The sequence below is a fragment of the Rhodococcus sp. HM1 genome (assembly GCF_023218075.1).
Taxonomy (GTDB): Bacteria; Actinomycetota; Actinomycetes; order Mycobacteriales; family Mycobacteriaceae; genus Rhodococcus.
In genome coordinates this window covers 55966-111843 of record NZ_JALPTB010000011.1, presented here as the reverse complement: position 1 = coordinate 111843, position 55878 = coordinate 55966, and the positions used below count along the sequence as shown (strand labels likewise).

Sequence of the window (55878 nt, the reverse complement as noted above, 5' to 3'; positions counted from 1 at the left end):
GAAGGCCCGCGCGGCCTGAGCCCGGAACCGGTCCGCGCGGGTTCTGCACTCCGGGTTCTAGGACCTCCGCAGCAGGTGTTCCTGCAGGTCCGGTAGCCATTCCCGGTCGTTCGGCACCAGCGGCAGCGTCGCCAGTTCCGCCGCATCGACCCACCGCAGCGCGGAGTGTTCGAGCGGGGCGGGGACTCCGTCCACCAGTTCGACGCGGTAGGCGCACAGCATCCGGCCGTCCGGCAGAGGTACCGCCGCTCCGATGCGTTCGCCCCCGGAGACGTCGACGCCGAGTTCCTCTCGCAGTTCGCGGCGCAGCGCGTCCTCGACGGTTTCGCCGGGTTCGACCTTGCCGCCGGGCAGTTCCCACAGGCCCGCGAGTTCCGCGGGTCCGGTGCGTTGCGCGAGCAGCAGCCGCCCGTTGCGGAACAGCGCGGCCGCCACCACTTCACCCGGGCCGTCGGTCATGCTCCTCCTGTCGTTGCGGTCCTGTGCTGCGTCGTCCCAGAATGAGTCATGGCCGACCTTCTCTCCGACGCCGAGATCGACGCCGCCCTCGCCGAACTCCCGGGCTGGTCCCGGAAGGGGAATTCTCTGGTGAGGACCATCGAATCAGCAACCTTCCCGGACGCGATCGCCCTGGTCACCCGTGTGGCCGAGGCCGCCGAGGTGATGAATCACCATCCCGACATCGACATCCGGTGGCGCAAGGTGACGTACACGCTCTCGACGCACTCCGCGGGCGGGATCACGGCGTCGGATCCGGCTCTCGCCCGCCGGATCGACTCCCTGGCGGGACAGTAACCGGATCCGCCGGCGGCTGCATCCGCCCCGCGTGGACGATCCACGCGTAGACCGCGAGCGCGCCGATCACGTTCGCGGCGCCGAGCCACGACAGGACCGCGGGGCGCGAGATGTCCCAGATGGAGTCCTGGGCCCAGCCGAGCAGCCACGGCACGCCGACGAGGGTCGTGACCGTCCAGCACGCCGCGATCACGCGGGTTCCGCGGCGCGCGGCGAGCGGGCCGTACACGAGCCACACGAGCATCGGCACGACCCACACCCAGTGGTGGGCCCACGAGATCGGCGAGACGAGCAGTCCGAACAGCTCGACGACGACGAGCGTGCCGAGGCGGTCGTCGGGGCCCAGTGCCCGCCACGCCGCGTAGGCGAGGGCCGCGGAGAGCGCGACCGCGATCAGCCACAGCGGTCCGGTACCGACGTCGTGACCGACGATGCGGCTGAGCGCCCCACGCAGCGACTGGTTCCACACCGATCCGACGGGTCCGATCCGATTCGCGTCGCCGAAGAACGTCGTGAAGTACTTGCGGCCCTGTTCGCCAAGGACCAGCACGCTCACCGCGACGGTCGCGAAGAACACGACGGCGGAGAACACGGCGGCGGACCATCGCCGGCGCGCGACGAGATACAGCCCCGCGATCGCGGGGGTCAGCTTGATGCCGGCCAGGAGCCCGACGAGGCCGCCGGAGATCCACCAGCGGCTGCTGCGGGCGGCGATCATGGTGCCCAGCACCAGGAAGACGTTGACCTGCCCGTAGTCGAGGGTCATCCGGACCGGTTCGGTCCACACGCCGATCGCCGTCCACACCAGCGCGACCGCCGTCCACCGGGTGTTGCGGGCGTCGGCGCCGACGAGCAGCTCGAGCGCGATGCGCACGATGCCGAACAGCGCGGCGACCGTGAGCAGCTGCCATGCGAGGCCCACGCAACCGAACGGCAGGTAGTGCAGGGGGAAGAACACCAGCGCGGCGAACGGCGGGTAGGTGAACGGCAGCGGGAAGTCGGGGGTGTCCCGCGAGTACGTGAAGTCGTAGAGATCGCCCTGCAGCAGGCTCGCCGCGCCCTCGACGTAGACGTGCAGGTCGACGAGGTTCAGACCGTTGGGGGTGAGGAAGGCCCACAGCAGCCGGGCCACGACGGACACGAGCAGCAGCGCCGCGCACCACCACAGACGCTGCGAATCGTGACTGCGCTGGAGGCGGGCGGATCGTGGCACTGGGGTGCAGCCTCCCGTGGTCGTCGGCCCGGGCGCATCCGTAAGAGCACTGCGCATCCGAGGGCCCCGGCTCGCCCGAGGACCGGAGATACACAGTATCGGCTCGCGGGTTCCGCCCGGAAAACGCTGGTCCCAGGAGTAACAGTTTTATCTCCAACCCCAGCAGCAACACCCGGTTGGGGTTACGGTCTACCGGATACCACCATTCGGAAGACACGGTAGCTACACTCCCGGCAGGTCCTGCCATCGGCGCAAATCAAGCGCCACGGCTTGTACCGGACGGGGGGCCTACATAGAGTGTCTCCTCGAGCCGTCAGCTCCCGCGGCCCGTAACGGACCGCCGGGGGCTTCAACGACAAGGATGGGGAACAGTGCTTCGTACTCGAGGAATGCGACGGGCGCTCATCACGTGCGCACTCGCCGCCACCGCGGGACTGATCGTGCCCACGCACGCGGTCGCGCAACCGCTTCCACCGGCCCCGGTCATTCCCGATCTGGCCCAGATCACGAGTGCCCTGCCCTTCCAGGTGCCTGCGGATCTGTCCATCGAGACGCTCACGAACCTGCTCGCGAACCAGGTCGCGAACCCCGAGGAGATCGAGGCGCTCGCCTCCCTCGCCCCGGCCATCATCGGTGCCGCTGCGGGCCCCTCCGATATCGCGGACGACGGCAAGAACGACCTGCTCGCACAGGCCAAGGAGCTGCTCGAGAACTCCGAGCTGCCCGAGTCGATCAAGTCCACGCTGCAGCGGGTCATCACGTTCCTGGACGGCAGCGGTGGCGGCGGTCCGGACATCCCGGATCCGAACAGCGTCGTGATCACCCAGTTCCTGTACCCGACCCTCGGTGAGGGCTGCATCAGCGACACCGCCGACTCGGTCGGCACCGCGCTGGCCGTCGCCGGACCGTCGAAGCTGCCGCCTCCGGGACCGGGCGCCGGCCAGACCGGTTTCGTGTTCACCGCGCTGGGCACCGCTCCGCTCGCCGAGAAGCAGGAGAGCCCGCTCACCGTGAGCTGGATCAACGTCTCCAACGGCCGGACCGGCTCCCAGCCGCTCACCGGTGAAGCCAAGATCAACCCGGACGGCCCGGCCACGCTCAGCGCGATCGCCGACACCGGCTCGGGCAATGTCGTCGCGGTGATCTCGGGCGGTATCACCACCCAGAAGCCGGACGCCGAGCCGCGCTCGTGCTCCTTCCTGCCGACCATCGGCCTGGTGACGGTGCGCTGACGCGCAACACCGTGTCGTTCGAGACCGCCGGGGCACTCGCCCCGGCGGTCTCGTCGTTTCGCGTATCCGTCCGGGCGACCGTCGGCACGTGGTAGACCGGGGCATGGCCGAATTCCCGTCCCGTGCCGGAAAGCAGTGCCGGAGCGACCGCTCCCGGTCGATCCGCTCGATCGCATCGCACCGCTCGATCCTGTCGATCCGGTCCGAAGGCTCGATCCTCTCGATCGGCTCCGCCTATTCGATCCTGTCGATCGGCAGTGTCGGCTCGATCCTGTCCATCGGATCCGTCGGCTCCGCGGGGTCGGCCCTGTCGTCGCTGTCGTTCGGCAGCCTCGGATCCGCGCTGTCCGGGCTGTCCCGGTGGTCCCTGCTGTCGTGGCGCGGCGACCACGACGCCCCCGACGCCGAGCATCCCTCGCTGGTGGTCACCGCCGCCGAGGAGGACCCGGCGCAGCACTGCCAGAGTTGAGTGCCCCGCGGCTCTACCCGGCCTCTAACCCGCGCTGAGGGACCACTGCCCGTAGTCCTCGGTGAGCACGTGGTTGACGTCGATGCCGATACCGTCGATCGTCTTCTGCCCCGGAATCTGGTGCAGGTTCGCCAGCGGATGCACGTACCCCTTGGGGGTGCCCCAATCGTGCTGCCAGTAGAAGGAACCGAGCTGCGCGACGACGGCGAGGTCGATCGTCGGCGAGTTCGCGTAGACCCCGGTGTTCTCGCGGCCGACCACGGACTGCCAGCCCAGCAGATACGGCGCGATCAGGGTGGCGAATTCGAGCGGCGTCGGATTGTCGTCGATCGACGCGTAGATCGGACGGTCGTCGGGACCACCGGCTGCCCGGTGCAGTTCGAGGCCGCGGGTCGCGTGCTCGACGCCGGCGTCGAAGCCGCCTCGCCAATCGGCGGTGTCCGCCTTGCCGAACTGGTAGCAGGACACGACCTCGAGCCCGCTGTCGGTCAGGTCCGTCGCCTCGTCCTCGGTCAGCGGCTTGGCCAGCATCCACTCCGCACCGGGCCGCCGATCCGAGACGTACCGGATCGCACCGATGTGCCCGGCCGCGCGGATCGACTGCGGGGACGGCACATCCGCCGAATAGTCGACGATCGTGCCCAGGACCTCCCGGCCCTGCGCGACGCCGGGCGCGGTCACGGCGGACAGCCACACCGCTCCCGAGCCGATCGCCGCGTATCGGAACAGTTCCCGACGAGAAATACTCATCGCACCTCGCTTCAGCCGGTTCGGTCGAGAAGATCACCGCCCCCGAGGTCCGGGGTGGGCACCATCGGGTATTGCACCACACCCCCCAGCCGTCACAGGGGTAACACGCGAAACCGAGGTGCCGGCTGTCGCCCGGCTATCGGCCGGCGAGATCCGCGAAGTAGGCCGGCACCAGCGCGACGTCCTCGACCGTCCGCACCGTGGTGCGCACGCCGAGCCCGTGTTCCTTGAGCAGGTCGCACAGGCCGTCGCCGTCGATCAGGTCGATCGGCGGTGCGCCGTGCCGGTGTGCCTCCGCGCGGGCGTCGTCGGTGAACGAACCGGTGGAGACGAGCAGCCCCTTGTCGCCGCGACCCACCATTGCGGCGCGGAACTCGCGGACGACGTCGGCGCCGGCCCGCTCGGGGCCGCGCACGAACCGGAAGAAGACGGAGAAGCTGAGCAGCGAGACCCGCAGCACACCGGTGCCCTCGACGGCGGCGTCCGCGTCGTCGGGTTCGCTGTCCGGCACGGAACCGGGCGCGGGGATCGTCAGGGTCGTGAATCCGGCGGCGCGCAGCACCGAGGTGACCATCCGGGCGAAGCCGTCGGCGGGCAGTTCGGCGATCGCGGCCAGGACCGGTTCGCGCCAGAGTTCGGGATCCTCGGGTGCCGCCACGAGCGGAACGACCTGAGCGCCCGACGACGCGTTGCGGACCAGCCGCTTGCGGCGCTTCTCCGCGGTGTACGCCACCTGCATGGGCTTGATCTCGGATTCGCGCACCGCCCGTCCCCGGTCGGTCACGCTCCAGACACCGCGGCGGGTGTTCGAGAGCAGGCCCATGCCCTTGAGATAGGTGCGTGCCCACGCCACCCGGTATTCGATCTCGGTACCGGGACCGTCGCCGTGCAGCACGGTGCGCACCGCCTCGGGCAGGCCGGCACGGTCGATCACTTCGCTGTCGATGTCCTCGATGACGCCGGACCCGCCGAGGGCGATGACCGCCTGCAGGGTGGGCCACAACAGATCCGTGTACGGCGGCAGGGCGACCTCGTCACCGGCCGAACTTTCGGCAGAGGTTCCGACCACGTTCCGGCGCTGCACACCTTCCCCAATCGCGTGCGGGTTGTCTCCGCACCGCTCTCGATCCTGCACGTCGGAATTACCCTAGCGGATCGCCCGAGCACAGCGGCGCACGCACACGCTCCCACCGCGTGGGACGACCCGCCGCGAGCGGGCATCGGCGTGCGATAGTGACCCGGACCACGCCGGGTCACCGGCGAGTGGCGGTGTTCGAGACGGGGTGGGTCACGGCATGGGATGGAGTCACAGCGAACTCGAGGATGCGTTCGCGCTGTACCAGCAGGCGTCCGCGGATGCGCGGCGGACCGGCGACTGGGGACTGTTCGCGGACCGGTTCACCGAGGACGCCCGCTACTACGAGCACGCGTACGGCCGGTTCGAGGGCCGCATCGCGATCCGCGAGTGGGTGATCCGCACGATGGGCGCGTTCCCCGGCAACCGGATGACCGCGTTCCCCGCGACCTGGTCGGTGATCGACGCCGACCGCGGGTGGGTGATCGCCGAGATCGACAACCCGATGGAGGATCCGGGCGACGGCTCGCACCACGCGGCCGCGAACATCACGATCCTGCACTACGGCGGCGACGGGTTGTGGTGCTACGAGGAGGACGCCTACAACCCGATGAACTTCCTGCGCATGGCCCAGGGCTGGTGCCGCGCCGCGGAGGCGGCGGGCACCCTGCCCGAGGACGCCCGCATCTGGTGGAACCGATACGGACGCTGAGCCCTCAGTTCCGTACGTCCGCGATGAGCTCGTGCTGCTCGACCGCGCTCGGGGCCTGCATGCCGGGCGCGTTCGGGTCGGAATGGGAGGCGCGGAACGAGTCCGACTTCAGCCACGCGAGGAAGTCCTCGCGGGTGTCGAACTCCATCGTCGAGACGTAGGGGGCGTCGTCGCCGACGGGACGCTGCAGCGTCGTCCGGTGCAGACCCGGGACGCCGGCGAGCGTGGTGTTCATGCTCTCGACGAAGACCTTCTCGAACGCTTCGGCGGTCTCGGCCGGGACCGGGATGCGGTTGGTGACGATGAACATTGATGCTCCTTGTTTCCGTTCGGGCGGGCCCTCCGAGGCCGCCGCGGCACATCATATCGACATCGTGTCGACAAATGTCGAGCCGGATCGCCCTCGTCCGCGCTTCCCGTTGACTACGATCAGGTCCGTGGCCCGTCCGACACCGATCGACATGGCTCACCACCCGCATCTGAGCGGACTGTTCGCTCCCCAGCGGGAGGAGGTCGACGTCCGCGGCCTCGAGATCGTCGGCGAACTCCCCGACGATCTGCACGGCAGTTATCTGCGCAACGGGCCCAATCCGCGCTTCGATCCGATCGGCAGCTACGTCTACCCCATCGACGGCGACGGCATGGTGCACCGAGTCGAATTGACCGACGGTACAGCGCGATACACGAACCGGTTCGTCCGGACACCGAATGTGCTCGCCGAGGAGAAGGCCGGCCGCGCCTTGTGGTCGGGACTGACCGATCCCTACTTTCCGCCTGCCGAGGAGGTCGGCCCCGACCTGGCGAACACGATCCGGGAACTCCCGGACATCAACGTGATCCGGCACGGCGGCCGGTTGCTCGCGCTGGCGGAGGCCGCTCCCCCCTACGCGTTGGGTTCCGACCTCGAGACGCTCGGGCGCGAAACCTTCGACGGCGCCCTGCCGGTCGGACTCACCGCGCACCCCAAGGTCGATCCCCGCACCGGCGAGATGGTGTCGTTCTGCTACGTGCTGGACGCGCCGTACCTGACCTGGTCGGTGATCGGCGCCGACGGCACGGTGACGCGCGGCCCGACACCGGTCGACGGTGCCGATCGCCCGTTGATGATCCACGACATGGCTCTCACCGAGCGGTACGTCGTCCTGATCCTGGCGCCGTTCGTGTTCGAGCTGGGCCGGATCTTCACGGGAGCCTCGCCGCTGGATTGGCAGCCCGAACTGGGTGTGCGGATCGCACTGATTCCTCGCGACGGCAGCGCAATCCAGTGGCACACGACCGACGCGTTCTGGGTGTGGCACACCGCCAACGCCTTCGACCTACCCGACGGCTCGGTTGCCGTCGACTACGTCGAGTGGCAGTACCCGGGTGGGCTCGTCGACTCCGCCGATCCCAACCCGAGTGCCCTGCGCCGTGCGGTGATCGGACGCAACGGGATCACCCGGACGACGCTGCACGAGCGCAACATCGAATTCCCCCGTGTGGACGACCGCCGGCTCACCGAGACCCATCGGGTCGTGGCCACGGTCGGCGAATCCGGCGCGACCGAGCTGCCGCCGGGTGATGCGGACGCACTGTTCTGGTTCGACGTCGCCGCCGGCACCGAGTCCGTGTGGCTCGGCGGATCGCTGGCGCCGGGCGAACCCGCCTACCTGCCGAGCAGCAACGGCGGACCCGGATACTGGGGTACCATCGCCACCGATCGCAACGATCTGACCAGCTGGTTCCTCGTCTTCCCGGCGGAGGATCCCGCGTCGGGTCCGCTCACGCGGGTGCGGCTGCCGATCCGGGTTCCCGCGGGTCTGCACGGGGCGTGGATTCCGGCTTCCTGACACCGCCTACGGTGGTCGCGTGGGATTCACACGCGCAGAACTCGAGTCGTTTCGCGACGCCGTCGTCCCCGATCTGATCGGGCCCGGATGCCGGTTGCTGTTCGTCGGGATCAATCCGGGTCTGTGGACGGCGGCGACCGGCGCGCATTTCGCGCGCCCCGGAAACCGGTTCTATCCCGCGCTGCTGCGCGCCGGGATCATCACGCGCCCGATCGATCCCGGCGCGGGGATGAGCCCGGAGGACCGGCAGCATCTGCTCGACCGCGGTGTCGGGATCACCAACCTGGTACCGCGCGCGACCGCCCGCGCCGACGAACTGACCACCGCCGAACTGCGCGCGGGTGCCGAACGGCTCGCCGCCGTCGTCGCCGAGTTCACGCCACGGGTGGTCGCAGTCGCCGGAATCACCGCCTACCGCACCGCTTTCGGACGGCGTAAGGCTGTGACGGGCCTGCAGGACGAGACGATCGGCGGCGTCCCGCTGTGGGTGGTGCCGAACCCGAGCGGACTCAACGCCCACGACACGGTCGACTCGCTCGCCACCGCCTACGCCGAGCCGGCGCTCCGCGCCGGTGTGCCTTTGTGGCGGCCAGGGGCGCCACAAAGGCACACCGGCGACTAGCGGACCTTGGCCAGGTAGTCACTGGCGCGGTAGCCCGGCCCGACCCCCTCGACGAGGATCGCGGAGCCGTCGGAGTGCTCGGTGCGCAGCGGCAGGATCGCCTGGTACGCGGGCGATTCGTACCAGGTACGGGCATGCTCGGCGTCCGGGAACTCGATGACGATGAGATGTCCGGGCCACGTTCCTTCCACGACCACCGGATCGGTGCCGTGGACGAGGAACTGGCCCCCGAATTCGTCGAGGGTCGCGTCGATCTCCTGGAGGTAGCGCACGATCTCCGGTCCGAAATCGACCGAGCGCAGGTGGGCGACGGCGTATGCGGTCATTTTCTTCTCCCGTGGTTCGTTGGCCGGTGGGTACACAGACGAGACTCCCGGTCGCGGCGACACGAATCGATTACCTGTGAGGTAATGGCAGCCCTTCCCGGCCTCCCCTACCGTCGAATACATGACAACCGTGCAGCAGGAATCGGCCGGCGCGCTGCTGCGGCACTGGCGGGAACGTCGCGGGCTGAGCCAGCTCGCCCTCGCCAACCTCGCGGGGGTGTCGGCGCGGCACCTCAGTTTCGTCGAGACCGGCCGGTCGAAGCCGTCCCGCAGGATGCTGCTCGCACTCGGCGAACATCTGGATATTCCGCTGCGGGAACGCAACGCGCTGTTGCTCGCAGCGGGTCTGGCCCCGGCGTATCCGGAGCATCGGCTCGGCGACGTGCCGATGGCCGCCGTGGCCGACGCGATCGGCCGGATCCTGACGTCGCACATGCCGTTTCCGGCGCTGGTGGTGGATCGGCACTGGACGATGATCGACGCGAACGACGCCGTCACCGGACTCCTCGCAGCCTGCGCACCGGCCCTCGTCGAGCCCCCGGTGAACGTGCTGCGGTTGACGCTGCATCCCGAGGGGCTCGCCCCGCTGATCTCGAATCTGGGCCAATGGCGGGCGCATCTGCTGGCACGACTGCGGCACCAGATCGGGGCGACCGGCGACCCCGAGCTGATGCGCCTGCACGCCGAACTCGAGGGCTACCCCGGGGACGGGACCGCGGAGGCCGGGCACGCGGACGCCGGTGACAGCGCAGCGCTCGTGGTACCGCTGCGGTTGCGGGTCGGCGACGTCGAGTTGTCGCTGCTGAGTACCACCACACTGTTCGGAACCCCGCTCGATGTGACGGTGTCGGAACTGGCGATCGAGGCGTTCTATCCCGCCGACGACGCGACCGCCCATGTGCTGCTCGGCAAGTGAACCGGTCGGCACCGAACCGCTCTCGTGTCGCGCCGCCGCGCGGTAACGTCGAAACGGCCCCATCATCGTGAAACCGGATCCGGAGGACACCGATCATGAGCACTGCAAAGTGGTGGGTTCTGGACGGACGCAACAACGGTTTCGTCCTCGAGGAACGACCGAGCGGCGACATCGTCGTCGTCAATACGACGACGTCCGAGGAGCACGTTCTGCACGGCTACGTGTGGAAGCACTCGCACGTGTTCGGTGTGCAGATCCAGAGCGAGGGCCCGCCCCCGTACGGGCGATGGGTGGAGAACCCGGAAGACTGAATTCTCGACAACCGGATCTCACGGAATGATCCGGAGCGCATAGCGCTCCCCTGTCCTGCTGTCGACGAGTGCCGCCGCATCCACGACCGCGGCGACGGGCAGCACGTCGTAGATCGCGGCGGCAAGTCGCGGCAGGTCGGTCAACCGTGTGCGCGGACTCAGCGTGCAGTGGGGCATCCAGACGTCGGGACGGTAGTGCTTGTGCAGGTCCGCACCGGTGGCGACGACCGCGTCGACGACGCGGCGCTGCCGCTGGAGCAGGTCTGCGGTGGGTGCCGGCGCCAGCCAAATGCGCCCGCGCCGGAAGGTGCCGAGCGCGTCGAAGTGCAGGACCATGGGACCTCCGTCCGCCAGCGTCTCGACAGCGGCCGCGACCTCGTCGACGACGAAGGTCCGCAGCACCGCATAGGACAGGTGCGGGACGTGACGGCGGTGGGTGTGCGTGAGCAGCGTGGGAATGTCGAGGTCCTCGAGCCTGTCCCACAGGCGGCGCAACGCGCGTTCGGTTTCCCTGTCGAAGAGCAGGCACACCGCGAGAGCCATCAGCCGAGACGTTCGGCTCGCGCGTACAGATACCGCTGCTGGGGCAGGCTCGTGGCGCGTCGCGCGGCCTCGCCGTATTCCGCCCGGGCTGCCGCCTCGTCGCCCAGCATCTCGAGCAGATGCGCCCGCACCGCATGGAACCGCCGGCCGTCCGCGACACGGTCGTCAGCAGCGAGCCGCGCGAGGAGGTCGAGCCCATCCTCGGGACCGCGTGCCATCGCGACGGCGACGGCGTGATTGAGCGCGACGACGGGGTTGTCCGACATCCGCAGCAGCAGTTCGTAGAGCCGCACGATCTGCGGCCAGTCCGTCTCCTCCGCACGAGACGCACGATCGTGCACCGCGGCGATCGCGGCCTGGAGCTGGTACGGGCCGGCTTCGCGGCGGCGAAGTGCCCCAGAACGAAGTGCCCCGGCAACCAGTGCCGTGCCCTCGGCGACGGCGTCGCGATCCCACAGCGAGCGGTCCTGCGCGTCCAGCGGGATCAACGCTCCGTCGGCGGACACCCGCGCGCCGCGCCGCGCGTCCGTCAGAAGCATCAATGCCAGCAGTCCCGCCACCTCGGGGTCGGACGGGAGCACCCTGTGGACGATGCGGGCCAGCCGGATCGCCTCCGACGACAGGTCGTGGCGGACGAGGTCCGTGCCCGAGGTCGCGGCGTAGCCCTCCGTGAAGATCAGGTACAGCACGTGCAGCACCGCTGCGAGTCGCTCGGCGTATCCGTCGGCCGCGGGCATCCGGAACGGCTCGCCGCTGTCCTCGATACGTTTCTTCGCGCGGCTGATCCGGCGGGCCATCGTGTCCTCGGAGGTCAGGAACGCCCGCGCGATCTCCGCGGTGGTCAGGCCGCCGACGGCCCGCAACGCGAGCGCGACCTGGGATGCGGGCGTCAGCGACGGGTGGCAGCACAGGAACAGCAGCACGAGCGTGTCGTCGGAGGGGACGTCCGCATCCGCCGCGGGTGCTCGCCATCGATCGGACGGTGTCCATTGCGTGACGACATCCTCGCGGCGCCGCCGCGCCTGCTCGCTGCGCAGCAGGTCGGTCAACCGTCGTGATGCGACGGTGACGAGCCACGCCCCCGGATCGTCCGGAAGCCCCGAGCGCGGCCATCCGGTCGCGGCCGCCAGCAGCGCTTCCTGCACCGCGTCCTCGGCCAGGTCGAAGCGCCCGTAACGCCGGACGACCGCACCGAGGACGCGCGGTGCTTCGTTGCGCAGCACGTCCTCGAGCGCGGTGTCGTGCATGTCTACGGTTCGGGTTCCGGGGGCACGCCTTCGTCGATGGGACGGACGTCGGCGTAGGCGGCGGCACGGACATGCGGCGGCGCCGGGCACTCGGCGAGCCGGAGCGCGATCTCGGTGGCGCGGTCGAAGCTGTCGCACTCGACGATCCAGTAACCGGCGAGCACTTCCTCGGACTCGGCGTACGGCCCGTCGGTCACGAGCGCGCCGGGCCCGACGCGCCGGGTGTGGACGGGCGCGGCCAGTCCCCGGGTCTCGACGAGTTCGCCGGAGGCCTTGAGTTCGGCGTTGAACTTGGTCATGAACTCGGCCATGGCCGCGAAGTCCTCCTGCGACCATGCGGGCGTCCCCGTGCTCTTGCCCGCCATGCCGTCGTAGTCCTGCTGGGTCCCGTAACTCTGGATCATGAATTTCATGGCCGTTCCTCCTCCGTGGCACCCCGGATGGGCGCTGCATCGGATACGTCGGAGCCGGTGACCCCGTCCGGACACAGTCCTGAAGAGAAATTATCGGCGAATGCGGGAGACTTCGGTGCCGATCAGGCCACGGTCACGTGCCACACCAGCGCGGCCGCGAGCGCACCGACGCCGTTGAGCGACCAGTGCAGCGCGATCGGGGCGAGGATGCTGCCGCTGCGACGACGCAGCCAGGTGAAGACGAATCCGGCGGCCGCGGTCGCGACGACGGCGCCCGCGATGCCGAGGACCTGCCCCCACACGCCACCGCCGAGCACTGCGCTCAGGCCCGCGTTCCCGGAGGTGAGGCCGAGCGACGACGCGATGTGCCACAGGCCGAACAGCAGCGAGCCGGCGGCGAAGACGCCGCGGGCGCCCCACGCGCGTTCGAGCGCGCCGTGCAGGACGCCGCGGAAGGCGAGTTCTTCCGGGATCACCGTCTGCAGCGGAATCACGATCATCGATGCGACGAGGGCACCGGAGATGGTCGCGTACCGCTCGGACAGGAAGAACTGCCGGGTGAACGGCAGCGCGATACCGACGGCGACGACGCCGACGACGAGCCCGATGGCCCCGAGCGAGTAGAGCGTCCCGCGCTTCCAGTGCCGGGGCGACAGTCCGAGTTCCGACCAGCGCATTCCGCGGTGCCGCATCATCGCGACGAGCACGAGCGCGGCGATGGGCACGGTCGCGATGGACGCCCACACGGTGGTGAAGTGGGCCACCATGTTGGTGGCGACGAGCACGGCGACGACGACGAGAACGTCGAGCCACGCGTGAGCGCGGTGGAGGCGTACGAGACCCGCGGCGACTCCGCCGGGCATATTCGCGAGAAGCATCCCCTCCAGTGTACGGATCGCGGGCCCGTCGCGGCATGACGCACATCACTGCAACGGGGTACCACCCGTCACCGAGAGCCGGAAAACCGCAGGTGACGCACGTCACTTCGCGATCGGGAATCGTCTGGGTCACACGCCCCGTTGTCAAGGTCTTGCGTCGTCGCCGCTAGCCTGTTAGCCGAACCCAGCCCCTCTCCAGGAGAAATCATGGCCGACTTCCTCTACGAGGACCTGCTGCCCATCGGGGAAGACCCCACCGAATACCGGCTGCTGACCAGTGAGGGGGTGTCCACCGTCGAAGGACCCGACGGCCGCACCTTCCTGAAGGTCGAACCCGAGGCTCTCCGCCTGCTCACCGAGACCGCGCTGCACGATATTTCCCACTACCTGCGCACGGATCACCTGAAGCAGCTCGCCAGCATCCTCGAGGACCCGGAAGCGTCGAACAACGACAAGTTCGTGGCCCTGGATCTCCTGAAGAACGCGAACATCGCCGCGGCCGGCGTGCTCCCGATGTGCCAGGACACCGGCACCGCCATCGTCATGGGCAAGCGCGGCCAGCACGTGCTCACCCCCGGCGACGACGAGGAGTCGATCGCGCGCGGCGTGTACGACGCGTACACGAAGCTGAACCTGCGCTACTCGCAGAACGCTCCCCTGACCATGTGGGACGAGAAGAACACGGGCAACAACCTGCCCGCCCAGATCGAGCTGTACGCGGACACCGCGAAGGGCCACGAGAACTCCTACAAGTTCCTGTTCATGGCCAAGGGCGGCGGATCGGCCAACAAGTCGTACCTGTACCAGGAGACGAAGGCCATCCTGAATCCGGACTCGATGATGCAGTTCCTCGAGGCCAAGATCCGCTCGCTCGGCACCGCCGCGTGCCCGCCGTACCACCTCGCGATCGTCGTCGGTGGCACGTCCGCCGAGTTCGCGCTCAAGACCGCGAAGTACGCCTCGGCGCACTACCTGGACGAGCTGCCCACCGAGGGCGCGATCACCGGCCGCGGCTTCCGCGACCACGAGCTCGAGAAGAAGGTCTTCGAGCTCACCCAGAAGATCGGCATCGGCGCGCAGTTCGGCGGCAAGTACTTCTGCCACGACGTCCGCGTGATCCGCCTCCCCCGCCACGGCGCGTCGCTGCCCGTCGCGATCGCCGTGTCCTGCTCGGCGGACCGCCAGGCGAAGGCGAAGATCACCCCCGAGGGCGTGTTCCTCGAGCAGCTCGAATTCAACCCGGGCCGGTTCCTGCCGGAGATCACCGACGAGCGCCTCGATGCCGAGACCGACGGCGTGTCCGGCACCGGCAAGGGTGCCGCCGTCAAGATCGATCTGACCCGGCCGATGCCGGAGATCCTGGCCGAGCTGTCCAAGCACCCGGTCAAGACCCGGCTGTCGCTGACCGGACCGCTGGTCGTCGCCCGCGACATCGCGCACGCCAAGATCAAGGAACGGCTCGACGCCGGCGAGGAGATGCCGCAGTACCTGCGCGACCACCCGGTCTACTACGCGGGTCCGGCCAAGACCCCCGACGGCCTGGCGTCCGGCTCGTTCGGCCCGACCACGGCGGGTCGCATGGACTCGTACGTCGAGCAGTTCCAGGCCGCGGGTGGCTCGATGGTGATGCTCGCGAAGGGCAACCGCTCCAAGCAGGTCACCGACGCGTGCGAGAAGCACGGCGGCTTCTACCTCGGCTCGATCGGCGGCCCGGCCGCCCGCCTGGCGCTGGACTGCATCAAGAGCGTCGAGGTCGTCGAGTACGAGGAACTCGGCATGGAGGCGGTCTGGAAGATCGAGGTCGAGGACTTCCCGGCCTTCATCGTCGTCGACGACAAGGGCAACGACTTCTTCGCCGGTACCGGCGAGGTCACGCTGACGATCGGTAAGCGCCCCGGCCTCTGATCGGTTGCACCCCAACGCATCCGCGGACCGTTTCGGTTCGCGGATGCGTTGTTTCGTCTGCGGCCGTCAGGCGCAGGCCGCGCACGGCTCGGTGCGGGAGAGCACCGCGGGTGCCTGCGCGACCACGTCCTGCAGGAACCGCACGACGGTGGCCGCCGAGGCGGGTTCTCCGGGCTTCAGCACCGCGCACAGGGCCCGGCAGACGTCGGGGTCGAGCGCGGGTTCGGCCCGGAAGTTGGTGCCGAGCGCGAGCGTGAGCGGTCCCGGAAGCCGGGGCGAGCGGATCTCGAGTGCCGCGCCCGCGTGCCCGTCGGTCAGGCAGACGTCGAAGCGCGCGACGTCGGCGTCGTGCTCGAAACGGACGGTCCGCACGCGGTTGTGACGCATCTGCCGGTACAGGGGTCGCAACCCGCCGAGGACCAGGGGGCGGATCGTGACCGAGTTCCTCTGGACGTTCATAATTTGGAATTATTCCAGATTATGTCGAGGGCCGGCAACCGTCCCTCACAGCACTGCCGCTCCCGCCACCTGCTTCACCGAGGCATTGATCCGATTCCAGACGTTGATCGTCGCGATCTGCACGATCAGCGCCGCGAGCTGCTCCTCGGTGTAGAGATCGGCGGCCGCGTCCCACACCTCGTCGGGAACCGGGTCCGGCCGGTCCGCGAGCCGGGTGACCGCCTCGGTCAGCGCCAGCGCCGCGCGTTCCTCGTCGGTGAAGTACGGGGATTCGCGCCAGGCGGCCACCGCGAACAGCCGCTCGGCCGTCTCGCCGTCCTTCATCGCAAGCCGCGGGTGCAGATCGACACACACGCCGCAGCCGTTGATCTGACTGGCCCGCAGATGCATCAGATGCAACGTCTTCACGGGAATGTCGACGTCGTCGGTGGACTGTCCGAGCGCGTGGATCGCCTGCATCGCCGCGGGCAGGACCATCACCGGATTCTTCATTCGAGCCTGCATCGGTTCGCTCCTTGTCACATCGGGTCGTTCCGGTTCGTCACCACATCGACGGAACAGGGCGGAAGGATGTGACAGATGAGCGACGAGGATTTCCTGGCGCGGCAGTTCGAGACCCACCGAACACACCTGTGGTCCGTCGCCTTCCGCATGCTGGGGTCGGGGGCGGACGCCGACGACGCACTGCAGGAAACGTGGCTGCGGCTGAGCCGTTCCGACACCAGTGAAGTCGCCAACCTCGCCGGCTGGCTGACCACCGTCGTGAGCCGTGTATGCCTGGATCAGCTGCGGGCCCGCCGATCACGATCCGAGGTCTCCCTCGACGATCCCGATCACCCCCGGGCGCCCGCACTCCCCCAGCCTGCGACCGGGCCGGAACACGAAGCGGTTCTTGCCGATTCCGTCGGAGTCGCGATGCTCGTCGTCCTCGACACCCTCGGCCCGGCGGAACGGCTCGCGTTCGTGCTGCACGACATGTTCGGTGTGCCGTTCGACGAGATCGCCCCCATCGTCGACCGCGCCCCTGCCGCGACCCGGCAGCTCGCCAGCCGCGCGCGACGCCGGGTGCAGGGCGCGACCCTCACCCCATCGGACCTGTCGCGCCGGCGGCAGGTCGTCGACGCGTTCCTCGCCGCGTCCCGGGAAGGCCGGTTCGACGACCTGCTGACGCTGCTCGACCCCGAGGTGCGCCTGCACGCCGACGACGCCGCGGTCGCCGCCGCGCACCACGCCGCCGCGGCCGGGGCGCCCCTGCTCGAACGCGAACTGGTCGGGGCCAAGGCGGTGGCCACCGCGTTCTCCGGACGCGCCCGGAAGGCGCAGACCGTCCTCGTCGACGGCATGCCCGGCGCGGCCTGGGCACCCGGCGGCATCCCGCGGTCCGTGTTCGTCTTCACCATCGACGACGGCCGGGTCGCAGCGATCGACGTGGTGGTCGATCCCGAGGAGATCGCCGCGCTCGACATCGTGTTCGTCGACAACTGACGTCGCCGCGTCCCCCTACCTTTTCCGAGCGAGCGGTACATTCGATCGATCGAAGGAGACGAGCGATACATTCGCTCGGACGCGGAGCGCACACCGCCGACGGTCAGGCGTCGAGCACGGTCCCCGCCCGCTCCGGCAGGGTGTAGGCCGCGACCGCGGCGACGGCGAACGCGGCCGCGAACACCCCGAACACGAGCCCGTTCCCGCCGTGCAGCAGCCACGGCACCATGAGCGGCGCGAGGATCGACGCGATCCGGCCGAACGCCGCGGCGGCGCCGGTGCCGGCCCCGCGCACCGACGTCGGATACAGCTCCGGCCCGATCGCATACAACGCGCCCCACGCGCCGAGGTTGAAGAACGACAGCATCATTCCCGCCGCGACGATCGTGGTCGGAGTGTCCGCGAGCCCGAACAGTCCCGCCGCGACCGCCGAGCCGACGAGGAACGTCGCGAGGGTCGCGCGGCGGCCCCACACTTCGATCAGCCAGGCCGCGACCGCGTAGCCGGGTAGCTGCGCGAGCGTGATGATCAGGGTGTATTCGAACGACTTGACCAGGTCGAAGCCCTGATTGACGAGCAGGCTGGGCAGCCAGATGAACGCGCCGTAGTACGACAGGTTGATGCCGAACCACACGATCCACAGTGCCGCGGTGCGCGCCCGCAACCGCGGGGACCAGATGGATTCCGCGACGACGGGTGTCGGCTCCACAACCGGTTCGTCGATCGGGGGCGTGGCGACGGCGACGCCCGCCGACCGCTCGAATGCCCGTACCGCGGATTCGGCCTCGGCGAATCGACCCTTCCGCTCGAGGAACCGCACCGATTCGGGAAGGCCCAACCGCACCACGACGGCGTACAACGTCGGGACGACACCGGCGAGCAGTGCCCAGCGCCAGCCGTCGTCGTTGATCGGCACGACGAAGTAGCCGATCAGCGCGGCCATGATCCAGCCGACCGCCCAGAACGCTTCGAGCGCCACCACCACGCGACCCCGCACCTTGCGCGGCGCGTACTCGCTGACCAGCGTCGATGCGACCGGAAGTTCCGCCCCCAATCCGAGTCCGACGACGAACCGCAGCACCAGCAGCACCGCGACCGATCCGGCCAGCGCCGACGCACCGGTCGCCAGGCCGTAGACGAGCAGCGTGGTCGCGAACACCTGCCGGCGTCCGATGCGGTCGGCGAGCAGCCCGCCGAGCGCCGCCCCGACGGCCATGCCGACGAACCCGATCGAGCCGATCCACGAGAGCTGGGTGCTGCTGAGGTTCCATTGCACGGCGAGCGCGGCCATCACGAACGAGATGAGCCCGACGTCCATCGCGTCGAGCGCCCAGCCGATGCCGGAGCCGAGCACCAGCTTGGTGTGTCTGCGGGTGAACGGCAGTTCGTCGAGCCGCTGAGCGCGCGTGGTCATGAAGCGCAACGTACCGGCCGGGCCGCTCGATTCGCAGTGAGCGACGCGATGGGGTTTCGCACACCCGGGAAGGCCCTCAGGAAGGCATCGACTGCCCACGCAACGCCTCTGCCCCCTCCCCGCTCAGACGCGACAGCGCCGCGCGCCGGCCGGTGAGCAGCAGCAGAATCGCGGAGATCGGTCCGCGCACCTCAGGACCCTCCCCGACCGACCAGTCGGCATCGGTTGCGGTGAAGCGGAATCCGTCGAGCGGAACGGACGCGAAGACCCGGCTCTTGCTCGTTCCACGCGAGGACCGGACCCGATCCGCCGCGGTGGCCGCCGCCGCGGTCGGTATCGGGAGGTCCCGCTGCAGCGGCACCGCGATGTCCTGGCTGTGGACGAGGATGTCGATCAGTGTCTCGAGCTCGGTGAGGCCGATGTTGTGCCGGCGCGAGCCGATCATGGCCCGGATGTCCGCGACCAGCCGTTCGGGCGGTGACGCGGCGCGGCTGCGGGCGGCCTCGCGGATCGTCGTGTTGACGCTGCCGGGATGCCGCAGCGCCATCCGGATCGCCTGACCGAGCGTGATCTGCTGCAGCGTCAGGTGGGCGGCGACGTCGCGCACGGTCCAGCCCTCGCACAACGACGGGTGCGACCATTCGTCGTCGGTGAGCTGTTCGAGCAGGTCGGCCGTGCGTCGACGTTGGTCGTCGATCGCGTCCCACACCTCGTCGGAGTCCATCCGCTCGCCCCCGTTTCCCGTCCTCCCGCACGACACCCGGCCCGGATGACACCCGGCACGTTCAGACGCGCGCCGCCTCCTCGAGCACCGGCACCTCGATCTTGTGCATCTTCATCAGCGCGTCGCTGACCCGCTGCACGACTCCCAGATCCGGGTCGGACATCAGTTCCCCGAGCCTGCGCGGCACCACCTGCCAGGACACCCCGAACCTGTCCTTCAGCCATCCGCACTGCGATTCCTCGCCGCCGTCGGCGGTGAGGGCGTCCCAATAGTGGTCCACCTCGTCCTGGTCGGCGCAGTCGATCGCGAACGACACGGCCTCGTTGAACCGGAACTGGGGACCACCGTTGAGCCCGCCGAACCGGGTGCCGTCGAGTTCGAACTCGACGGTCAGGGCGGTGCCCGCCGGAACCGGTGAGTCCTCGGGATAGGGAGTGACCTTCAGAATGCGCGAATTGGGGAACACCGTGATGTAGTACTCGGCTGCTTCCTGCGCGTTCATGTCGAACCACAGCCACGGGGTGATCGCGGGCATCGGTTTCTCCTCGTCTCGGGTTTCCATCGTCGCCTACACAGACCCCGCGGCGCGGGAAAACTCATCGGTCGACGAGCTCGGCCGGGTAGAAGAACTCGCCGATCAGGCTCCGCTCCCACCACTCACCCGTCGCACGCCGCTGCGCGCGGGTGGTGAACCGGTACCGGTACAGGCGGGCGCGCACGAAGCGCGGCGGTTCGTCCGGGAACGGGTTGTGCCGCAGCAGCTTCAGAACGTGCTTGTCGTTGCTGAGCAGTTTCGCCATGAGCTGCGGGAACCAGGCGGCCGCGTAGTCCCGGGAGATCCCGGCGAACCACATGAGCCAGTCCAGCCTCAGATGGTAGGGCGCGAACTGGCGGGGTCGGCGCCGCAGGTCGCCCGGCTTGCCCTTGAATTCGTATTCCTTCCATTCCGTGTCGTGGCCGATCGTCGCATCGGAGGTGCCTTCGACGACGACCTCGCGTCGCACCCGCGTCACGCTGCCGAACGCGCCGTAGGTGTTGACGAAATGCCACTTGTTGAAGCTGGCGTTCATCTTCTGCTTGCCCGACGCCATGTTCCGGATCGGCTGGTAGCTCAGCACCACCACCACGGCGGCCAGGGCCAATGCGGCCGCAGTGAAGGCCGCTGGTGTGTCCTTGTGGCCGCCGGGGGCGCCGAAAGGCAACACCAGGTCGTAGGCCGCATTCGGTATCACGGACAGCCCGAGGATGATCGCCATCCAGTTCAACCACGAGAAGTTGCCGCTGGCCACCAGCCACAACTGGGTGACGATCATGATCCCGGCGGCGATCCCGGCGACCGGTTGCGGCAGGAACAACCCGAACGGCACGACGAGCTGCGTGAAGTGGTTGCCGAGGACCTCCACCTTGTGCAGCGGTCGCGGCAGGCGATGGAAATACCAGCTGAACGGGCCGGGCATCGGCTGGGTCTCGTGGTGGTAGTACAGGCACGTCAGGTCCCGCCAGCAGCGGTCGCCGCGCATCTTGATCAGACCCGCTCCGAACTCGAGGCGGAACAGCAGCCACCGCAACAGGATCAGCACGACGAACGGCGGCGCGATCTCCGTATTGCCCAGGAAGATCGCGAGTACACCCGCCTCGAGCAGCAACGACTCCCAGCCGAACGAGTACCACACCTGCCCGACGTTGACGATGGACAGGTACAGCGCCCACAGGACGAACCACACGAGCATCGTCAACGGCAGCGGCAGCAGGTCCGTGACCCCGAGGATCGTGGCGGCGGCGAGCACCGCCCCGATCGCCGCGACCGCGGCGTAGAACCGGTCCGAATAGTGCCAATGGAACAGGCTCGGCGACCGCCGGAACGGCACCGCCCGCACGAAGTCCGGAATGGGGAGCAGCCCATCGGACCCGAGCAGCGCCCGGAACTGGTTGAACGCCACCAGGAACGCGACGAAGTACAGGGCCGCGAGTCCCCGCGTGAAGAACAACCGGCCCCACGTGTAACCGTCCGCATCGAACCAGTCCACCGCCCTCACCGATTCCGAGGATCCCACCGCTGCGACGCTTTGAAAACCCGCGCCTCCCCGAGAGGGCACCGTCGTCCGTCCGGATCGAATATCGATCCCCACCGCCCGGACGCGGCTACCGTCGGACTGTGCGTGTGTCCCGGATCGTCGCCGTGTCGGACGCCGTGGGTGCCACCCGCTCACGGCGGGAGAAGGTCGCGCTGCTGCGGGAGCTGCTGGCCGACCTGGACCCGGACGAGGTGGAACCGGTCGTCGCGTGGCTGTCGGGCGAGGTGCGGCAGGGCCGGATCGGCGTCGGGTGGCGCACCCTCACCGGCCTGCAGATCGACCCGGCACCCGAGCCGACCCTGTCGGTCGGTGACGTCGACGCGACCTTCACCACCCTCGCCGCGACCACCGGCGCGGGCTCCACGGAACGCCGCCGCATGCTGCTGACCTCCTTGTTCGGTGCCGCGACCGCGGAAGAGCAGCAGTTCCTGGTCCGCCTGCTCACCGGCGATCTGCGGCAGGGCGCGCTGGAAGGGGTGATGACCGACGCCGTCGCCGCGGCCTCGTCGGTACCGGTCGATGCGGTGCGCCGCGCGTTCATGTTGTCGGGCCGCCTCCCCGCGACCGCGGCGGCCGCGCTCGCGGGCGGTGTGGAGGCGCTGGGTGTGTTCCGGCTCGAGGTGGGCCGGCCGGTCCGGCCGATGCTCGCCTCCCCCGCCGGGTCGCTCGCCGAGGCGCTCACCCAGCTCGGCCCGGTAGTGAGCGTCGAGTACAAATTGGACGGCGCCCGCATCCAGGTGCACCGGCACGGCGACGACGTCCGCGTCTACACCCGCACGTTGCGCGACATCACGTCGAGCGTGCCCGAGCTCGTCGAACTGGTTGCGGCACTGCCGTGTTCGAGTGTCGTGCTCGACGGCGAAACCCTGGCGCTGACCGACAGCGGACGACCGCGCCCGTTCCAGGAGACGATGAGCCGGTTCGGCGCGGCGAGCGCCCACGACCTGCTGCTGCACCCGTACTTCTTCGACTGCCTGCATCTGGACGGCACCGATCTGCTCGACGCCCCGCTCACGGACCGGATCGCCGCCCTCGACACGGTCGCAGCGCCGTACCGGATCCCGTCCCTGATCGAGCCCAATCCGGAGGCGGCAGCAGCGCACTTCGACGCTGCCCTGGCCGACGGCCATGAGGGTGTGATGGTCAAGTCCCTCACCGACCCATACGCGGCCGGACGGCGTGGCCGCACCTGGCTCAAGGTCAAACCCGAACACACGCTGGACCTGGTGGTACTCGGCGCCGAGTGGGGCTACGGCCGGCGCACCGGATACCTGTCGAACCTGCACCTGGGCGCCCGCGACCCCGACGGCGGCGAACCGGTCATGGTCGGCAAGACGTTCAAGGGCCTGACCGACGAGCTGCTGCGCTGGCAGACCGAGGAGTTCCCGCGCCGCGAACGTGCCCGCGACGCGCACACCGTCTACCTGCGTCCCGAGCTGGTCGTCGAGATCGAACTCGACGGGGTGCAGGTCAGCCCGCGTTATCCCGGCGGGGTGGCGCTGCGGTTCGCGCGGGTGCTGCGGTACCGGCCGGACAAGGACGCCGCCGACGCGGACACCATCGACGCGGTGCGCGCGCTGCTGCCGTCCCGGTAAACGGCCGAATGCCGATTCCCGGCCGCGGGTCGCGGTTACCGTCGTCGATGTGCGTGCGCCCCGAGAGGAGAACCCGTGACCGAAATCGCCGCCTCCCCCGCCGCAGGTCCCGGCCGGGAACGTCAGGGTGTCGTCTACCGCGACGGGGCGCTCGGCCGCCGCCCGGCCGTCCCGACGAACTTCGCCGATCTGGAGCGCGCCGCGCGCCGGGCCAGTTCGAAGCGTGCCTGGGCGTACGTCGCGGGAGGTGCCGGTGAGGGCCGCACGATGCGCAACAACCGGCGCGCGTTCGACCGGTGGGCGATCGTGCCGCGCATGGCGCACGGCGTCACCGAACGCGACCTCGGCACCACGGTGGTGAACACCGCGTTGTCGTCGCCGCTGCTGCTCGCACCGGTCGGTGCGGGCGCGTTGATGGCCCCCGACAGCGACCTGGCGATCGCGCGGGCCGCCGCGGCCACGGGGGTGCCGTACATCTTCTCCAACCAGGGCTGCACGCCGATGGAGGACTGCGCCGCCGCGATGGGCGACGCACCGCGCTGGTTCCAGCTGTACTGGAGCTCGGACGAGGACCTCGTCGACAGCCTGCTGCACCGGGCCGAGACGATCGGCGCGGAGGCCGTCGTCGTCACCCTCGACACGACCGTGCTGGGGTGGCGTCCGCAGGATCTGAATCTCGGTTCGCTGCCGTTCGCGCGTGGCGAGGGCATCGCCCAGTACACGTCCGATCCGCGTTTCCGCGACATCGTGCGGCGGCGGATCGACGCGGCACGCGAGACGGTCGCGGAGCGGCCCGACATCACGTTGGGTGCGATCCGCACGCTGCTGGCGATGACCCGCAACCATCCGGGCCGGTTCCTCGACAACCTGCGCTCCCCCGTGCCGCGTGCCGCCGCGGAAACGTTCCTCGAGATCTACTCCAATCCGGGCCTGAGCTGGGATCATCTGGCGACGCTGCGCGACCGCACCCGGTTGCCGGTCGTGCTCAAGGGGATTCTGCATCCCGACGATGCGCGCCGCGCCGTCGATCTCGGTGTGGACGCGATCGTGGTGTCGAATCACGGCGGCCGCCAGATCGACGGTTCGCTCGCTTCGCTCGATGCGCTCCTCGACATCCGGGCCGCGGTCGGGCGGGGACCGACTCTCCTGCTGGACAGCGGAATTCGAAGCGGCGCAGACATATTCGTCGCGCTCGCGCTCGGCGCCGACGCGGTGCTGCTCGGCCGGCCCTACATGTACGGGCTGGCGCTCGCGGGGCAGCGCGGGGTCGAGGAGGTGATCCGCAACGTGATCGCCGAGTTCGACCTCACCGTGGCGTTGACGGGTGCGCGGTCGGTCGACGAGATCGACGAACGGTTCGTGCGCCCCAATCCGTCGGCGTGAGCCAGGTCTTCGCGACGGTCAGCTCTCGGTGAGGAGAGTGCGACGCAACCCGCTCGCGCGCAGCACCTGGCGTCCCACTCCGGCGCGCACGGCGGCCTCGGTGCCGATGATGCGCACGCGTTTCCGGGCGCGGGTGATGGCGGTGTACAGCAACTCCCGCGTCAGCAGCGACGAGGTCTCGTCGGGCAGCACCACCGACACGGTGTCGTACTGGCTGCCCTGGCTGCGGTGGATCGTCATCGCGTACACCGTCTGCACCGCCGACAGGTGACTCGGGTGCAGCAGGAACGGGTCCTTGCCGCGCGCGAACGCCGCGACCAGCGCGTCGTCCTCACGGCGCACCACGACCCCGGTGTCGCCGTTGTAGATGCGCAGGTCGTGGTCGTTCGCGGTGACCATCAGCGGCTGCCCCGGATACCAGCGATCGGGGTCGAGCCTGCGACCGGAGGACGCCCCGATCCATTCCATCGCCTGCCGCGCCCAGTGCTGCACGCCGTACGGGCCGTCGCGGTGCGCGCACAGCAGCCGGTGCGTCTCGAACCGGGCCAGCGCGGTGTGGGCGTCCCCCGCGACCGCCGCCGCGGTGACCTCCTCGGCGGACCGGACCACGTCGTCGTGCAGGGCGGTCAGGTCGCCGGGGGCGTGGAAGGTCACCTCGGGCACGCCGCTGAGCAGGATGCGCATCGTCTCGTCGTCGTCGCCGTCGCGCACCGCGACCGCGAGTGTGGCGATGTCCCCACCGAACCTTCTGCCGCGGCTGAGGCGAACCACGCTGCCGCGCAGTCGTTCCCGTTCGCCGGCCGAGAAGGCGGCTTCGGCCGGATCGTCGGCGGCGGTCAGGTCGCGGGCGGCGATGTTCACGAACACGGGGTTCGGTGTGCCGGTGACGGGCCGCGCCACCAGATCCGCGAGGACCGCACCGGCGTCGACGGACGTGAGCTGGTCGGGGTCGCCGACGAGCACGAGCCGGGTGTCGGGCCGGACCGCTTCGAGCAGGCAGCTCATCATCGTCAGCGACACCATGGAGGTTTCGTCGACGACGATCGCGTCGAACGGCAGGTGGTTGCCGGCGTGGTAGCGGAAGCGGGTGCGTCCCCGCTGCCAGCCGAGCATGCGGTGCAGTGTCATGGCGGTGACGTCGGGTGCGAGCCCGAGCGGCCCGGCCTGGTCGCGCACCGATTCCTGCAGCCGTGCCGCGGCCTTGCCGGTCGGGGCCGCCAGACCGATCCGCACGCCGGGCCCGTGCAGCGAGGTGAGCAGCGCGAGGATCCGCGCGACGGTGTGCGTCTTGCCGGTGCCGGGTCCACCGGCGATGACGGTGGTCCAGTGGGTGGCGGCGAGCGCGGCGGCCACCCGCTGACGGTCCGGTGCCGACGACGGCCGGGACGGGTCGGCCGGGTCACGGAACAGTTCGTCGAGCCGCCGTACCAGCAGGGCCTCGTCGACGTCCGGGTAGTCGCGGGATCGCGCGTCCAGCGCGCGCCGCACGGTCTGCTCCTGCCGGAAGTAGCGGTCCAGGTACAGCAGCGGCCCCGCATCGGTGTCGACCAGCCGCAGCGGGCGCAGGGGACCGGTCGGGGATCCGGTGATCAGGGGGCTGCGCCGCAGAGCCGCGATCACGGCGTCGTCGTCCGGCCAGGGCAGCGTGGCCGGGTCCACCTCGGCGTTCTCGTCGACGCCGACGTCCCGCAACCGGGTCAGGTCCAGGCACACGGACCCGGACCGCACGGCCCGCACGGCCAGCGCGGTGGCCAGGTGCACGTCTTCGTCGGGTTCGGCGCCGAGGCTCGCCAGTCGCAGCGCGACGTGGACGTCCGCGGCGGCGAGCACCCCGGCCTCGTTGAACGCGCGCAGGGCGCCTTTGCCGCGCTGGGCCACCAGGACATCGATCACGGTTGGGCCTTTCCGGCGAGCAGGTCGGACAGTTCGGTGACGAGGGCAGCCGGGGGCGTCCAGTCGAACACGCCGACTCCCGCCGGCGTGTCCGGCCCGACCATGCCGCGCACGAACAGATACTGCGCTCCCCCGAGGTGCACGGCCGGATCGTAGCCGGGCAGTCGCCACCGCAGATACCGATGCAGCGCAACCGAATACAGCAGCGCCTGCATCGGATAGTGGGCGCGCAGCATCTCCGCGGCCATCCGGTCGCGGGTGTAGTGCTCGGTGGTCAGCACCTCGTCGGGTGCCAGTCGGTTCGTCTTGTAGTCGACGATGACGTAACGACCGCCCCGCTCACCGGACACCCGCAGCACCGCGTCGATACTGCCCGTGAGGTAGCCGCGCAACGGAATCGGCTCGAGGGTCCGCACCAGCTCCGCGTAGGGCCGCATCGGGTCGTCGGCGGGCAGGTGCCGGCGCAGCAGCGCACCGACCGCGTCGAGCGTCACGATCGTGGAGACCGGATTGTCGCCGCCGGCGAGCGGCAGTTCGAAGTCCAGCTCCGCCAACCGATCCGACGGCGCGATCCCGGCGAGGGTCGTGCCGAGGGCACCGAGCGGGGTGTGCAGCACCGGCGTCAGGGCCGCGGCCAGGGCCGCCGGCTCGACATCCGAGTGCTGCGCGACGATCACCTCGCGGCATCGATTGAGCAGTTCGGCGTCGAGGTCGGCGGCGGCGGTGTCCACGACCTCGAGGACGGCGTGCACGAGGGTGCCGAACACGGTGCCGCCGGGCAACCCGTTCATCGGCGACTCGGTGCCGGCCACGCCCGGCACCGGTTCCGGTCCGCCGGTCGGCAGCGGCGGCTCCTCCGGTTCGTCGTCCTTGTCCGGCGTCTCGACTTCACTTGCCACACCGGGATGTTCGTGCGCGGAGGCGGTCAGCGCCGAATAGGAAGTGCGACGCCAGTATTCGTCGAGGGTCCGGTCGAACCGGGCGGCGGCGAGGGCGTCGTCACGATCCCGCTCGGGGCTCCACGTCGGCACGGCGATCGGGCCGGGCGCGACCGGTTCGGTCACGATCAGTCCGTCGGATCGTTCGGCCCACGCCGCGAACTGCTCGGCGACGACCGCATCGGCGGGGATCTTCACGTTCGGCACGAGATCGGCGGTGCCGTCGACGCGACCGGCGAGCATGCGGTGCAGCGGCGACGACCCGGTGCCGAAGGACGGCGCCCACCACAGCGCGAGATGGTTGCGTGCGCGGGTCAGCGCGACGTACAGCAGCCGCAGTTCCTCCCCGGCCGCCTCCTCGTCGTGCCGGGCGCGGCGCTGCCCGTATCCGGGACTGCCCTCGCCGCCGACGTCGAGGATGCGGCGGCCGTCCTCGTGCAGCAACAACGGATCGGGATTGGGGTGTTTCGCCGAGTCCCACCCGAACGGCACGTACACGACCGGGAATTCGAGCCCCTTGCTGCCGTGCACGGTGAGGATCTGCACGGCCGCGGCGTCGCTGTCGAGGCGGCGGCTGCGGTCGGTGCTCCCGGGACGCGGATCCAGTATGCGCTCCTCGAGCCACCGGGTCAGTGCCGCCGGGCCCAGGAACTCCTCGGCGGCAACACGATCGAGCAACTGCGCGATGTGCCGCACGTCGGTCAGGGCACGTTCGCCGGACACGGTCGCGAGCAGCCGCGCTTCGAGCCGGCTCAGCGTCGCGAGCTGTTCGAACAACGCCGCGAACCCGGACCGGGCGAACACCGCGGCCAGTTCACGCAGCATGCTGCCGACCTCGGCGACAAGCTCGTCGCCGCGGGTGTCGACGTCGTCGACGGTATATCCGAGCAGCGGGGTCAGCGCGGCCAGTCGCACCCGGTCGGATCGGTGCGGCTGTTCGATCGCCTGCAGCACCCACAGCCAGTCCTGCGCGGCCGGGGTCGCGAACACGCTGGTACCCCCGGCCAGCACGCACGGCACGCCGGTGCGCACGAGCGCGTCGTACACCAGCGACACCTGGGTGTGGGTGCGCACCAGCACCGCGATGTCACCCGGTTCGATGCGGCGCGGGCCGTGACCGTGATCGATGGCGGCGCCGCTGTCGAGCAAGCGGACGATGTCCGCGGCGACGTCGCGCGCGACCCGGGACCGCAGCGCACCGACCGCGGGGAATCCGGAACTGCCGTACGGTCCGGCACCGGTCCGCGGCAGGTAACGCAACCGAATCGGGGGTGCCCCGGTCAGGCGCGTGGACGGTCGCGCAGCATCGACCGGGTGCACGACGATCCGCGAATCCCCCAGGGCGGCACCGCCGTACAGCTGCCTCAGCGCCGCGAGCAGGTTGCCGTCGCTGCGCCAGTTGGTCGTCAGCTCCAGGTGACAGTCGGCGACCGCGACGGCCTCGAGGTAGCTGAGGACCTCGGCCCCACGGAACGCGTAGATCGCCTGCTTGGGATCGCCGACGAGCACGAGGGTGGTGTGACCGTGGAAGGCGCGGCGCAGGATCTCCCACTGCTTCGGGTCGGTGTCCTGGAATTCGTCGACGAGCACCACCGCGAACCGCGACCGGATCCGCCGGCATGCCGCCTCGCCGTGGTCCGGGTCGCCGAGTACCCGGTGCAGCAACGCGAGCTGGTCGTCGAAGTCGCGCACGCCCGCCGCGCGTTTGCGGCGTTCGACCTCGGTGCGCACGGCGCGGGCGAAGGCGACCCGCTCCCCTGCCGGTGTGCCCTCGGCGCCCTCCGGGACGAGATCGGCCTGCGGATCGAAGATCGCGGCGCGGGCGGCGGCGGTCGCCTCGGCGAGACCGATCGGCGGGCTCGGGATCCGGCCGTAGGTGCGCAGATACAGATCCGCGACGACCTCGGTGGTCAGGTCGTCGACGTCCTCGACGAGCACCACGTCGGGTTCGCGTTCCCCGGCGATGCCGAGTTCGTCGAGCATGTGCTGGCAGAAGCCGTGGGTGGTGGCGATGGTGGTGGAGTCGAAATCCGACAGGGCCTGACGCAGCCGGGTGCGGCGCGCAGCGACGTCGCCCTCGGCGAGATACCGGATCAGCTCGTCGGCGCTGCGCCGCGCGCTGTCCGGGTCGGCGAGCGCCGCCGCGACGGTCGCGAACCGTTCGCGGGTGCGTTCGCGCAGTTCCTGGGTGGCGGCGCGGCTGAACGTCACGAGCAGCAGGTCCGACAGGTCGGCGTGGCCCTCGGCGACGAATCGGGTCGCCAGGCCGACGATCGCGTAGGTCTTGCCGGTGCCGGCGCTGGCCTCGAGCACCGTGGTGCCGCGCGGCAGCGGACCGAGCAGATCGAACGCCGTCGCCGGCGAGGTCGGCGCCGTCATCACGGCCTCCCCTGGGTTTCCGAGGCCAGCAACGGTTCCCACAGCCGCCGGGCGAGCACTCCGAAGCGGCTCGGGTCGTCGTACCAGGCGCGTTCGTCGTCGAGCGGCGGGGCGGTGGTCAACGCGTTCAGGCTCACTCCCGTTCCGTACAGGTAGGTCAGGTGCCGGTCCTTGCCGTCGCCGAACGCGCCGCCGAACTCCTTGGCGGCGGATTCGAGGGCCATCTCGACCGAGTCGCCGCGGTACCGCCGGTTCGCGTATTCGGCGGAGGCACAGGTGGTGATCGGCAGCGGCGTGTGCAGTCCGCGATCGCGCAGGCTCACCAGCCGCAGCAACTGATCGCGCGCATCAGCGGGCGCGATGAGGGTGGAACGCCAGGCGGGGGTGCGGAAGCGACCGCGGCCGGTGGTGACCGCCTGCCACGTGCCGGGCCGGCCGGACGCGGCGACGGCGAGCAGGTGGACCCACGCCGTCATGCGCTGTTTCGGAGCCAGGCGCGAGAAGGTGCTTCGCGCGATCGTCGTGCCGTGGATGCCGCCGACGGTGCCGGTGAGGCGGCGGCCGTCGCCGAGGTCGACGACGACGTCGGCGGTGCCGGCGGCCCCGGCGTGCACCGGCCCGCACGTCGCGACGAGTTCCTCGACGGTGCGGGTGACGTCAGCGAGAACCTGCTCGCCCAGCGCGGCCGGAGGCAGGGTCCCCCGACGCCATTCGGCGGCGCGGAAGTCGGCGGGATCCACACCGGCCAGGCGTGCCTCGAGCATGCGTTCGCCGAGGTCCCAGCGGGCCAGGCCGTCGAGTTCGATGTCGAGAGCGTCGGCGATGTCCTCGTCGAGTTCGGGGATGCGCAGTCCCAGTCGCTGCCGCAGGAAACCCTGGGTCGGGTGCGTGAGGAAGGCGACGAGTTCGGCGAGGTCCACGTCGCCGTCGGCGCCGCGCGGAGCCAGCGACGCACACGCCGCCCCGACCGATCGGGGTGGTTCGGGATCGGGTCGCGCCGCGGCCCGCGCCCCCGCGAGGGCAGCGGTGTCGAAGCTGAACGGCGCGTCGGCGCGGAAGTTGCGGGCATCGAAGGGCTGCAACGGATGCCGCCTCACCACCTTGTGCGGTTCGCTTCCCGTCATGACGGCGACGACATCGCGCAGTTCGCTCAGCGGCACGGCGGGCGGCCGGTGCGCACCGGTGACGGGATCGGCGCCGGTGTGGAACAGCAGGACACGGTCGCGGGCGGACATCAGCGCGTCGAGCAGCAACTGCCGATCCTCGCTGCGCGGATCACGTTCTCCCACAACGGGATCGAGTGCGGTGACGTCGTCGCCGTCGATGTGGGTGCCGCGCGGGAAGTGCTCGTCGTCGAGCCCGAGCAGCACCACGACCCGATGCGGCACCGACCGCATCGGGACCATCGTGCAGACGGTGAGCTCACCGGTACGGAAGTTCGCCCGCGTCGGCCGGCCCGCGAGCCGGCTCGCGAGCATGGCCCGCACGTCGGCCAGACGCAGCTGCGCGTCACCGCTGTGCTCGACGGCGGCGGCCAGTTCGCGGTGCGCCTGGGTGAGCTGCCAACCGTCGGCCGGGGCGACATCGGTGAGCAGGTCGACGGCACGGGCCAGGTCCGCGGCCCACCGGGTCGCGGGTTTGGGACCACGGAGGCTGTGCAGCACCGAATGCAGCCGGTCGATGTACTCGGCGAATCTCCCGGCGCGGTCGATGTCGTTGCTGTCCACGTCGTCGAACGGCAGTGCAAGCGAAAGCCATTCGCTCTGCGACTCGTCGGCAGCGACGCCGAGCAGGAGCCGGTCGAGTGCGGTGCCGAACGTGTTCTGCGGGAAGTCGGCGAGACCGACCGCCGCGCGCTGTCCCTTGGCCAGGCCCCAGCGCGCACCGGTCGCCACGGTCCATTCCAGCAGGCGCTCGAGGTCGTCGTCGGTGAAGCGGAGCCGCCTGCGCACCGGCGGCGCCGCGGCCAGGTCGAGGACCTGACTGGCGGTGACACGGGCGTCGGCGAGGTCGAGCAGCGTCGCGACGACGGCGAGCACCGGGTTGGTGCGGCGCAGGGCGCGGTCGGCGACACGCACCCGGAGGCCGTGACCCGGATGACCGTCGACGCCCTGCCCGAACGCGGCGTGGACCAGCGGGGCGTACGTCTCGACGTCGGGGCACATGACGATCACGTCGCGCGGTTCGAGCGTCGGGTCGTCGCGGAACAGGTGCAGCAGCGATTCGCGCAACACCTCGACCTGCCGGGTCGGTCCGTGGCACGCGTGGATCTGGACGGTGCCGTCGGCGGAGGCGGAACCGGCGACCGGGGCGCGGCCGGCGCGGATGTCGGCCTGCAGCCGGCCGAGCAGCGTGCCGGCAGGCTCGTCCGAAGAGTGGTGGACGTCGACGGCGCCGAGGACGCTCAGGCGCATCTGGAACTCGCGGACGTCGCGGGCCAGAGCGGCGAGCAGCGGATGCCGGACCGCGAGGGCGCTGTCGTCGTCCGCGCGCCGCAGCCGCGGCGGGATCTCGGCGAGTGCCTGCCACATCGCCGGGCTCGGGTGCGGCAGCCACAGGTGCACGTCGCGGCCGGCGCCGAGCGCGGACAGGACCGCGAGCTGCACCGTCGTGAGCCGGGTGGGTCCGAACAGCGACAGTCGTTCGGGCAGGTCGACGACGTCCGGTTCGGCGCGCAGCCGCGCGCAGGCGGCGTCGAGTCGCTGGGCGGGACTGTCGCTGCCGATGCGCTCGCGCAGGCGGCGCCACAGTTCGGGCTGCCAGAGCAGGTGCTCGTCGAGCGGCGCGCCGGTGCCGTCCGTGTCGCGGCCGTCGGCCCAGTCCAGGAGCATCTGCGGTCGCTGGGCACCGTAGCTGCGCATGAGGTCGGCCAGGTGCGCGGCGGTCGCGTACCGGCGGCCGGTGCGGAAGTCGTCGGTGCCGTACCCGAGGTGCCGGGACAGCACCGCGCACCACGGCTCGCCGACGCACTCGTCGATAACGGCGAGCAGTGCCCACAGCACGCGGGACGGATGCCAGGGATCGTCGTCGGCGGTGGTCCCGGAGGCCGCGGACAGCGCTTCGTCGACGAGTCGCGCGGGTGACGGGAAGTCGATGTTGGCCGCGACCCCGTCACCACCGGTCGTGCCGAGCGCGGTGGACAACCGCTGGGTGAGCCACCGTTCCATGCCGCGGGCGGGGACAGCCACGACCTCCCGCGCGAACGGATCGGCGGGCGGCGTCGCGAGCAGTGCGGCGAGGGTGTCGGCGAGGGTGTCGGCGCGCTCGGCGCGGTGCAGCGTCAGCACGCGTGTCCTCCTCGACGTCGTCCGGTGTTCCTCCTGCGGTCTATCACACCGGTCGGACATCGAGCACCGTCGCGCGACCCCCGGGCGAGGGCGGCGCGACGAGTGGTTCAGCGGGTGAGCCAGGCGGCGAGCGCGTCGCGGTCGTTCTCGACGATCCGGCCGATCATCTTCGCGGCCAGACCTTCGATCTGCCGGCCGACGATCGGGATCTTCACGGTGACCTCGCCGCGCACGGCGAGGACGGTTCCGTCCGCGGCGGGCCGCAGATGCGAGGTGCCCCGGAAGTCGACGGGGATGCCGCTGGCACCGCCGACGACGAGGCCGGTCGCGCCGTCGGCGCCGAGGGCGCCCCAGTGGTCGGTGCGTTCCATGATCATCGGGCCGCGCACGACGCCACGGACGAGCGCGGGCATGTCGGCCGGTTCGGTCCGTTCGGTCACGACGACGAGCAGCGTGCCGGGACCGTCCGGGTTCTCGATCCGCACGGTCGCGGTGGGACTGGCAGCGACGCGGTCACGCCAGTACCGCTCGTCGGTCAGCGCGGCGTGCACGTCGCGGGCCGGATGGTCGAGGACTGCCGTGAACTCGAATTTCTTCGGCACCGTTCGGACGGTACTGCGTTCCGGCGGTCGCGTCAGGGGAACGGGAGCGCGGGCCCACTACGCGAAGGAGAGGCCGTGGCGCTCGAGGTCTTCGCGCAGGATGCGAACGGCCTTGGGTCCCATGCCGTGCAGCGCGAGCAGGTCCCGTTCGGTGTACCGCGTGAGGTCCTCGAGGGTCGCGACGCCGATGCCGTCGAGCGCGCGCTGCGCGGGTGCGGAGGTCTTGGGCAACGGGTGTCCGGTCACGCGAACCAGTCTCGCCCGGTTTCGCCGGGAACGCAGCGGTTGGGTGCAACGCACCTCTGCCGGTGGCGCAAAGACCGCGCGTCGGGGGGCACCGGCGACCGAGACGACGTCGCCGGGGACCAGGTGGACGCGGGGGTTCCGGGCGGGCAGGTCGTTGATCCGGACCAGGCCCTCCATGAGCAGGGCCGCGGCTTCACCGGCGGATCCGGCGAGACCGCTGTCCTGCAGAAAGCCGAACAGGGAGTCGGGAACGAGTGTCGGCATGCCGTCAGCGTGCCCGGTGTGCGCGTCGGGGCGGTCACCTACGCGGAACCATCGGGTGAACGATCCGCGAATACGGGTTGACTCCCCCCATTCCCGGTGCAACACTTAACCAAATGGTTCAGCATTCGGATCTGGATTCGACGTTCGCGGCACTGGCCGACCCCACCCGCCGCGGAATCCTCGAACACCTGGCGAACGGCCCCGCGTCGATCAGCGACCTGGCCGCGCGATTCGAGATGAGCCTGCCCGGCATCACCAAACACATCCGACTCCTGGAGGAGGCCGGCCTGGTACTGACGGAGAAGAAGGGCCGTGTGCGGTACTGCACCCTCGGCGCCAACCCACTCGACCACGTAGCGGCATGGATCCGCGGCCACCGGAAGTCGATCGAAGACCGCATGGATCGTCTCGCCGCATTCCTCGACGAAACCAAGGAGCCATCATGACCACCCCCGATCCCACTGTCACAGACACCACTCTCACCGTCACCAACCCCGGCGACCGCGTGATCCACATCGAACGCGTCTTCGACGCCCCGCTCGACCGGGTCTGGGCCGCCCATTCCGAACCCGACCTGCTCGTCCGATGGTGGGGCCGGGGGAACCGGCTCGACGTCGAGAAGTTCGAATTCGAACGCGGCGGACACTGGCGGTTCGTCGAGCACGCCGACGGCGAAACCCATGGATTCGAAGGACGATTCCGCGAGATCACCCCGAAGGAACGCATCGTCCAGACCTTCGAGTGGGACGGCATGCCCGGATACGTGTCGATCGACACCGCGACGTTCGTCGACCTCGGCGACGGTCGCACGAAGCTCGTCACCGAGAGCCTGTTCCACACCACCGAGGAACGCGACGGCATGCTGCAGTCCGGCATGGAGTCCGGTTTGAGCGCGAGTTACGTCGCACTGGATCGCCTGCTGGCGGCGTGACACCCGGACACCACACCCCCGCGTGACCCCCCGCGTGACACCGGCTCGGAGACTTCGGTCACCATGTCCGCATGAAACACGGGGGTGTGGCTGTTCTGTTGGGAGTCTTCGCGGTGACGGCGGGAACCGGATGCACGGTCGTCGTGCCCGGAATTCCCTCCGCCTCGGCCGAGGAGCCGACGTTCCCTGTCTCCGCCCCGCACGCGACCGCACCCGAGTCCGAGCTCGCATCGTCCCGGGCTCCGGGCATGTCCTCCCCGGTCCGATCCACCGTCGATGCCGAGAACTACCTGACCGCGCCGGGTGTCTACCACTTCACGAGCGCCAGCGGGAAGTTCGCGTGCATGATCTCCACGGAGGAACCGACGCTCGCCGGCTGCCACGGACCCATGCCGGCGACCGCACCGAAGGTGCCCGGCAGCGGCGCACCCGACGTCCTGGTACCGCCGAACTCGGTGTCCGTCACCGCCGACGGACCGGCCGCGTTCACGAGTGTGGGCGACACGCGGTTCCACGGTCCCGGAGCCGGCGTGCAGCCGCTGCCCTACGGTCACCGCCTCGACGCCGCCGGATTCACGTGCACCGTCGATCCCGTCACGGGCGTCACCTGCGCGGCACGCCTGCACGGATTCACCGTGTCGGACAGCGCATTCGACCTCTGGTAGTGCGCACGGCTCCGGCGCCGCGACGTCACCCGGCGGAGGCCTGCTCCGCGGCCCACTCGGCGACCCTCCGGACGCTCTCCTCCTCGGACAGGTCCTCGACGCGCGTCATGATCGACCAGCGCACCCCGAACGGGTCGCGGATCGAGGCGTAGCGGTCGCCGGAGACGAACGTGGCCAGCGGTTCACGGATGGCGGCACCGGCACGCTCGGCCCGCAGCACCACCTCGTCGACGTTCGAGCAGTACAGCCCGAGCGAATAGCAGTCGGCGTCCCCCTGCGGCGCCGCGACGAGCCCGTAGTCCGGATTGGGTTCGCCGAGTTGCATTCGCCCACAGCCGAAGTCGAGGTCGGCATGGACAACGATTCCCCCGATCTCGGTGACGTCGACGACGCGGGCACCGAACACCGAGCGGTAGAACTCGATGGCGTCGCGGGCCGACGGCACCGCGATGAACGGGGTCAGGCTGGTGGATCCGTGCGGGATACCGTCGGTCGTGTGGTCGCCGGTGACACCGGCTCCGGTCATGGTGTTCTCGTTCATGCCCCGACGCTAGGACCGGACCGTCGGGGGTGGCTTGTAGATTCGCGACAGCACACGAGAAGGGATCCGGCGTGACGACCAGCGACCGACGCGGGGTCCTGTATCCCGCGCGCCTGCCCACGTTCCATCGCGAACCGCCGCCGCGCGAACTCACAGGCCTGGTGCGGTGGTTCTGGATTCCGGAATGGCAGCTCGCCCCGGGCCGAACCTCGCGGCAGGAGGTCCTGTCCTTCCCCGCCTCGAATCTCACCGTCGGAGCCGATGGGGTGACCCTGTCCGGTCCGACGACGCGACGGTCGCACCGCGACCTGACCGGCACCGGCTGGGCGGTCGGTGCGCTGCTGCGCCCCGCCGCTGTCCCGGCGCTCGTCGGCGACCCCCGCGCGGCACGCGACCGGCAGGTCCCGTTCGAGGCAACCGAGCTGCACCGCGCCGTGACGGCGGCGATGTCGCCCGATGGTGACGGCGCCGCCCGGCGGGCTCGCGCGACCGCGGCGTACTCCGCGTGGCTCCTCGACCGTGTCGGCCCACCCGACGCCGAGGGTGAACTGGCCAACGCGATGGAGGACGCGATCGCCGCCGATCTCGGACCGACCCGTGTCGACGACCTGGCACAGACGCTGGGGATCTCCGTGCGCAGCGTGCAGCGCCTCGCGCAGCGTTACGTCGGGGTGACACCGCTGGCGATGATCCGCCGATACCGGTTGCAGGAGGCCGCCCAGCGCCTGCGCGACGACCCGGCGATTCCGATCGGGCAGGTCGCCGCCGAACTCGGGTACGCCGACCAGGCACACCTGTGCGCGGACTTCCGGCGCGTGCTCGGTTTCACCCCGAGCACGTACCGCGACCGCGCCGGCCCCGGCGACGACCCGTCCCACCCCGCACCGACCGGGTGAACGATCGGATCCGGTCCGGAGCCCGGACTCAGAAGTTGCCGCGTGCGGCCTGCTCCCGCTCGATCGCCTCGAACAGCGCCTTGAAGTTGCCCTTGCCGAAGCCGAGCGATCCGTGCCGCTCGATCAGTTCGAAGAACACCGTCGGGCGGTCGCCGATGGGCTTCGTGAAGATCTGCAGCAGGTAGCCGTCCTCGTCGCGGTCGACCAGAATGCCGCGCTTCTTCAGCTCCTCGATCGGCACCCGGACCTTGCCGATACGGGCACGCAGCTCCGGATCGTCGTAGTACGCATCGGGAGTCGCGAGGAACTCCACGCCCTCCTCACGCAGCCGGTCGACCGCGGTGAGGATGTCGTTGGTGGCCAGGGCGAGGTGCTGCGCACCCGGTCCGCGGTAGAAGTCGAGGTACTCGTCGATCTGCGAACGCTTCTTCGCGATCGCGGGCTCGTTGAGCGGGAACTTCACGCGGTGGTTGCCGTTGCACACCACCTTGCTCATGAGAGCCGAGTAGTCGGTCGCGATGTCGTCGCCGATGAACTCCGCCATGTTCGTGAAACCCATGACGCGGTTGTAGAAGTCGACCCACTCGTCCATGCGTCCGAGTTCGACGTTGCCGACGACGTGATCGAGCGCCTGGAAGATCCGCTTCGGCGCGCCCTCGCGCTTGCGGTAGGTCGAGGTGCGCTCGACGTAGCCGGGCAGGTACGGACCGTTGTAGCGCGACCGGTCGACCAGCGTGTGCCGCGTGTCGCCGTAGGTCGCGATGGCACCGATGCGGACGGTGCCGTTCTCGTCGCTCAGCTCGTAGGGCTCCTCGAGGACGGTCGCTCCCTGGCGCCGGGCGTGCTCGATGCACTTGTCGACATCCGGGACCTGCAGCGCGATGTCGACCACGCCGTCACCGTGCAGGCGGTGGTGCTCGATCAGCGGGCTGTCCGGATCCACCGCGCCCTTGATCACGAATCGCACGGCGCCGCTGCGCAGTACGTAGGCGTGGTGGTCGCGGTTGCCGGTGGTGGGTCCGGAATAGGCGACGAGTTCCATGCCGTAGGCCGACTGGAAGTAGTGCGCCGTCTGCGTCGCGTTGCCGACCACCCACACCACAGCGTCCCAGCCGCTCACGGGGAACGGATCCCGTTCGCTGTCGTACTCCACCAGACCGACGAGGCGCTGGAGCTCCTCGGCGTCGAGCTGAGCGAGTCGTTCGCTGTCGGTCAGGGTGTATTCCAGAGTCATCGCTGCAACCTCCTGCCGCTCACTGCGGCACAGTCGTTGTGTCGTGTGTCACCAGGAGAAACCCACCCGCCGGTGGGACGCAACGTCGCCTTCGGGAACTGGTCCGACTGACTCGAATTCGCTGGAATCCTGACGTTCACCTATACAATCAGGCTAGTTTTCGGCGTCCGATGGGAAGGAAGCGCGATGCGCGAGCCCGTGCAGCTGGACGAATTGGATTTCGCGCTTCTCGAGGCCCTGCACGCCGACCCGAAGGTCGGCGCGCTCGAGCTGTCCCGTCGCCTGAAGGTCGCGCGCGCCACCGTCTCGGCACGCCTGCGGCGCCTCGAGGACACCGGGGTGATCGCCGGCTACGAACCCCGGATCAACCTCGCCGCAGCAGGTTTCGAGGTCCAGGCGTTCGTGACGATGGAGATCGTGCAGGGCGCTCTCGAAGACGTCACGGAGGTCCTCGAACGCATCCCGGGGGTGCTCGAAGCGTTCGCCACCACCGGCGCGGGCGACGTCCTGTGCCGCATCGGGGCCGAATCGCATCTCGGCCTCCAGCAGACCCTCATCGAACTGAACCGCTCGTCGATCGTCGCGCGCTCGACGAGCGTGATGGTGCTGTCGGAGGTCGTGCACTACCGGGCGATGCCGCTGCTCCGCACCCTCCAGCCCGAACGATCCGCGAAAGCACCCGCGTACCGGCGCTGAGCCGATCACGTCCACAATCCCGTTCCGACTAGCCGGATTGCACAGAAAAAAGCGCTTCGGGCATCCGGACCCTCCGCACGCTGTACAGTTCTCCGAGGCACAGTTGCGCAGCATTTGTTACTGCCGTCACAGTCGTTCGCCATGAAGAACCTGCTGACCCGATTCGAAGAAAAAGCCCCCGAGATCGTCTTCGAGTGGCACGACACCGAGACCACCGCCCGGGGCTGGGTCGTCATCAACTCGCTGCGGGGCGGCGCAGCGGGCGGCGGCACCCGCATGCGCCGCGGTCTCGACCGGCGCGAGGTGGAGTCGCTGGCGAAGACCATGGAGATCAAGTTCACCGTCTCCGGACCCGCGATCGGTGGCGCCAAGTCCGGCATCGATTTCGATCCGTCCGACCCGCGCAAGGAAGGCGTGCTGCGCCGTTGGTTCGCGGCGGTCACTCCCCTGCTGCAGGCGTACTACGGCACCGGCGGCGACCTCAACGTCGACGAGATGAACGAGGTCGTTCCGCTCACCGAGGCCAACGGACTGTGGCACCCGCAGGAAGGCGTCGTCAACGGTCACTTCGGCAAGGACGAGCGCCAGCGGATCCAGCGGGTGGGCCAGCTGCGGCTCGGCGTCGCGAAGGTCGTCGAGGACGCGCGGTTCACCCCCGCCACCAGCACGAAATACACTGTCGCCGATCTGATCACCGGTTACGGCGTCGCCGAGTCGGTCCGTCACCACCAGCTCGTCTACCGGGGCAGCGACCTGGCGGGCAAGCGCGTGGTGGTGCAGGGCTGGGGCAACGTCGGCGCCGCCGCTGCCTACTATCTCGCCCAGGCCGGCGCGTCGATCGTGGGCATCATCGACCGCGACGGCGGCATCCTCGAGCCCGAGGGGCTCTCCTTCGACGAGGTCCGCACCCTGCTGCTCGAGCGCGACGGCAACGCCCTGCGCAGCGACCGCATGCTCCCCTTCGACGAGGTGAACGCCCGCATCTGGGATCTCGGAGCCGAGATCTTCCTGCCCTGCGCCGCAAGCCGACTCGTCACCCGCGAGCAGGTCGACCGCATGGTCGCTGCGGGACTCGAGTCGATCGCCTCGGGCGCGAACGTCCCGTTCGCCGACGACGAGATCTTCTACGGCCCCACCTACGAGCACGCCGACAAGTCCGTCGCCGTGATCCCCGACTTCATCGCCAACTGCGGCATGGCCCGCGCCTTCGCCCAGCTCATGGAAGGCGACGTGGAGGTCTCCGACGCCGCGATCTTCGGTGATGTGTCCACCACCATCGAGACTGCCCTGCGTCGGTGCCACGACCGTTCGGCCGAGCTCACCGGACTCGCCGCGACGGCCTTCGAGATCGCACTCGACCAGCTGGTTCCGGCCGGGGAGCGCATCGATGACTGAAACCCTGGCTCCCGCGACCACGACCGGTGCCCAGAGCACCGCCGGTCTGCATCGCGCGATGAGGCCCCGCCAGCTCGTCATGATGAGCCTCGGCGGCGCCATCGGGGCCGGCCTGTTCGTCGGGTCGGGGGCGGGCATCGCCGTCGCCGGCCCGGCGATCCTGATCTCGTTCCTCGTCGCGGCCGTTCTCGTCGTGTTCGTGATGCGCATGATGGGTGAGATGGCTGCGGCCAACCCCGCCAGCGGCGCCTTCTCAGAACACACCGAGAACGCCCTGGGTCCCGTCGCGGGCCGGACCATCGGGTGGTTGTACTGGGTGCAGGTCATCATCGTGATCGCCGCGGAGGCCACCGGCGCTGCCGCGATCACCGCGGTGGCACTGCCCGGGATCCCCCAGTGGGCGTCCGCGCTGTTCTACATGGTCGCGCTGACGGGCGTGAACCTCGTCGGCGTGCGCCGCTTCGGCGAGGTCGAATTCTGGTTCGCCGCAATCAAGATCGCCGCGATCCTCGGGTTCCTGGTGATCGGTGTCGCGATGATCGCCGGGTGGATGCCCACGTTCGAGACGACCGGTTTCGCGAACCTCACGGCGCACGGCGGGTTCGCCCCCACCGGTATCGCCGGTATCGCCGCCGGCCTGCTCATCGTGGTGTTCGCGTTCGGTGGCACCGAGATCATCGCGATCGCCGCCGCGGAGACCGCCGATCCCCGTCGTAACGTGGGCCGCGCGGTGCGCACCCTGGTGTGGCGCATCCTCGTGTTCTACATCGGGTCGGTGCTCGTGATGGTGACGATCCTGCCGTGGACCTCCGAGGACCTCGCGACCGGTCCGTTCGTCGCCGTGCTGCAGGCCGGGGCCGTCCCGGGTGCCGCCGCGGTGATGACCGTGATCGTCGTGGTCGCGCTGCTCTCGTCGCTCAACGCGATGCTGTTCAGCGCGTCCCGGATGATCTTCTCGCTGTCGCACCGAGGATCGGCGCATCCCGTCTTCGGGCGACTGTCGTCCAACGGCGTTCCCCGCAATGCGGTGCTCGCTTCGGTGGCGTTCGGCTTCGTCACGGTCGGGCTGAACTTTCTCTACCCCGACCGGGTGCTGCCGCTGCTCCTCAACGCCGTCGGCTCCACGATCCTGGTGCTGTGGACGTTCGTCGCGGTCTCGCACATCGTGCTCCGTCGTCGCGCACGACGCAACGGCACCGAGGATGCACTGCCGCTGAAGATGTGGGGCTTCCCGTACCTGTCGTACGCGACGCTCGGCCTGCTCGCCGGCATCGCGGTGCTCGCGCTGTTCGACACCGCCGCGCGCACACAGCTGCTCGCGACCGGCGCTCTGACCGCAACGATCGCCGGTACCTGCACGGTGCTGGCGCGGCGACGCGCTGCGGCCGAAAAGGTTCAGGAGCACCAACCGTAAGGACGCGTGATCACCTTTACCAAGTGACCGGCGGGGGCGAGGAACCAGGTTCCTCGCCCCCGCCGTTTCTGTTGATGATGACTTTCGGGCCGCTTCCCGGTCGATACAGGAGAACGGATCCATTCGACCCTGGGAGAGATCATGACCCAGCAGACCGCCCGTGCCCTACCTCCGATCGTCGACCGGCAGACCTGGCGGGAAGCGCTCGACGACCTGCGCAGACGGGAGAAGGCCGCCACCCGTGAACTCGACGCCATCGCGGCGCAGCGCCGCAGGCTGCCGATGGTCGAACTGCCCGATTACACGCTGATCGGCCCGGACGGCCCGATTCGCCTCGTCGACGTGTTCCAGGGCCGCTCGCAGCTCATCGTCTACCACCACATGTGGTCCGACGGCGCGGAGTGGCAGTGCGGCGGATGCACGAGCCTCTCCACGCAGTGGACCCGGCTGGACATCCTCGACAACTACGACGCCCGCATGGTCATCGTCACCAACGGTCCCATCGACGAGGCACTGGCCTACAAGGCCAAGGTCGGCAACAGGATGGACTGGTACTCGTCCTCGGAGAGTTCGTTCGGCGCCGACGTCGACGCGCCGCCCGGCGGCGACTTCGCAGTCAACGTGTTCCTCCGCGACGGCGACAAGGTCTACCGCACCTGGCACACCACCGGCCGCGGCACCGAACAGCTCAGCTACACCTTCGCCCTGCTCGACATCCTGCCGTGGGGCCGGCAGGAGGAATGGCAGGACTCCCCCGAGGGATGGCCGCAATCGCCCACCTACTCCAAGTGGCTCGACTCCCCCGACGTGGCGCGGCTCTACGGTCCGGGCACAGACGCCCGGTAAGGTTCGCCGCGTAGCGGCGCCGCTCCCCCACGTGGAGGTGAGTCCGAATCACTTTCCGACACAATCCAATCGAACTGATCGAACTAATCGGCGAGATTTCGGCTGCCGATCCGGCCGGTTCCGTCCCGCAGGGGGCTCGGCTCCACCGAAGCGACATCGTCCCGCCCCGGTGAGACCTTCAGCGGGCGTACAGCCGCCGCCGGTCCATCGCTCCACAACCTCGCGGCCTTGCGGCGGTATCTCCGGCCGAAGGTCTGCATGAGAACGAAGCGCGGGACGGCGGGGATGACGTGCAGGATCACATCGCGGTCCTCCGGGGTGGCGCCGTCGACGATCCAGGGTCCTTCGGCTCCCAGCTCGACGATGCCCTTCGGTTTGACGAAGTACTCGTTCTCGACGGCGAGGTACTCGGCTGTGGTGAGGGTGGCGCCGACGACCGGCATCATCTCGAGTTCTTCACGCCGAAGGTGCGGCAACAGGACCTCGTTGAGCCCGGCCAGCGCGCCGAGCAACCGTTCCCGCGCGCCCGCATCTACGCGGTAGGCCCGGGCAGCTTCCTCCAGAGCGGTGATCGCGGGCGCGATCCGCCGATGGTCGGTCGCCATCTCGTCGAGCAGTGCACTCGCGGAGGGATTCCTGGCCCGGATCAGCGGCCACAGTCCGGCATCCTCGGCGGTGTGGTGCAAGTGCAGGGCACGCATCATCCACACGATGTGGTCGGCGAGCTCTCGTCGGCGTCGCTCGTCGGGTGGTGATTCGGACACCAGTACCAGCCGGGTTCGTTCCAGATCGCGACGCAGAGCGCTGTGGACGATCCCCATGCTTCGGGTATCGGCGGGCTCATGACGCTCCATGCCCATGGCCCTCTCCTTCCCTTCGTCCGCTCAGCCCCTCGAATTCACGGAATCCTTCTGCCGCACAACGGATTACGACTCTTGTGCAAGGGTTCGACAGATTGCTCCGATGTTCAGGGATGCGGTGGCGGAGTTCGCGGTGGCGGACCTGATACATTGAGTTCAATCAGGTTGTACCCAAATTATCGGAGCGGTGATGGCCGAAGTCAAGAGGCGATACGACTCCTCCGGCAGGCAGGAACAGGCCCGCGCGCGACGTCGCGCCGTGGTCGTGGCCGCGAAAGAGTTGTTCGAACGCGACGGCTTTCGGGCCACCACCCTCGCCGGGATCGCGGACCGGGCGGGTGTCTCGGTCAAAGGCCTGTACAAGAGTTTCGGCAGCAAGGCGGCGCTGGCGAAAGCGGTCTTCGACTTCGTGATCGCCGGTGACGACGAACCGGTGCCGGTCGCCGAACGTCCGGAGCAGCAGGCGATGTTCGCCGAACCGGACGTGCGCCGCAAGATCGAGATATTCGTCCACGCCCTGGCCCGCCGGCAGCAACGATCGGCGAAGGTGCAGATCCTCATTCGCGACGGACGGCACGTGGACGACTCGCTCACCCCGGTGTGGCGGCAACTGAGCGAGGAGGGACTGACCGCAGCGACGATGCTCGGGGGGCACTTCCTGGCCACCGGACAGCTTCGTGCCGGCGTCGACCTCGACGAGGTTCGCGATGTTCTGTGGAACTATCTGGCGATCGACACCTACGAGCGACTGGTCCTCGAACGGGGTTGGACACTCGACCGGTATGCGGACTGGGTGGCGCGAACGGTCGTGGCCGCGCTCTGCCCACCGTGATCAGAGCACGTGCGGAATCAGCCGCCACGTGCAGGCGATGTAGCGGCGGTAGGGGTCGCCGAGCGCGTCGACGAGCATGCGTTCCTCCGCCGGTATCCGCACCACATAGGCGGCGGCCAGCGCGAGCACCGTGAGGGGCGCCAGCCAATTCGTATATGCGAGAGTGAATCCCAGCGCACAGATCAGAGCTCCCGTGTACGACGGATGCCGGATCCGCGCGTACGGCCCGGTGTCGATCACCCGCTGACCCGCGACCGTCTGCAGTTCGAAGGTGAACGACGCACCGAGTTCCCGCACCGCGCGCAGCCGGAATCCCTGCCCCGCCAACGCAATCGCCAGTCCGGCAACGAAAAGGAGCAGCTGCGCGGTGGTGATCGTCGTTTCCGTGACGGTCAGGCTCAGAACGGGACCGCCGACGTAGACGGCGACCAGGCCCAGCCCGACGGCGACACCGATTCCGCGGCCGACCGGGTTCGTCCCGGACGGCGGATGCCGCCGCCCGATGAGAACCTCGGAGACGATCCACGCTGCCAGCGCCACGACCAGGGCGATCCCGGCCAGGGGCTCGGCGGCGAACAGCGGAGCGGTCACGGTCCGAGTATCCCGCCGCGCCCGGATCGGGCGCCCGCGAACCCTCGCGAACCACCCGGAGAGGACCGGCCCGGTCGGTACCATCGGATTCGTGCCCGCCCCGGAACACATGCACGCGGCCTACGTCGAATCGCTCGGCGGCGTCGACGCGATTCGCTACGGCCTGTTGCCCGTTCCGCGATGCGGCCCCGGTGATGTGCTCCTGCGGGTCGAGGCGGTCGCGGTCGACAACGTCGACACCTTCGTCCGGTCCGGACGATTCCGAACCGAGGTGACGTTCCCGTTCGTGATCGGCCGTGACGTGGTCGGCACCGTCGTCGACCGGGGCGCCGACGTGACGGCCCCGAACATCGGCGACCGCGTGTGGTGCAACAGCCTGGGGCACGACGGCCGGCAGGGCCCGACCTCGGAATACACGACCGCTCCGGTCGAACGGGTGTATTCGCTGCCCGAAGGGGTGGATCCGGTCGTCGCGGTCGCGGTCGCGCACCCCGCGGCGACCGCGCATCTCGCCCTGTACACCCATGCCGGTCTGCGGGCGGTCGACACGGTGTTCGTCGCCGGCGGCGCCGGGCATGTGGGCTCGGCGTTGACCGCCATGGCTGCGCGCTCCGGTGCGAGCGTCCTGGCGTCGGCGCGCGCGCAGGACCACGAATGGTGCCGTTCGGCGGGCGCGGCGCAGGTGTTCGACTATGCGGCTCCCGACCTGATCGAGCAACTGTGCGCCGCCGCTCCGAACGGTGTCGACGTGCTCGTCGACACGTCCGGCCGGCTCGATCTCTCCGACGCCCTGGAGCTGCTCGCGCTGCGTGGCCGGATCGTGGTGATGGCCGGGATGGACCGGAAACTCGAGTGCCGGGCAGGCGATCTGTACCCCCGCGACCGCAGTCTGCTCGGCTTCGCGATCAGCAACGCCACCACCGACGAGCTGGCCGAAGCCGCACGGCACGTCACCACGTTGCTCGCCGACGGGGTGCTGCGCCCCCGGCACATCGAGGAGCTACCGCTGAGCGCCGCCGGCGAGGCCCACCGCCGCCTCGAGGCCGGAGAGGCGCGCGGCACCCGCCTGGTGCTGCGTCCCGACAACTGAACGGGAGGCCGACGCGATGGACATCGGAAACGGCCGGGTAGTGATCGAGTGGGAGGGCGGCCGCACCGTCGTGGACGCGCCCGACCAGGTGCGGATCGGCCGGGACGAGGCAATGGACATCACGATCGCCGATCCGATGGTCTCCCGCGAGCATGCCCGCGTGCTGTGGGACGACGGCTGGTACGTCACGGACTCGGACAGCAAGAACGGCACGTTCGTCGACGGCCACCGCGTGGATCGGATCGCGGTGACCGACTCCGTCGTGGTGCGCTGCGGCGGTCCCTTCACCGCGCCGTCGCTGAAGATCAGCGTGGCCGACCCGTCCGCGACACGGACCCGGAAGGGCATGATCGAGCAGTGGCGGACGATGCGCGCCGACGATATGCGGCCCGCACCGCGCCGCAAGCGACGCCCCCTGGAAGCCGGCGCACGTTCGATCGGACGCGACCGGACCTGCGACATCGTCGTGAACGACGTCCTCGTCTCCCGCGTCCATGCGGCGTTGCACACCGGCCCGTCGGGCCTCGAGATCGAGGATCTGGGCAGCGTCAACGGCACGTACGTCGACGGGAAAGCGGTGACCCGCACACCCCTGCGCGACGGCGACGTCGTCACCATCGGCAACACCGATCTGGTGGTGCACGGCGATCGCCTCGTGCCACGGCAGGAGGAGCCGTCACCCACGGTCGGGCTGCGTGTGCACGGCGTCGGTCTGACGATCTCCGGTGGGCAGCGACTTCTGGACGACGTCAGCCTGTCCGCCCCGCTCGGTACGCTCACCGCCGTGATCGGCCCGTCCGGGGCGGGCAAGTCGACGGTCGCGAGGATCATTTCCGGAACCACCGGCCCGACCGACGGTGTCGTCGAATTCGAGGGCCACGACGTGCACTCGGAGTACGAGGCGTTGCGGTCGCGGATCGGACTCGTCCCGCAGGACGACGTGGTGCACCGGCAGCTCACCGTGCGGCAGGCACTCGGCTATGCGGCGGAACTGCGGCTGCCGCCGGACACGACGCGTTCGGACCGGGACGAGGCCATTGCGAATGTGCTGGCGGAGCTGCAGCTCACCGAGCACGCCGACACCCGTGTCGATCATCTGTCCGGCGGGCAGCGCAAGCGGGCGTCGGTGGCCCTGGAGCTGCTCACCGGTCCGTCACTGCTGATCCTCGACGAGCCCACGTCCGGGCTGGACCCGGCCCTGGACCGGCAGATCATGGCCACCCTGCGGCGCCTCGCGGACCTGGGCCGGGTGATCCTCGTGATCACGCATTCGCTGTCCTATCTGGAGATGTGCGATCAGGTGCTGCTCCTGGCACCAGGCGGCAAGACCGCCTACGTCGGCCCGCCCGCGCAGGTGGGTTCGGCGCTGGGCAGTACCGACTGGGCGGAGATCTTCGCCCGGGTCGCGGCCGAACCCGACGCCGTGTACGCCGATCACCTGGCGCGCAGCACCCTGGTCGAGCAGCCACCGGCGACCGAGCCCGGTCCGCTGCCGCAACCGGCCCAGACGTCGCGGACGAAGCAGCTCGGCACGGTGGCGCGGCGGCAGCTGCGACTGATCCGCGCGGACCGCGGATATCTGATCTTCCTGTCGGTGCTGCCGTTCGTCCTCGGTGGCCTGACGATTCTCGTGCCGGGCGACGACGGTTTCGGATTCCCGTCCCCCGGCGAAGAACCCGGAGAGCTGTCGTTCATCCTCATCCTGCTGATCCTCGGCGCCTGCTTCATGGGCCTGTCGCTGACGGTGCGCGATCTCGTCGGCGAACGGCAGATCTACTTCCGGGAACGCGCCGCGGGACTGCAACCCTCCGCTTATCTGTGGGCCAAGATCCTGGTGTTCTGTGCGGCGGCGATCGTCCAGTCCGTCGTATTGGTGCTGGTGGTCATGGCCGGCAAGGGCGCTCCGGGCCCCGGCTCCCTGATTCCGGTCGGCGCCGTGGAACTGATGGTGGACATCGCGCTGACCACGTGCTCGTGCGTCGTCCTCGGCTTGGCCCTGTCCGCGGTGGCCCGGTCGAGTGAGCAGGTCATGCCGATGCTCGTTGTGGCGGTGATGGTGCAGCTGGTGATGAGCGGGGGCCTGATCCCGATCACCGGCCGCGTCGTGCTCGAACAGTTGTCGTGGCTGTTCTCGGCACGCTGGGGATACGCCGCATCGGCCTCGACCGTCGACCTTCGCGCGAAGGATCCGACGGCCGAGGCCGATGCGCTGTGGCAGCACACCTCGTCGGCGTGGCTGTTCAACATCGGGATGCTGGTGCTGGTCGGAGTCGTGCTCGCGCTGTTCGCCTACAGTCGGCTGCGGCTGCGGGGTCGGCGCTCGGCACGTCGACGCGAACTCCGCGCTCGCGCAGGCGGCTGATCCGTGCCGCGACCGACACCCGAACAAAGGACACGGCCATGAGCTTCGACACCCCCGCGGGAACTCGTGGTGCCCGCCAGCCGTCCGGTCCCCTGTTCCGTCTGGTCAACAAACTGATGGCCGGGCGCATCCGGCGCAGTGGCCGCTTCCGCGGGAGCAATGCCCTCATCCTCACCACTGTGGGCCGCAAGACGGGGCAGGAACGTTCGACGCCGGTCAACTGGTTCCCCGGTCCGGACGGCAGCCGGCTCATCGTCGCCTCGGCCGCCGGCGCCGCCGGCAATCCCGGCTGGTACTACAACATCGCGGCCAACCCCGACAAGGTGCGCATCGAGGTCGAAGGACGCACCGTCGCCGTCGACGCCGAGCAGCTTCACGACGCCGAACGAGAGCGCGCCTGGGAACAGATCGTCAGCGCGAGCCCGGGGTTCGCCGATTACGAGAAGAAGACCGACCGCGAACTTCCCGTCATCCGTCTCACCGAGCGGAACTGACCCACAACCGGCGCCGACTCTGCTTTCCCCACCAGGTTCGCTGTCGGAGACCGCAGCAGACTCGGTCCGCAGCCGCGACCGGACCGAACCTCGCGGACTCCACGCAGCCCGAAGCAGCTGAGCAGCGCGGGGGCCAGGGGCGGCGGCCGCGACCACGAGGAAGGCCGTGGAGAACCCGCTGCCGAGCGCCTCGAGCGCGCGGGGTTGCGCGGCGGCACCGGGCGCGCCCTCGGGCAGCCTACCCAGCGCGATCGGGCGGAGCCTGCGGCGGCGGGTGGGACGGCGGCGCGATCGCATCCACCTGGTCGTTGCTCACGTAGTGACTCCGTCCGGTATCCGAGGGCCCGGAATCGGCGCGCGAGACCGAGTAAAATTTCGCTCGATCGTTCCCGTTCTGCCTGCAACGGTGAGGATTGTCGATGCCGAGATCCGATCGGACCGCAGATCCCACCACCCCGGCCCGACCCCGGCGGCGGACGTCCTCCCCTGCTCCGGCGCTCACCGGTGCCGCTGCATCCGCGACCGCGACAGCCAGGGCTTCCCTCGCTCGGAGCAACCCATGACGACACCGATCGGACTCGACGACCTTCCCGGCCCCCACGGACTCCCGTGGCTCGGCAACCTGCTGGACATCGACACCCACAGCCCGATCGACGGCTTCATCGCGCTCGCCCGCGAATACGGCCCGATCTACAAGCTGTCGCTACCCATGGGAACCCGGGTGATGGTCTCCGGCGCCGATCTCGTCGACGACCTGTGCGACGACACCCGGTTCGACAAACAAGTCGGTGCCGGGCTCGGCGCCCTCCGCAACAGCGTCGCCGGATCCGGATTGTTCACCAGCGCAACCGACGACCCGTTGTGGCATCGCGCCCACAACATCCTCATGGCGCCGTTCAGCCAGCAGGCGATGCGCGACTACGTCCCGCGCATGCTGGACATCGCCGGCCAGCTGATGGACAAGTGGTCGCGTCTCAATCCCGGCGACGAGGTGAACGTCCCGGTCGACATGACCGCACTGACCCTCGACACGATCGCCCTGTGCGGGTTCGACTACCGATTCAACTCCTTCTACCGCGAGACACCGCACCCGTTCGTCGCGGCGATGGTCCGCTCACTGGCCCAGGCCCAGAAACGCGCCCGCCAGCTGCCGATTCAGCGGCGCCTGGACATCCAGGCGAAACGGCGGGCCCAGGAAGACCAGGAGTACATGCAAACCCTTGTCCAAGGGCTCATTTCGGAACGTCGCCGACGCGGAAGCGACGCCGACAATACGGACCTGCTGGGCCGCATGCTCGAGGGTGTCGATCCGAAGAGCGGTCTCGGCCTTCCCGACGAGAACATCGTCGCCCAGTGCCTGACATTCCTGATCGCCGGGCACGAGACGACCAGCGGCCTGCTCTCGTTCGCACTGTACTTCCTGGTGAAACACCCCGAGATCGCCGACCGTGCGCGGGCCGAGGTCGACGAGGTGCTCGGCGACAATCCACGGCCTACCTACGAGCAGATCCGCCGCCTCACCTACGTCACGCAGATTCTCGACGAGACGCTCCGATTGTGGCCCACCGCACCGATGTTCACGCGTGCTCCACGCCAGGACGAGATCCTCGCCGGACGCTACGCGATCCCCGCCGGCACAGGACTTTCCGTAATCATCCAAGCGTTGCACCGCGACCCGGCCGTCTGGGGCGACGACGCCGACACATTCGATCCGGACCGCTTCACCCCCGAACACAAGCAGGCACTTCCCCCGAACGCCTACAAGCCCTTCGGCACCGGGATGCGGGCCTGCATCGGACGGCAGTTCGCGATGCAGGAGGCCACGCTCGTCCTCGGAATGCTTCTGCAACGCTTCGAGTTCGAAGATCACCGCGATTACCAACTGCACACCCGGACCGCGCTCACCGTCAAACCGGACGAGTTCTACATCCGGGTCCGGCCTCGCGCGGGGCACACACTCGGCACCGCGGCGCCTGTCGCCGCTGACACCGCGCCCACCCCGGAACCTGCCGCCGAGCCGGCAGCACCCGCCACCGGGCACGGCACACCGCTGACGATCCTGTTCGGATCGAATCTCGGTACCGCCGAAGGCATTGCGAACAAACTCGCCCGGGAAGGCACCGAACGCGGATTCCGGGTGACCGTCGGCACGCTCGACGACCACATCGATGCCGCCCGTACGGCGTCGTCGCTGATCGTGGTGTGCTCGTCGTACAACGGGATGCCACCGGAGAACGCCGAACAATTCGTCGCGGCGCTGCGCGAGCCGTCGCTGCCCGACGATGCGTACTCGGCCGTGCGGTACACCGTGTTCGGCTGCGGCGACACCGACTGGGCCGCCACCTATCAGGCGGTCCCGACCCTCATCGACACGGAACTCGAACGGCACGGCGCGCAACGCATCCGCCCGCGCGGTGCGGGCGACGCGCACGGCGACTTCGACGCCCAGTACCGGCAGTGGCATTCGGAGCTGTGGTCGGACTGCGAAACAGCGCTCGATCTGCCCTCGGCAGCCGTCGCACCTCCGGACGGCGGTGGCATGTCGATCTCGATCGTCAACCGTCAGCTCGCCAATCCAGTCGTCCTGTCCTATCGAGCCGTCCCCGCCCGGGTCCGTGTGAACCGGGAACTCGTGCGCGATGGTGCCACCGTTCCCGAGCCTCGATCCACCCGGCACGTCGAGGTCGCGCTGCCCGAGGGCATGGACTATCGCGCCGGTGATCATCTGGGCGTGCTGCCGCGCAACAGCGTCGACTTGATCCGCCGGGTGATGTGGCGGTTCGGTTTGGATGCCGGGATGTACCTCACGATCGTCGCGAACCCGGGCACCCACACCCACCTGCCGGTCGACGAATCCACCCCGCTGCTGGGCATCCTCGGCAGCTGCGTCGAGCTGCAGGCCTGCGCCACCCGCTCCGACATCGAGGTGCTCGCCGAGTACACCGAGGACCCGGAACAACGCGCCGAACTGCTGGACCTCCTCGACGACGAGCAGTACCGCGACGAAGTCGCCCTGCCCAACGTGTCGGTTCTCGACCTGCTCGAGCGCTTCCCCGCCTGCACGGTGCCGTTCGAGAAGTACCTGGATCTGCTGCCACCGCTGCAGCCGCGGTACTACTCGATCTCGTCGTCGCCGGCGACCGATCCGGCGACGTGCAGCCTCACCACCGGGGTGCTGCGTGCCCCGGCTCGCGGTGATGGTCGCCCGTTCGCGGGTGTGTGCTCGAACTATCTGGCGGACATGGCGCCCAACAGCACCATCTTCGTCTTCCGCCGTCGGCCGACCATCCCGTTCTACCCGCCGTCCGATCCGAGTGTGCCGATGATCATGATCGGGGCCGGGACAGGGCTGGCACCCTTCCGCGGGTTCCTTCAGGAACGCGCGACCCAGAAGGCACGGAGTGGTTCGGTGGCCCGTTCGCTGTTGTTCTTCGGTTGCCGCTGCCCCGGATACGACGACATCTACTCCGACGAACTGGAGTCCTACGCGTCGAGCGCCGACGTCGGGGTGCACATCGCGTACTCACGGCAACCGCGCGAGGGCCGCCGGTACGCGCAGGACGAGATGCTCGCCCACCAGGACGAGATCTGGGATCTGATCGGGCAGGGCGCGTCGATCTTCGTGTGCGGCAACGCCCGCACGCTCGCTCCCGGGGTTCGTGCTGCCCTCAGCCAGATCGTGGCAGGTAAGCGCGGCTGCTCGGTCGACGAGGCGCAGACCTGGCTGTCCGGTATGCGCGCAGAACACCGCTTCCTCGAGGACATCTGGGGCGGAAGCTGAGTAACGCCGCGAGCCCCGCAATACCGGGCCCGCGCGGGTTTTGCTGCCTATACTCCCGGCATGCTGATCATCGGGATCATCCTGTTCGGATTGCTCGTCGGCGCGGTCGCACAGCTCGTCGTGGGCAAGTCCAAGTCCGGAATCGACTGGACCCTGGCGTTCGTTGCCGGTGTCGGCGGTTCGTTCGTCGGTGGCCTGATCATCAGCCTGCTCGCCGGCGACGGTCTGGCGCTGCGCCCCAGCGGCATCATCGGTTCGATCGCGGGCGCGATCATCGTGACCGCATTGTGGTCGTGGTGGAAGACGAGGTCCACGTCGCCGGTCGACTGACCATGCTGCACACCTGACCGCGCCGCACACCTGACCTGCGGATACACGATTCCGGCAGCGAGAGCGCGCTTCCGGCCGTACCGTGAACCGATGATCACCGGCGTACACACTCTGGTCTACTCCGACGACCCCGACGCGACCCGCGCGTTCTTCCGCGACATCCTCGGGTTCCTCTCCGTCGATACCGGTGGCGGCTGGCTCATCTTCCGCACCGGACCGTCCGAACTCGGCGTCCACCCGACGTCGGGCGTCCACGAAGGCGTCGAGTACTCCTCGCCGCGGCAGCATTCGATCTCGCTGATGTGTGACGACCTCGAAGCGACGATGGCCGAATTGTCCTCGAAGGGTGCACGATTCACCCGTGAGGTACGCGACGACGGCTACGGCCTCACCGTCGATGTTGCGGTACCCGGGGCCGACGACATCCTGCTGTTCCAACCGCGCTACGATCCGCCGGCCTTCCTCTGACCGGCACGGCGACGCCGATCATGCGGGCGAATGCGGTGCTCCCACACCCGGATCGATCCGCACCGGGCCGTCCGCCGTCGGCTTCACGGGGAAGTCGAAGATCGTCGTCGGAATGTACACCGTCGCACAGGAGTTGGGGATGTCGACGACCCCCGACAATCTTCCCTCGATCGGTGCCGCGCCGAGCAGCAGATATGCCTGTTCCGGGCTGTATCCGAATTTCGTGAGGTAGTCGATCGCGTGCAGGCATGCCCGCTGGTATGCCAATTGGGAATCGAGGTAGCGCTGTTCGCCGTCGAGGGTGACCGAGGTGCCGGAGAACGCGAGCCATTCCGAGAACTGCGGGTCGGTGTTACCCGGCATGAAGATCGCATTCTCGCTCACCCCGTAGGTCTCCATGCCTCCCCGGATGAGGTCGACGCGCAGATCGATGAAGCCGCCCATCTCGATGGCCCCGCAGAACGTGATCTCGCCGTCGCCCTGGGAGAAGTGCAGGTCGCCGACCGACAGGTTCGCGCCGTCGACGAACACCGGGTAGAAGATCCGACTCCCCTTGGTGAGGTTCTTGATGTCCTGGTTGCCGCCGTTCTCGCGCGGCGGCGCGGTCCGTGCCGCCTCTGCTGCGACCCGGTCGAAATCCGCACCGGTGAGGCTGCCGAGGATCGCGCCGTCCGGCTCGGGCGGTAGTGCCAGCGGCGGCACCCGATCCGGATCCGTGGCGATCAGCGCGGCTTCGCGCGTGTTCCACGTCGAGAGCAGATCGTGCGAGGGGGCCGTCCCCATCAGCCCGGGATGCACGATGCCGGTGAACGACACGTGCGGGACGTGGCGACTCGTCGTCTTCTGTCCGGAGAAGTCCCAGATCGCCTTGTACGCGTCCGGGAATTGATCGGTGAGGAAGCCGCCGCCGTTGGGCTTGGCGAAGATCCCGGTGTAGCCCCAGCCCTGACCGGCGAGCGGGCCGGAGTCCTCCTGCGGGATCGGGCCGACGTCGAGGATGTCGACGATCAGCAGATCGCCGGGTTTCGCGCCCTCCACGGCAAACGGACCCGAGAGTGCGTGCACGGTGTGCAGCGGCGCGTTGCGGATGTCGTCGGCCGAGTCGTCGTTGTGGATCGCCCCGTCGAACCATTCCCGGCAGTGCACCCGGAACGAGTCCCCCGGCTTCACGGTCGCGACGGGCGGGATGTCGGGGTGCCAGCGGTTGTGACCGATCTTGTCCTGGTCGGTGAAGCGGCGGGTCGAATCGAGGGGGAAGATGACGTCGGGCACGAAACCTCCTTGATCGGCAACTTCAGGGGCGAGGAAGCAAGCGGTGCCGGGGATCCGTCGTAACGGGCCGCGGCGGTCGCCGCGAGCTCCCCGGCAGTGCACCCGATACGACGCCGGGTTCGGACGCCGTCCGCGCTGCCGCATCGTGTGCACGCATCGCCGCCGATCCGCCACGACCGAGGCGCGGCGCGCCGAGCAGACGCGGAGCCGATCGGGAACAACGGGGACAGGGCGCGGCCGGCCCGACCTCGCTCATCGACATCGAGAGATCGAAGGAACCGCAGTCGGCGCATCGGAATTCGTACAGCGGCATCGGCATCCGTTCTTCGCATATCCGGTGTGCCCCCGACCGTATCCGACCGATTGCGGCCGCGCCGGAGGTCGGCGAAAGTCGTAACGTCGAGGCAACCTTGCGGCTCGGGTGCTGCGACTGCCTGGCAACCCGGGCGAATCGGCGACGGCGACGTGCCCGTCGAGTCGCCCGCGGCGACGGCTCTGCCAGGATGTGCCCATGAAATCAGTGGCCCGGCTGGGCACGATCCCTGTGTCCACGATGGTGCTGCTCGCTGCCCTGTATTTCGCGCAGGGCCTGCCGTTCGGCTTCTTCACCCAGGCTCTGCCCGTGGTGCTCCGGGAGTCCGGATTCTCGTTGATCGCGATCAGCGCGACCGGAGTTTTGTTCGCACCGTGGGCGCTGAAGTTCCTGTGGGCGCCGTACGTCGACCACTACGGCACTCGACGCCGATGGCTGCTGACGCTGCAGTTGCTGTCGGCGGCGGTGACCCTCTCGATGGCGGCACTGGACCTCGAGTCGTCGCTGCGCTGGCTCCTGGTTGGGATCGCGGTCGTCAATGCGGTGTCGGCGACCCAGGACATCGCCACCGACGGGCTCGCAGTGCAGCTGCTGAGCCCTCGAGAGCGCGGTGTCGGCAACGGAATTCAGGCGGGCGCCTACCGAATCGGGATGATCGTGGGCGGCGGTGCGTTGCTGTGGCTGTTCTCCATCGCGGGATGGCGAGCGCTGTTCGTCACGATGGCCGGGCTGCTGCTTCTGACGACGATCCCCGTGTGGACGATGCCGCAGGCGTCGGTACGCAGCGTTCAGGAGCCGGCGACCCCGGTACGGCTGGCGGCCGGGTGGTGGACGCGTCTGCGCCGGCCCGGGATGATCGTCTTCATCCTGCTCATCGGCGGCTTCAA

Annotated in this window: 56 protein-coding genes (2 of these 56 cut by a window edge); 29 read left to right on the top strand and 27 right to left on the bottom strand. The window is 69.4% G+C overall.

Annotated elements, in window-relative coordinates; translation table 11 throughout:
* On the top strand, positions 1-19 hold the 3' portion of the coding sequence (locus tag M1M07_RS08855; protein WP_197253938.1) for a hypothetical protein. It extends 170 nt beyond the left edge of the window; 19 of the gene's 189 nt are visible here — the last part of the coding sequence; its start codon lies beyond the left edge, outside the window; the stop codon is at positions 17-19.
* A gap of 38 nt (positions 20-57) precedes the next feature.
* On the opposite strand, the gene M1M07_RS08850 is transcribed toward M1M07_RS08855, so the two are convergent.
* Complete coding sequence (locus M1M07_RS08850) at positions 58-459, bottom strand: (deoxy)nucleoside triphosphate pyrophosphohydrolase (protein ID WP_248673896.1); 402 nt, start codon at positions 457-459, stop codon at positions 58-60.
* 48 nt (positions 460-507) lie between these two features.
* Here M1M07_RS08850 and M1M07_RS08845 point away from each other — a divergent pair, with 48 nt between their 5' ends.
* The gene (locus M1M07_RS08845) at positions 508-795 is read left to right on the top strand and encodes a 4a-hydroxytetrahydrobiopterin dehydratase (protein WP_197253885.1); all 288 of its coding nucleotides are present in this window, start codon (positions 508-510) and stop codon (positions 793-795) included.
* On the opposite strand, the gene M1M07_RS08840 is transcribed toward M1M07_RS08845, so the two are convergent.
* Positions 740-2008, bottom strand: coding sequence for a mannosyltransferase (locus tag M1M07_RS08840; protein ID WP_308200787.1), 1269 nt, complete (start codon positions 2006-2008; stop codon positions 740-742). The genes M1M07_RS08845 and M1M07_RS08840 overlap by 56 nt on opposite strands.
* Before the next feature lie 389 nt (positions 2009-2397).
* On the opposite strand from M1M07_RS08840, the gene M1M07_RS08835 reads away from it, so the two are divergent.
* Positions 2398-3240, top strand: coding sequence for a hypothetical protein (locus tag M1M07_RS08835; protein WP_248673902.1), 843 nt, complete (start codon positions 2398-2400; stop codon positions 3238-3240).
* 103 nt (positions 3241-3343) lie between these two features.
* Entirely contained in the window at positions 3344-3709 is a 366-nt protein-coding gene (locus M1M07_RS08830) for a hypothetical protein (RefSeq protein WP_197253888.1), read from the top strand.
* 24 nt (positions 3710-3733) lie between these two features.
* Here the strand turns inward: M1M07_RS08830 and M1M07_RS08825 are convergent, their stop codons facing one another.
* Positions 3734-4459, bottom strand: a complete 726-nt coding sequence (locus tag M1M07_RS08825; RefSeq protein ID WP_248673895.1) for a DUF1906 domain-containing protein — start codon at positions 4457-4459, stop codon at positions 3734-3736.
* Positions 4460-4595: 136 nt separating this feature from the next.
* Positions 4596-5543: a winged helix-turn-helix domain-containing protein gene (locus tag M1M07_RS08820; RefSeq protein ID WP_197253891.1), complete on the bottom strand. Its 948-nt coding sequence runs from the start codon at positions 5541-5543 to the stop codon at positions 4596-4598.
* 211 nt (positions 5544-5754) lie between these two features.
* Between M1M07_RS08820 and M1M07_RS08815 the strand changes: the two genes are divergently transcribed.
* Positions 5755-6246 (top strand): nuclear transport factor 2 family protein, encoded by a 492-nt coding sequence (locus tag M1M07_RS08815; RefSeq protein ID WP_248673894.1) that lies wholly within the window; start codon positions 5755-5757, stop codon positions 6244-6246.
* Positions 6247-6250: 4 nt separating this feature from the next.
* Here the strand turns inward: M1M07_RS08815 and M1M07_RS08810 are convergent, their stop codons facing one another.
* Complete coding sequence (locus M1M07_RS08810) at positions 6251-6556, bottom strand: antibiotic biosynthesis monooxygenase (protein WP_197253895.1); 306 nt, start codon at positions 6554-6556, stop codon at positions 6251-6253.
* Positions 6557-6683: 127 nt separating this feature from the next.
* Here M1M07_RS08810 and M1M07_RS08805 point away from each other — a divergent pair, with 127 nt between their 5' ends.
* Together M1M07_RS08805 and M1M07_RS08800 are read left to right on the top strand one after the other, a co-directional pair.
* On the top strand, positions 6684-8075 hold the full coding sequence (locus M1M07_RS08805; RefSeq protein ID WP_248673893.1) for a carotenoid oxygenase family protein: 1392 nt from the start codon (positions 6684-6686) through the stop codon (positions 8073-8075).
* 19 nt (positions 8076-8094) lie between these two features.
* The gene (locus M1M07_RS08800) at positions 8095-8697 is read left to right on the top strand and encodes a mismatch-specific DNA-glycosylase (protein ID WP_197253897.1); all 603 of its coding nucleotides are present in this window, start codon (positions 8095-8097) and stop codon (positions 8695-8697) included.
* On the opposite strand, the gene M1M07_RS08795 is transcribed toward M1M07_RS08800, so the two are convergent.
* Positions 8694-9023 carry a DUF1330 domain-containing protein gene (locus M1M07_RS08795; RefSeq protein ID WP_248673892.1) on the bottom strand — a complete coding sequence of 110 codons (330 nt, stop codon included), beginning with the start codon at positions 9021-9023 and terminating at the stop codon, positions 8694-8696. The genes M1M07_RS08800 and M1M07_RS08795 overlap by 4 nt on opposite strands.
* 121 nt (positions 9024-9144) lie before the next feature.
* Here M1M07_RS08795 and M1M07_RS08790 point away from each other — a divergent pair, with 121 nt between their 5' ends.
* Both M1M07_RS08790 and M1M07_RS08785 read left to right on the top strand, forming a co-directional pair.
* Positions 9145-9939 carry a helix-turn-helix domain-containing protein gene (locus M1M07_RS08790; protein ID WP_248673891.1) on the top strand — a complete coding sequence of 265 codons (795 nt, stop codon included), beginning with the start codon at positions 9145-9147 and terminating at the stop codon, positions 9937-9939.
* A 95-nt stretch (positions 9940-10034) separates the two neighbouring features.
* Positions 10035-10250, top strand: a complete 216-nt coding sequence (locus M1M07_RS08785) for a maltose regulon activator MalT (RefSeq protein ID WP_197253903.1) — start codon at positions 10035-10037, stop codon at positions 10248-10250.
* 18 nt (positions 10251-10268) lie between these two features.
* On the opposite strand, the gene M1M07_RS08780 is transcribed toward M1M07_RS08785, so the two are convergent.
* The 4 genes from M1M07_RS08780 to M1M07_RS08765 form a co-directional block, all read right to left on the bottom strand.
* Complete coding sequence (locus M1M07_RS08780) at positions 10269-10793, bottom strand: 2'-5' RNA ligase family protein (protein ID WP_248673890.1); 525 nt, start codon at positions 10791-10793, stop codon at positions 10269-10271.
* Entirely contained in the window at positions 10793-12040 is a 1248-nt protein-coding gene (locus tag M1M07_RS08775) for an RNA polymerase sigma factor (RefSeq protein WP_197253904.1), read from the bottom strand. Before M1M07_RS08775 ends, M1M07_RS08780 begins: the two co-directional genes overlap by 1 nt.
* A 2-nt stretch (positions 12041-12042) precedes the next feature.
* Positions 12043-12453, bottom strand: a complete 411-nt coding sequence (locus M1M07_RS08770; RefSeq protein ID WP_248673889.1) for a YciI family protein — start codon at positions 12451-12453, stop codon at positions 12043-12045.
* A gap of 122 nt (positions 12454-12575) precedes the next feature.
* Entirely contained in the window at positions 12576-13331 is a 756-nt protein-coding gene (locus tag M1M07_RS08765; protein WP_197253907.1) for a CPBP family intramembrane glutamic endopeptidase, read from the bottom strand.
* Positions 13332-13538: 207 nt separating this feature from the next.
* On the opposite strand from M1M07_RS08765, the gene M1M07_RS08760 reads away from it, so the two are divergent.
* On the top strand, positions 13539-15236 hold the full coding sequence (locus M1M07_RS08760) for a fumarate hydratase (protein ID WP_197253909.1): 1698 nt from the start codon (positions 13539-13541) through the stop codon (positions 15234-15236).
* Between the two features lie 66 nt (positions 15237-15302).
* Here the strand turns inward: M1M07_RS08760 and M1M07_RS08755 are convergent, their stop codons facing one another.
* Positions 15303-15695 carry a hypothetical protein gene (locus tag M1M07_RS08755; protein ID WP_197253911.1) on the bottom strand — a complete coding sequence of 131 codons (393 nt, stop codon included), beginning with the start codon at positions 15693-15695 and terminating at the stop codon, positions 15303-15305.
* Between the two features lie 45 nt (positions 15696-15740).
* On the bottom strand, positions 15741-16199 hold the full coding sequence (locus M1M07_RS08750; protein WP_248673888.1) for a carboxymuconolactone decarboxylase family protein: 459 nt from the start codon (positions 16197-16199) through the stop codon (positions 15741-15743).
* Positions 16200-16274: 75 nt separating this feature from the next.
* Between M1M07_RS08750 and M1M07_RS08745 the strand changes: the two genes are divergently transcribed.
* Complete coding sequence (locus M1M07_RS08745) at positions 16275-17180, top strand: sigma-70 family RNA polymerase sigma factor (RefSeq protein WP_248673887.1); 906 nt, start codon at positions 16275-16277, stop codon at positions 17178-17180.
* A gap of 103 nt (positions 17181-17283) precedes the next feature.
* On the opposite strand, the gene M1M07_RS08740 is transcribed toward M1M07_RS08745, so the two are convergent.
* The 4 genes from M1M07_RS08740 to M1M07_RS08725 all read right to left on the bottom strand — a co-directional run bounded on the left by M1M07_RS08740 (position 17284) and on the right by M1M07_RS08725 (position 21345).
* Complete coding sequence (locus tag M1M07_RS08740; RefSeq protein WP_248673886.1) at positions 17284-18594, bottom strand: MFS transporter; 1311 nt, start codon at positions 18592-18594, stop codon at positions 17284-17286.
* Between the two features lie 76 nt (positions 18595-18670).
* Positions 18671-19318, bottom strand: coding sequence for a maleylpyruvate isomerase family mycothiol-dependent enzyme (locus M1M07_RS08735; RefSeq protein ID WP_248673885.1), 648 nt, complete (start codon positions 19316-19318; stop codon positions 18671-18673).
* 61 nt (positions 19319-19379) lie between these two features.
* The gene (locus M1M07_RS08730) at positions 19380-19853 is read right to left on the bottom strand and encodes a VOC family protein (protein ID WP_248673884.1); all 474 of its coding nucleotides are present in this window, start codon (positions 19851-19853) and stop codon (positions 19380-19382) included.
* Between the two features lie 61 nt (positions 19854-19914).
* Entirely contained in the window at positions 19915-21345 is a 1431-nt protein-coding gene (locus M1M07_RS08725; RefSeq protein ID WP_248673901.1) for a lipase maturation factor family protein, read from the bottom strand.
* Positions 21346-21473: 128 nt separating this feature from the next.
* On the opposite strand from M1M07_RS08725, the gene M1M07_RS08720 reads away from it, so the two are divergent.
* Positions 21474-22988 (top strand): ATP-dependent DNA ligase, encoded by a 1515-nt coding sequence (locus tag M1M07_RS08720; protein WP_248673883.1) that lies wholly within the window; start codon positions 21474-21476, stop codon positions 22986-22988.
* Between the two features lie 75 nt (positions 22989-23063).
* Positions 23064-24371, top strand: coding sequence for an alpha-hydroxy-acid oxidizing protein (locus tag M1M07_RS08715; protein WP_248673882.1), 1308 nt, complete (start codon positions 23064-23066; stop codon positions 24369-24371).
* 18 nt (positions 24372-24389) lie between these two features.
* Here the strand turns inward: M1M07_RS08715 and recD are convergent, their stop codons facing one another.
* The 5 genes from recD to M1M07_RS08690 form a co-directional block, all read right to left on the bottom strand.
* On the bottom strand, positions 24390-26264 hold the full coding sequence (recD, locus tag M1M07_RS08710; protein WP_248673881.1) for an exodeoxyribonuclease V subunit alpha: 1875 nt from the start codon (positions 26262-26264) through the stop codon (positions 24390-24392).
* Positions 26261-29581: a UvrD-helicase domain-containing protein gene (locus M1M07_RS08705; RefSeq protein WP_248673880.1), complete on the bottom strand. Its 3321-nt coding sequence runs from the start codon at positions 29579-29581 to the stop codon at positions 26261-26263. Before M1M07_RS08705 ends, recD begins: the two co-directional genes overlap by 4 nt.
* Positions 29581-32868, bottom strand: a complete 3288-nt coding sequence (recC, locus tag M1M07_RS08700) for an exodeoxyribonuclease V subunit gamma (protein WP_248673879.1) — start codon at positions 32866-32868, stop codon at positions 29581-29583. The genes M1M07_RS08705 and recC overlap by 1 nt, the downstream gene beginning before the upstream one ends.
* A gap of 107 nt (positions 32869-32975) precedes the next feature.
* Positions 32976-33470 carry a DUF2505 domain-containing protein gene (locus M1M07_RS08695; protein WP_197258012.1) on the bottom strand — a complete coding sequence of 165 codons (495 nt, stop codon included), beginning with the start codon at positions 33468-33470 and terminating at the stop codon, positions 32976-32978.
* A gap of 57 nt (positions 33471-33527) precedes the next feature.
* Positions 33528-33980: a S4 domain-containing protein gene (locus M1M07_RS08690; RefSeq protein WP_248673878.1), complete on the bottom strand. Its 453-nt coding sequence runs from the start codon at positions 33978-33980 to the stop codon at positions 33528-33530.
* A 113-nt stretch (positions 33981-34093) separates the two neighbouring features.
* Between M1M07_RS08690 and M1M07_RS08685 the strand changes: the two genes are divergently transcribed.
* The 3 genes from M1M07_RS08685 (at position 34094) to M1M07_RS08675 (ending at position 35576) form a co-directional block, all read left to right on the top strand.
* Positions 34094-34426 carry a helix-turn-helix transcriptional regulator gene (locus M1M07_RS08685; protein WP_197258010.1) on the top strand — a complete coding sequence of 111 codons (333 nt, stop codon included), beginning with the start codon at positions 34094-34096 and terminating at the stop codon, positions 34424-34426.
* Positions 34423-34911 carry an SRPBCC family protein gene (locus M1M07_RS08680; protein ID WP_197258008.1) on the top strand — a complete coding sequence of 163 codons (489 nt, stop codon included), beginning with the start codon at positions 34423-34425 and terminating at the stop codon, positions 34909-34911. The genes M1M07_RS08685 and M1M07_RS08680 overlap by 4 nt, the downstream gene beginning before the upstream one ends.
* A gap of 71 nt (positions 34912-34982) precedes the next feature.
* Entirely contained in the window at positions 34983-35576 is a 594-nt protein-coding gene (locus M1M07_RS08675; protein WP_231611799.1) for a hypothetical protein, read from the top strand.
* A 25-nt stretch (positions 35577-35601) separates the two neighbouring features.
* Here M1M07_RS08675 and M1M07_RS08670 read toward each other — a convergent pair whose 3' ends face one another.
* Positions 35602-36117: a glyoxalase/bleomycin resistance/extradiol dioxygenase family protein gene (locus M1M07_RS08670; protein ID WP_248673877.1), complete on the bottom strand. Its 516-nt coding sequence runs from the start codon at positions 36115-36117 to the stop codon at positions 35602-35604.
* 71 nt (positions 36118-36188) lie between these two features.
* Here M1M07_RS08670 and M1M07_RS08665 point away from each other — a divergent pair, with 71 nt between their 5' ends.
* Positions 36189-37013, top strand: a complete 825-nt coding sequence (locus M1M07_RS08665) for a helix-turn-helix transcriptional regulator (RefSeq protein ID WP_248673876.1) — start codon at positions 36189-36191, stop codon at positions 37011-37013.
* Positions 37014-37041: 28 nt separating this feature from the next.
* Here M1M07_RS08665 and hppD read toward each other — a convergent pair whose 3' ends face one another.
* Entirely contained in the window at positions 37042-38247 is a 1206-nt protein-coding gene (gene hppD / locus M1M07_RS08660; RefSeq protein WP_197258003.1) for a 4-hydroxyphenylpyruvate dioxygenase, read from the bottom strand.
* Between the two features lie 186 nt (positions 38248-38433).
* Between hppD and M1M07_RS08655 the strand changes: the two genes are divergently transcribed.
* From M1M07_RS08655 to M1M07_RS08640, 4 genes are all read left to right on the top strand, one after another.
* Positions 38434-38943, top strand: coding sequence for an Lrp/AsnC family transcriptional regulator (locus M1M07_RS08655; protein ID WP_197258001.1), 510 nt, complete (start codon positions 38434-38436; stop codon positions 38941-38943).
* Between the two features lie 141 nt (positions 38944-39084).
* A complete protein-coding gene (locus M1M07_RS08650; RefSeq protein WP_248673875.1) occupies positions 39085-40338 on the top strand; it encodes a Glu/Leu/Phe/Val dehydrogenase dimerization domain-containing protein in 1254 nt (417 codons plus the stop codon).
* Positions 40331-41752: an amino acid permease gene (locus M1M07_RS08645; RefSeq protein WP_197257997.1), complete on the top strand. Its 1422-nt coding sequence runs from the start codon at positions 40331-40333 to the stop codon at positions 41750-41752. Before M1M07_RS08650 ends, M1M07_RS08645 begins: the two co-directional genes overlap by 8 nt.
* Before the next feature lie 141 nt (positions 41753-41893).
* A complete protein-coding gene (locus tag M1M07_RS08640; protein WP_197257995.1) occupies positions 41894-42598 on the top strand; it encodes a DUF899 family protein in 705 nt (234 codons plus the stop codon).
* Positions 42599-42681: 83 nt separating this feature from the next.
* Here the strand turns inward: M1M07_RS08640 and M1M07_RS08635 are convergent, their stop codons facing one another.
* Positions 42682-43452 (bottom strand): hemerythrin domain-containing protein, encoded by a 771-nt coding sequence (locus tag M1M07_RS08635; RefSeq protein ID WP_248673874.1) that lies wholly within the window; start codon positions 43450-43452, stop codon positions 42682-42684.
* Between the two features lie 196 nt (positions 43453-43648).
* On the opposite strand from M1M07_RS08635, the gene M1M07_RS08630 reads away from it, so the two are divergent.
* The gene (locus M1M07_RS08630) at positions 43649-44290 is read left to right on the top strand and encodes a TetR/AcrR family transcriptional regulator (protein WP_197257993.1); all 642 of its coding nucleotides are present in this window, start codon (positions 43649-43651) and stop codon (positions 44288-44290) included.
* On the opposite strand, the gene M1M07_RS08625 is transcribed toward M1M07_RS08630, so the two are convergent.
* The gene (locus tag M1M07_RS08625; protein ID WP_248673873.1) at positions 44291-44881 is read right to left on the bottom strand and encodes an isoprenylcysteine carboxylmethyltransferase family protein; all 591 of its coding nucleotides are present in this window, start codon (positions 44879-44881) and stop codon (positions 44291-44293) included.
* Positions 44882-44972: 91 nt separating this feature from the next.
* Between M1M07_RS08625 and M1M07_RS08620 the strand changes: the two genes are divergently transcribed.
* The 6 genes from M1M07_RS08620 to M1M07_RS08595 all read left to right on the top strand — a co-directional run bounded on the left by M1M07_RS08620 (position 44973) and on the right by M1M07_RS08595 (position 53406).
* Positions 44973-45971 (top strand): NADPH:quinone reductase, encoded by a 999-nt coding sequence (locus M1M07_RS08620; protein ID WP_248673872.1) that lies wholly within the window; start codon positions 44973-44975, stop codon positions 45969-45971.
* Between the two features lie 16 nt (positions 45972-45987).
* A complete protein-coding gene (locus M1M07_RS08615; RefSeq protein WP_248673871.1) occupies positions 45988-48333 on the top strand; it encodes an FHA domain-containing protein in 2346 nt (781 codons plus the stop codon).
* A gap of 38 nt (positions 48334-48371) precedes the next feature.
* Positions 48372-48827: a nitroreductase/quinone reductase family protein gene (locus tag M1M07_RS08610; RefSeq protein WP_197257981.1), complete on the top strand. Its 456-nt coding sequence runs from the start codon at positions 48372-48374 to the stop codon at positions 48825-48827.
* A 559-nt stretch (positions 48828-49386) separates the two neighbouring features.
* On the top strand, positions 49387-52608 hold the full coding sequence (locus tag M1M07_RS08605; protein WP_248673870.1) for a bifunctional cytochrome P450/NADPH--P450 reductase: 3222 nt from the start codon (positions 49387-49389) through the stop codon (positions 52606-52608).
* 60 nt (positions 52609-52668) lie between these two features.
* On the top strand, positions 52669-52938 hold the full coding sequence (locus M1M07_RS08600) for a GlsB/YeaQ/YmgE family stress response membrane protein (protein WP_197257970.1): 270 nt from the start codon (positions 52669-52671) through the stop codon (positions 52936-52938).
* Between the two features lie 90 nt (positions 52939-53028).
* Positions 53029-53406, top strand: a complete 378-nt coding sequence (locus M1M07_RS08595) for a VOC family protein (protein WP_197257968.1) — start codon at positions 53029-53031, stop codon at positions 53404-53406.
* A gap of 18 nt (positions 53407-53424) precedes the next feature.
* Here the strand turns inward: M1M07_RS08595 and fmdA are convergent, their stop codons facing one another.
* Entirely contained in the window at positions 53425-54678 is a 1254-nt protein-coding gene (gene fmdA, locus M1M07_RS08590) for a formamidase (RefSeq protein ID WP_197257966.1), read from the bottom strand.
* Between the two features lie 22 nt (positions 54679-54700).
* On the bottom strand, positions 54701-54991 hold the full coding sequence (locus M1M07_RS08585) for an FmdB family zinc ribbon protein (protein ID WP_197257964.1): 291 nt from the start codon (positions 54989-54991) through the stop codon (positions 54701-54703).
* 198 nt (positions 54992-55189) lie between these two features.
* Between M1M07_RS08585 and M1M07_RS08580 the strand changes: the two genes are divergently transcribed.
* Positions 55190-55878 carry the 5' portion of an MFS transporter gene (locus M1M07_RS08580; RefSeq protein ID WP_248673869.1) on the top strand. 571 nt of this gene lie beyond the right edge of the window, so the window shows 689 of its 1260 coding nt (coding positions 1-689); it begins with the start codon at positions 55190-55192; the stop codon falls past the right edge of the window.

What these genes read in the sequence shown, in the direction of transcription:
- M1M07_RS08850 (WP_248673896.1), bottom strand. Translation starts at nt 459, where the DNA reads ATGACCGACGGCCCGGGTGAAGTGGTGGCGGCCGCGCTGTTCCGCAAC.
- M1M07_RS08845 (WP_197253885.1), top strand. Translation starts at nt 508, where the DNA reads ATGGCCGACCTTCTCTCCGACGCCGAGATCGACGCCGCCCTCGCCGAA.
- M1M07_RS08835 (WP_248673902.1), top strand. Translation starts at nt 2,398, where the DNA reads ATGCGACGGGCGCTCATCACGTGCGCACTCGCCGCCACCGCGGGACTG.
- M1M07_RS08830 (WP_197253888.1), top strand. Translation starts at nt 3,344, where the DNA reads ATGGCCGAATTCCCGTCCCGTGCCGGAAAGCAGTGCCGGAGCGACCGC.
- M1M07_RS08825 (WP_248673895.1), bottom strand. Translation starts at nt 4,459, where the DNA reads ATGAGTATTTCTCGTCGGGAACTGTTCCGATACGCGGCGATCGGCTCG.
- M1M07_RS08815 (WP_248673894.1), top strand. Translation starts at nt 5,755, where the DNA reads ATGGGATGGAGTCACAGCGAACTCGAGGATGCGTTCGCGCTGTACCAG.
- M1M07_RS08810 (WP_197253895.1), bottom strand. Translation starts at nt 6,556, where the DNA reads ATGTTCATCGTCACCAACCGCATCCCGGTCCCGGCCGAGACCGCCGAA.
- M1M07_RS08795 (WP_248673892.1), bottom strand. Translation starts at nt 9,023, where the DNA reads ATGACCGCATACGCCGTCGCCCACCTGCGCTCGGTCGATTTCGGACCG.
- M1M07_RS08790 (WP_248673891.1), top strand. Translation starts at nt 9,145, where the DNA reads ATGACAACCGTGCAGCAGGAATCGGCCGGCGCGCTGCTGCGGCACTGG.
- M1M07_RS08785 (WP_197253903.1), top strand. Translation starts at nt 10,035, where the DNA reads ATGAGCACTGCAAAGTGGTGGGTTCTGGACGGACGCAACAACGGTTTC.
- M1M07_RS08780 (WP_248673890.1), bottom strand. Translation starts at nt 10,793, where the DNA reads ATGGCTCTCGCGGTGTGCCTGCTCTTCGACAGGGAAACCGAACGCGCG.
- M1M07_RS08775 (WP_197253904.1), bottom strand. Translation starts at nt 12,040, where the DNA reads ATGCACGACACCGCGCTCGAGGACGTGCTGCGCAACGAAGCACCGCGC.
- M1M07_RS08770 (WP_248673889.1), bottom strand. Translation starts at nt 12,453, where the DNA reads ATGAAATTCATGATCCAGAGTTACGGGACCCAGCAGGACTACGACGGC.
- M1M07_RS08765 (WP_197253907.1), bottom strand. Translation starts at nt 13,331, where the DNA reads ATGCTTCTCGCGAATATGCCCGGCGGAGTCGCCGCGGGTCTCGTACGC.
- M1M07_RS08760 (WP_197253909.1), top strand. Translation starts at nt 13,539, where the DNA reads ATGGCCGACTTCCTCTACGAGGACCTGCTGCCCATCGGGGAAGACCCC.
- M1M07_RS08755 (WP_197253911.1), bottom strand. Translation starts at nt 15,695, where the DNA reads ATGAACGTCCAGAGGAACTCGGTCACGATCCGCCCCCTGGTCCTCGGC.
- M1M07_RS08750 (WP_248673888.1), bottom strand. Translation starts at nt 16,199, where the DNA reads ATGCAGGCTCGAATGAAGAATCCGGTGATGGTCCTGCCCGCGGCGATG.
- M1M07_RS08745 (WP_248673887.1), top strand. Translation starts at nt 16,275, where the DNA reads ATGAGCGACGAGGATTTCCTGGCGCGGCAGTTCGAGACCCACCGAACA.
- M1M07_RS08740 (WP_248673886.1), bottom strand. Translation starts at nt 18,594, where the DNA reads ATGACCACGCGCGCTCAGCGGCTCGACGAACTGCCGTTCACCCGCAGA.
- M1M07_RS08735 (WP_248673885.1), bottom strand. Translation starts at nt 19,318, where the DNA reads ATGGACTCCGACGAGGTGTGGGACGCGATCGACGACCAACGTCGACGC.
- M1M07_RS08730 (WP_248673884.1), bottom strand. Translation starts at nt 19,853, where the DNA reads ATGCCCGCGATCACCCCGTGGCTGTGGTTCGACATGAACGCGCAGGAA.
- M1M07_RS08705 (WP_248673880.1), bottom strand. Translation starts at nt 29,581, where the DNA reads ATGACGGCGCCGACCTCGCCGGCGACGGCGTTCGATCTGCTCGGTCCG.
- M1M07_RS08690 (WP_248673878.1), bottom strand. Translation starts at nt 33,980, where the DNA reads ATGCCGACACTCGTTCCCGACTCCCTGTTCGGCTTTCTGCAGGACAGC.
- M1M07_RS08685 (WP_197258010.1), top strand. Translation starts at nt 34,094, where the DNA reads ATGGTTCAGCATTCGGATCTGGATTCGACGTTCGCGGCACTGGCCGAC.
- M1M07_RS08680 (WP_197258008.1), top strand. Translation starts at nt 34,423, where the DNA reads ATGACCACCCCCGATCCCACTGTCACAGACACCACTCTCACCGTCACC.
- M1M07_RS08675 (WP_231611799.1), top strand. Translation starts at nt 34,983, where the DNA reads ATGAAACACGGGGGTGTGGCTGTTCTGTTGGGAGTCTTCGCGGTGACG.
- M1M07_RS08670 (WP_248673877.1), bottom strand. Translation starts at nt 36,117, where the DNA reads ATGAACGAGAACACCATGACCGGAGCCGGTGTCACCGGCGACCACACG.
- hppD (WP_197258003.1), bottom strand. Translation starts at nt 38,247, where the DNA reads ATGACTCTGGAATACACCCTGACCGACAGCGAACGACTCGCTCAGCTC.
- M1M07_RS08655 (WP_197258001.1), top strand. Translation starts at nt 38,434, where the DNA reads ATGCGCGAGCCCGTGCAGCTGGACGAATTGGATTTCGCGCTTCTCGAG.
- M1M07_RS08650 (WP_248673875.1), top strand. Translation starts at nt 39,085, where the DNA reads ATGAAGAACCTGCTGACCCGATTCGAAGAAAAAGCCCCCGAGATCGTC.
- M1M07_RS08645 (WP_197257997.1), top strand. Translation starts at nt 40,331, where the DNA reads ATGACTGAAACCCTGGCTCCCGCGACCACGACCGGTGCCCAGAGCACC.
- M1M07_RS08640 (WP_197257995.1), top strand. Translation starts at nt 41,894, where the DNA reads ATGACCCAGCAGACCGCCCGTGCCCTACCTCCGATCGTCGACCGGCAG.
- M1M07_RS08635 (WP_248673874.1), bottom strand. Translation starts at nt 43,452, where the DNA reads ATGGAGCGTCATGAGCCCGCCGATACCCGAAGCATGGGGATCGTCCAC.
- M1M07_RS08630 (WP_197257993.1), top strand. Translation starts at nt 43,649, where the DNA reads ATGGCCGAAGTCAAGAGGCGATACGACTCCTCCGGCAGGCAGGAACAG.
- M1M07_RS08615 (WP_248673871.1), top strand. Translation starts at nt 45,988, where the DNA reads ATGGACATCGGAAACGGCCGGGTAGTGATCGAGTGGGAGGGCGGCCGC.
- M1M07_RS08610 (WP_197257981.1), top strand. Translation starts at nt 48,372, where the DNA reads ATGAGCTTCGACACCCCCGCGGGAACTCGTGGTGCCCGCCAGCCGTCC.
- M1M07_RS08605 (WP_248673870.1), top strand. Translation starts at nt 49,387, where the DNA reads ATGACGACACCGATCGGACTCGACGACCTTCCCGGCCCCCACGGACTC.
- M1M07_RS08600 (WP_197257970.1), top strand. Translation starts at nt 52,669, where the DNA reads ATGCTGATCATCGGGATCATCCTGTTCGGATTGCTCGTCGGCGCGGTC.
- M1M07_RS08595 (WP_197257968.1), top strand. Translation starts at nt 53,029, where the DNA reads ATGATCACCGGCGTACACACTCTGGTCTACTCCGACGACCCCGACGCG.
- M1M07_RS08585 (WP_197257964.1), bottom strand. Translation starts at nt 54,991, where the DNA reads ATGCCGCTGTACGAATTCCGATGCGCCGACTGCGGTTCCTTCGATCTC.